Origin of the sequence: Bradyrhizobium macuxiense (assembly GCF_007993935.1) — a bacterium.
Taxonomy (GTDB): Bacteria; Pseudomonadota; Alphaproteobacteria; order Rhizobiales; family Xanthobacteraceae; genus Bradyrhizobium; species Bradyrhizobium macuxiense_A.
On sequence record NZ_VITY01000011.1, the window covers coordinates 173014 to 230684 of the forward strand.

General features: G+C 58.0%; 41 protein-coding genes (1 of these 41 running past the window's edge). 20 read left to right on the forward strand and 21 right to left on the reverse strand.

The window, feature by feature from the left end; translation table 11 throughout:
• Positions 1-137: 137 nt before the first annotated feature.
• The 12 genes from FBZ93_RS27420 (at position 138) to FBZ93_RS27475 (ending at position 15000) form a co-directional block, all read left to right on the forward strand.
• Positions 138-773, forward strand: a complete 636-nt coding sequence (locus FBZ93_RS27420; RefSeq protein ID WP_146990181.1) for a NodA family N-acyltransferase — start codon at positions 138-140, stop codon at positions 771-773.
• Positions 770-1429, forward strand: a complete 660-nt coding sequence (gene nodB, locus FBZ93_RS27425) for a chitooligosaccharide deacetylase NodB (RefSeq protein WP_146990183.1) — start codon at positions 770-772, stop codon at positions 1427-1429. The genes FBZ93_RS27420 and nodB overlap by 4 nt, the downstream gene beginning before the upstream one ends.
• A 15-nt stretch (positions 1430-1444) precedes the next feature.
• Positions 1445-2776, forward strand: a complete 1332-nt coding sequence (gene nodC, locus FBZ93_RS27430; RefSeq protein ID WP_146990185.1) for a chitooligosaccharide synthase NodC — start codon at positions 1445-1447, stop codon at positions 2774-2776.
• 51 nt (positions 2777-2827) lie between these two features.
• Entirely contained in the window at positions 2828-3457 is a 630-nt protein-coding gene (gene nodS / locus FBZ93_RS27435) for a nodulation methyltransferase NodS (protein ID WP_146990190.1), read from the forward strand.
• Between the two features lie 13 nt (positions 3458-3470).
• Positions 3471-5180, forward strand: a complete 1710-nt coding sequence (gene nodU, locus FBZ93_RS27440; RefSeq protein ID WP_146990192.1) for a nodulation protein NodU — start codon at positions 3471-3473, stop codon at positions 5178-5180.
• A 1-nt stretch (position 5181) separates the two neighbouring features.
• Positions 5182-6102 (forward strand): nodulation factor ABC transporter ATP-binding protein NodI, encoded by a 921-nt coding sequence (nodI, locus tag FBZ93_RS27445; protein ID WP_208764065.1) that lies wholly within the window; start codon positions 5182-5184, stop codon positions 6100-6102.
• A gap of 4 nt (positions 6103-6106) precedes the next feature.
• Entirely contained in the window at positions 6107-6895 is a 789-nt protein-coding gene (locus tag FBZ93_RS27450) for an ABC transporter permease (protein WP_146990194.1), read from the forward strand.
• Positions 6896-7062: 167 nt separating this feature from the next.
• Positions 7063-9108, forward strand: a complete 2046-nt coding sequence (locus tag FBZ93_RS27455; RefSeq protein WP_146990196.1) for a carbamoyltransferase family protein — start codon at positions 7063-7065, stop codon at positions 9106-9108.
• Between the two features lie 259 nt (positions 9109-9367).
• Positions 9368-10387, forward strand: coding sequence for a nodulation protein NodZ (locus FBZ93_RS27460; protein ID WP_283810848.1), 1020 nt, complete (start codon positions 9368-9370; stop codon positions 10385-10387).
• 546 nt (positions 10388-10933) lie between these two features.
• A complete protein-coding gene (locus FBZ93_RS27465; protein ID WP_433995449.1) occupies positions 10934-11713 on the forward strand; it encodes an SDR family NAD(P)-dependent oxidoreductase in 780 nt (259 codons plus the stop codon).
• Positions 11714-11866: 153 nt separating this feature from the next.
• Positions 11867-13651, forward strand: coding sequence for a nif-specific transcriptional activator NifA (gene nifA, locus FBZ93_RS27470; RefSeq protein WP_146990198.1), 1785 nt, complete (start codon positions 11867-11869; stop codon positions 13649-13651).
• Between the two features lie 506 nt (positions 13652-14157).
• Positions 14158-15000 carry an electron transfer flavoprotein subunit beta/FixA family protein gene (locus FBZ93_RS27475; RefSeq protein ID WP_146990199.1) on the forward strand — a complete coding sequence of 281 codons (843 nt, stop codon included), beginning with the start codon at positions 14158-14160 and terminating at the stop codon, positions 14998-15000.
• A 577-nt stretch (positions 15001-15577) separates the two neighbouring features.
• Here the strand turns inward: FBZ93_RS27475 and FBZ93_RS27480 are convergent.
• From FBZ93_RS27480 to FBZ93_RS27550, 14 genes are all read right to left on the reverse strand, one after another.
• A complete protein-coding gene (locus tag FBZ93_RS27480; RefSeq protein ID WP_146990422.1) occupies positions 15578-16924 on the reverse strand; it encodes an MFS transporter in 1347 nt (448 codons plus the stop codon).
• Between the two features lie 264 nt (positions 16925-17188).
• On the reverse strand, positions 17189-18724 hold the full coding sequence (locus FBZ93_RS27485; RefSeq protein ID WP_146990201.1) for a class I adenylate-forming enzyme family protein: 1536 nt from the start codon (positions 18722-18724) through the stop codon (positions 17189-17191).
• A 180-nt stretch (positions 18725-18904) separates the two neighbouring features.
• The gene (locus FBZ93_RS27490; protein WP_146990203.1) at positions 18905-19174 is read right to left on the reverse strand and encodes a hypothetical protein; all 270 of its coding nucleotides are present in this window, start codon (positions 19172-19174) and stop codon (positions 18905-18907) included.
• A gap of 817 nt (positions 19175-19991) precedes the next feature.
• Positions 19992-20294, reverse strand: coding sequence for a hypothetical protein (locus FBZ93_RS27495; RefSeq protein WP_146990205.1), 303 nt, complete (start codon positions 20292-20294; stop codon positions 19992-19994).
• Between the two features lie 79 nt (positions 20295-20373).
• Positions 20374-20898: a flavin reductase family protein gene (locus tag FBZ93_RS27500; protein ID WP_246667664.1), complete on the reverse strand. Its 525-nt coding sequence runs from the start codon at positions 20896-20898 to the stop codon at positions 20374-20376.
• Positions 20899-21294: 396 nt separating this feature from the next.
• Entirely contained in the window at positions 21295-21486 is a 192-nt protein-coding gene (locus FBZ93_RS27505; RefSeq protein ID WP_146990207.1) for a hypothetical protein, read from the reverse strand.
• Between the two features lie 382 nt (positions 21487-21868).
• Positions 21869-22684 (reverse strand): indole-3-glycerol phosphate synthase TrpC, encoded by an 816-nt coding sequence (trpC, locus tag FBZ93_RS27510; protein ID WP_146990208.1) that lies wholly within the window; start codon positions 22682-22684, stop codon positions 21869-21871.
• 3 nt (positions 22685-22687) lie between these two features.
• Complete coding sequence (trpD, locus tag FBZ93_RS27515; protein WP_146990210.1) at positions 22688-23713, reverse strand: anthranilate phosphoribosyltransferase; 1026 nt, start codon at positions 23711-23713, stop codon at positions 22688-22690.
• Positions 23714-24648: 935 nt separating this feature from the next.
• A complete protein-coding gene (locus FBZ93_RS27520) occupies positions 24649-26256 on the reverse strand; it encodes an acyl-CoA carboxylase subunit beta (protein WP_146990212.1) in 1608 nt (535 codons plus the stop codon).
• A 1-nt stretch (position 26257) separates the two neighbouring features.
• Positions 26258-26761 carry an acetyl-CoA carboxylase biotin carboxyl carrier protein subunit gene (locus FBZ93_RS41120; RefSeq protein WP_208764066.1) on the reverse strand — a complete coding sequence of 168 codons (504 nt, stop codon included), beginning with the start codon at positions 26759-26761 and terminating at the stop codon, positions 26258-26260.
• A 1-nt stretch (position 26762) separates the two neighbouring features.
• Positions 26763-28232: an acetyl-CoA carboxylase biotin carboxylase subunit gene (locus tag FBZ93_RS27530; protein ID WP_146990216.1), complete on the reverse strand. Its 1470-nt coding sequence runs from the start codon at positions 28230-28232 to the stop codon at positions 26763-26765.
• A 900-nt stretch (positions 28233-29132) separates the two neighbouring features.
• On the reverse strand, positions 29133-29477 hold the full coding sequence (locus tag FBZ93_RS27540; RefSeq protein ID WP_146990218.1) for a hypothetical protein: 345 nt from the start codon (positions 29475-29477) through the stop codon (positions 29133-29135).
• 1251 nt (positions 29478-30728) lie between these two features.
• On the reverse strand, positions 30729-30872 hold the full coding sequence (locus FBZ93_RS40780) for a hypothetical protein (RefSeq protein WP_167529239.1): 144 nt from the start codon (positions 30870-30872) through the stop codon (positions 30729-30731).
• A 223-nt stretch (positions 30873-31095) separates the two neighbouring features.
• Positions 31096-32049 (reverse strand): LysR family transcriptional regulator, encoded by a 954-nt coding sequence (locus FBZ93_RS27550; protein ID WP_246667665.1) that lies wholly within the window; start codon positions 32047-32049, stop codon positions 31096-31098.
• 1936 nt (positions 32050-33985) lie between these two features.
• On the opposite strand from FBZ93_RS27550, the gene FBZ93_RS27555 reads away from it, so the two are divergent.
• From FBZ93_RS27555 to FBZ93_RS27580, 6 genes are all read left to right on the forward strand, one after another.
• Positions 33986-35242, forward strand: coding sequence for a DUF3422 family protein (locus FBZ93_RS27555; protein WP_246667678.1), 1257 nt, complete (start codon positions 33986-33988; stop codon positions 35240-35242).
• Positions 35243-36317: 1075 nt separating this feature from the next.
• Entirely contained in the window at positions 36318-36509 is a 192-nt protein-coding gene (locus FBZ93_RS41125; protein ID WP_146990222.1) for a hypothetical protein, read from the forward strand.
• Positions 36510-36628: 119 nt separating this feature from the next.
• Complete coding sequence (locus FBZ93_RS41980; protein WP_433995450.1) at positions 36629-36910, forward strand: DUF7694 domain-containing protein; 282 nt, start codon at positions 36629-36631, stop codon at positions 36908-36910.
• Between the two features lie 246 nt (positions 36911-37156).
• Positions 37157-39211 carry a hypothetical protein gene (locus tag FBZ93_RS27570; protein WP_146990226.1) on the forward strand — a complete coding sequence of 685 codons (2055 nt, stop codon included), beginning with the start codon at positions 37157-37159 and terminating at the stop codon, positions 39209-39211.
• Positions 39212-39442: 231 nt separating this feature from the next.
• The gene (locus FBZ93_RS27575) at positions 39443-40957 is read left to right on the forward strand and encodes a transposase family protein (RefSeq protein WP_146990228.1); all 1515 of its coding nucleotides are present in this window, start codon (positions 39443-39445) and stop codon (positions 40955-40957) included.
• Positions 40958-42014: 1057 nt separating this feature from the next.
• Positions 42015-42467, forward strand: a complete 453-nt coding sequence (locus FBZ93_RS27580) for a hypothetical protein (protein ID WP_146990230.1) — start codon at positions 42015-42017, stop codon at positions 42465-42467.
• 179 nt (positions 42468-42646) lie between these two features.
• On the opposite strand, the gene FBZ93_RS27585 is transcribed toward FBZ93_RS27580, so the two are convergent.
• The 3 genes from FBZ93_RS27585 to FBZ93_RS27600 all read right to left on the reverse strand — a co-directional run bounded on the left by FBZ93_RS27585 (position 42647) and on the right by FBZ93_RS27600 (position 46242).
• Positions 42647-42883, reverse strand: a complete 237-nt coding sequence (locus FBZ93_RS27585; RefSeq protein ID WP_146990232.1) for a hypothetical protein — start codon at positions 42881-42883, stop codon at positions 42647-42649.
• 59 nt (positions 42884-42942) lie between these two features.
• Positions 42943-44061, reverse strand: a complete 1119-nt coding sequence (locus FBZ93_RS27590) for a branched-chain amino acid ABC transporter substrate-binding protein (protein WP_146990234.1) — start codon at positions 44059-44061, stop codon at positions 42943-42945.
• 1371 nt (positions 44062-45432) lie between these two features.
• Positions 45433-46242 (reverse strand): class I SAM-dependent methyltransferase, encoded by an 810-nt coding sequence (locus FBZ93_RS27600; protein WP_167529240.1) that lies wholly within the window; start codon positions 46240-46242, stop codon positions 45433-45435.
• A 737-nt stretch (positions 46243-46979) separates the two neighbouring features.
• On the opposite strand from FBZ93_RS27600, the gene FBZ93_RS27605 reads away from it, so the two are divergent.
• Together FBZ93_RS27605 and FBZ93_RS27610 are read left to right on the forward strand one after the other, a co-directional pair.
• Positions 46980-49094: a prolyl oligopeptidase family serine peptidase gene (locus tag FBZ93_RS27605; protein WP_146990240.1), complete on the forward strand. Its 2115-nt coding sequence runs from the start codon at positions 46980-46982 to the stop codon at positions 49092-49094.
• A 603-nt stretch (positions 49095-49697) separates the two neighbouring features.
• A complete protein-coding gene (locus FBZ93_RS27610) occupies positions 49698-50645 on the forward strand; it encodes a LysR substrate-binding domain-containing protein (RefSeq protein WP_146990242.1) in 948 nt (315 codons plus the stop codon).
• Between the two features lie 37 nt (positions 50646-50682).
• Here the strand turns inward: FBZ93_RS27610 and FBZ93_RS27615 are convergent, their stop codons facing one another.
• The 4 genes from FBZ93_RS27615 to hemN all read right to left on the reverse strand — a co-directional run.
• Entirely contained in the window at positions 50683-51045 is a 363-nt protein-coding gene (locus tag FBZ93_RS27615; protein WP_146990244.1) for a DUF3088 family protein, read from the reverse strand.
• Between the two features lie 16 nt (positions 51046-51061).
• A complete protein-coding gene (locus tag FBZ93_RS27620) occupies positions 51062-52258 on the reverse strand; it encodes an MFS transporter (protein ID WP_146990246.1) in 1197 nt (398 codons plus the stop codon).
• A gap of 335 nt (positions 52259-52593) precedes the next feature.
• Positions 52594-54834 (reverse strand): tetratricopeptide repeat protein, encoded by a 2241-nt coding sequence (locus FBZ93_RS27625; protein WP_146990248.1) that lies wholly within the window; start codon positions 54832-54834, stop codon positions 52594-52596.
• 2123 nt (positions 54835-56957) lie between these two features.
• Positions 56958-57671, reverse strand: the 3' portion of a protein-coding gene (gene hemN, locus FBZ93_RS27640) for an oxygen-independent coproporphyrinogen III oxidase (protein WP_146990252.1). 639 nt of this gene lie beyond the right edge of the window; the window shows 714 of its 1353 coding nt (coding positions 640-1353); its start codon lies beyond the right edge, outside the window; the stop codon is at positions 56958-56960.

Below are 57671 nucleotides of genomic sequence, written 5' to 3' on the forward strand. Positions count from 1 at the left end.
CGTTCGCGGCCAAGCGAGCTGCCGATTGTAGATGTCAAATGCTTCTGCCAAGAGGCCCAACCGATCACCTCTGGGCAGTCAAATCGTTTTGAAAGCAAGTCTACTCTCGAACGCCCGGCGGCACGTCGGAGGCACCGATGAACATGTCTGTATCCAACTCTACAGGCAATCTCTTAGCGCGCTCTCAGGTGCGGTGGAGATTGTGTTGGGAAAATGAATTAGCGCTTTCCGATCATACCGAACTCGCCGAGTTCTTCCGAAACGCTTACGGGCCAAACGGTGAGTTTAATGCAGCGCCGTTTGAAGGCAGTCGAAGTTGGGCCGGTGCAAGGCCTGAGCTCCGCATCATCGCTTACGACTCAAACGGCGTAGCTGGCCATGCGGGCATACTACGACGTTTCATCAAGGTCGGTGAGACTGATCTGCTGGTGGCCGAAATAGGGCTGTACGCAGTACGTCGAGATGTCGAGGGACACGGAGTCACCTATCAGGGAGCATTGCGCGTCGGATATCCGATGCTGCAGAAACTTGATGCTCCGTTCGGTTTCGCCGCGGTGCGCCCTGCGATGCGCAAGCATATCGAACGGATTGGCCGGAACGGGATGGCCAATATTTTGACGGGAGTTCGCGTGCGGTCGACCCGTCGTGACGTGTATCTCAACGTGCCACCCACGCTCGTTGAGGAAGCGCTCCTGGTAGTGTTGCCGATTGGCCGGCCGATGAGCGATTGGCCGAGTGGTACGATGATTGATCGGAACGGGCCAGAGCTGTGAGACATCTCGACCTCGGACTAGAAGTGCGAAGCGAATACGCTGACGCCAACGGGAGTCGAAGCGTCTATTTGACGTTTGACGACGGTCCTCACTCCGTTTGCACTCCGGATGTCCTGAATGTGCTGGCGGAACACAACGCTCCCGCCACTTTCTTTGTCATCGGCGTCTACGCGGGCGACCAGCCGGAGTTAATCCGACGAATGGTCGCAGAGGGACACGAAGTCGCCAACCACACGATGAGCCATCCGGACCTGTCCAGATGCGAGCCCGCCGAAGTGCGGCACGAGATCCTAGCCGCAAGTGGGACGATCAGAAGTGTGTGCCCCGGCGCTTCGCTGCGACACATGCGCGCCCCGTATGGGGTGTGGACCCAGGAAGTGTTGAGGACATCTGCGATGGCCGGACTCGTTGCAGTGCACTGGTCGGTCGACCCGCGGGACTGGTCACGTCCTGGCGTCGATACGATTGTCGACACGGTGATGGCCTCCGTTCGGCCGGGAGCGATTGTGCTCCTCCATGACGGATGTCCTCCTGGCGAACTGCAACGGGATGACCCTGAAGCTCCACGCGAGCAGACCGTCAAGGCGCTTTCCCTCCTGATTCCAGCAATGCGCGACCGCGGATTTGCAATTCGCCCGCTTCCTCAACCCCACTGAACAGCCCCGGGCCCCATGAACCTGCTTGCCACAACTAGCACTGTTGCGATCTCATGTTATGCGTTGCTTTCGACTGTCTACAAAAGCGCGCAAGCGATTTATGCAATGAAGAGCGACGGCCAAGCATTATCGGACGATGTGCCGGACGCTGGCGCGTTGCCGAGCGTGGATATCATCGTTCCCTGCTTTAATGAGAACCCGCAAACGTTGTCTGCGTGCCTCGAGGCCATCGCAAAACAGAGCTACTCGGGAACGGTGCAGGTATACGTGGTTGATGACGGGTCATCAAACCGTGACGCTGTACGACCTGTCTACGACGCCTACGCGCGCGACCCGAGGTTCAATATTATTCTGGAACGCAAGAACGTTGGAAAGCGCAAGGCGCAGATTACCGCGATACGTCGCTCGCATGGAGCTCTCGTGCTGAATGTCGATTCCGACACGATGATTGCTGCCGACGTGGTCACAAAGCTCGCACTGAAGATGCACGATCCAGCGATCGGTGCGGCTATGGGCCAGCTGACTGCCAGCAATCGGGACGACACCTGGTTAACCAAGTTGATCGATATGGAGTATTGGTTGGCCTGCAACGAAGAACGCGCGGCACAGGCCCGTTTCGGCGCCGTTATGTGTTGCTGTGGCCCATGTGCAATGTACCGCCGGTCTGCGCTTCTCTCGCTGCTGGATCAGTACGAGACGCAGTTGTTCCGTGGGAAGCCCAGCGACTTCGGCGAAGATCGCCATCTCACGATCCTGATGCTGCAAGCCGGGTTTCGAACCGAGTACGTTCCGGACGCGATCGCCGCAACGGTAGTGCCTGATCGGCTAGGACCTTATCTGCGGCAGCAGCTTCGTTGGGCGAGGAGCACATTCCGGGACACGTTGCTTTCGCTCCACCTCCTGCCGGGCCTCGGGCGCTATCTCACGCTGGATGTGGTCGGACAGAATCTCGGTCCACTGCTGCTCGCTCTGTCATTGTTGACAGGGCTCGCGCAACTTGCATTCACCGTGACTATCCCATGGTTCACGGTCGTGACGATCGCGTCGATGACCATGGTGCGATGCTGTGTCGCCGCGTTCCGGGCCCGCGAAATTCGCTTTCTCGGCTTTTCGCTGCACACTCCTATCAACCTCTTTCTCTTACTTTCCGTAAAAGCGTATGCCTTGTGCACATTGAGCAATAGCGATTGGCTGTCGCGCAAGTCCACAAATTCGACAGACAAGGCGAGAGAGAATGTCATTTCCCTAAATCCGGTCGTTGAAGCAAACGCGACAGGTGTCGCAGGAAGCGGCGGGCCGATCAGAAAGGGAAGTGTTACGCGATTCGTCGACGTTGAAGACGTCTGAGATCGTGTGCTGTGGCGAGTTAAAGCCGCATCTGGCGAGAAGGAATAACTCGTGAGCCTGGACAAGACTTATCAATTGCTGGACCGGGAATTGGCCGTCGACGATCCGTGGCGGCTTGATAGTAACCCCTTCGAGCGGGAGCGTCACGCACAGTTGCTCCGGCTGTCGCGTTCAAGAGGAGCTATCGGGAGTGCGCTGGAGGTCGGATGTGCGGCCGGCGCGTTCACGACAAAGCTCGCGCCCTATTGCAAACGGCTCACCGTCGTCGACGTCACTTCGCGAGCGATTGATCGCGCGCGGCAAAGGATGCAGCGATGCTCGCACATTACGTGGACAGTCTCCGACATTGAATGGTTTTCGACCGCGGAGCGCTTCGATTTGATCGTCGTGGCCGAGGTTCTCTATTACCTCGATGATGTAGCCAGGATGCGTACGGCCGTCCGCAACTTCGTGCAGATGCTTGCGCCAGAAGGGTGCCTGGTGTTCGGGTCCGCGCGTGATGCGGCATGCCAACGCTGGGGGCATGCTGCTGGCGCCGAGACGGTGATGGCCATGCTGAATGAATCGTTGATCGAGGTCGAGCGGCTGGAATGTCATGGTGAGTCGGCTAACGAAGATTGCCTGCTCGCAAGCTTCATAAATCCCGGTCAAACGTCGAATCAATCGAATTTGCAGCATTAGGCACGGAGATACGATGCGCATCTGCGGTATCAAGCTGACCCATGACGGGGCGGTCGCTCTTGTCGAAGACGGACGGCTGGTCTTTTGCGTCGAGCAGGAGAAGCGCGGAAATAATCCGCGGTATCAAGTTATCGACAATCTCGACGCAGTTGTCGCCGCCTTGGCGGAACATGGTCTTACCCCGACGGATGTTGATCACTTTGTCATCGACGGCTGGGACGGGGAGATCGAGTCGCAATTCAAAGTCCTCAGCGGCGCGGCATCACTCACGCTCAAGGGAGCGCCCTATGTTGAGCGCCATGCCGATGGCGTTCTCGATTCACGTGACGGCCTTGGCCTGATGCTCGGCGGAAGCGACTTCCCCTATAGAAGCTATCCGCACATCACAGGCCATGTGGCCTCCGCCTATTGCACCAGCCCCTTTGCTAAGGCCGGACAACCAGCGTTCTGTCTCGTGTGGGACGGTTCCATTGCACCACGCCTGTACCATGTACAGCGCCGGGGCGCGCGCTTCATCGAATGTCTCTTTCCGATGATTGGGCATGCTTATGCTGCCGCTGGTCATCACTTCGGACCCTATAAGAAGGCAGATCGCACCAACTGGGACCTGGGTGTCGCAGGCAAGTTGATGGCGTACATCGCGCTTGGGTCTATAGATGAAGATGTTATCGCGGTGTTTCAGGAGCTTTATGAAAGCCGCTTTGCAGCCGACACGGAGTCAGCTCGTCGTTACCGCGCCGACATCAATAGCGCGGAATCGTCACTTTCCGCTATGCATGAGTTCTTCGAGGCGAGCGCGTTGCGATTGACGGACAAGCGGCATGAAGATGTACTCGCATCGTTTCATTGCTTCCTCGAGCGTCTTCTGGTCCGAGAAATCGCGATGGCGTTGCTTCGGCACTCGTCGCTTCCGGGAGCACGCAATCTATGTATAGCTGGTGGGTGCGGGCTCAATATCAAATGGAACAGTGCCCTGCGCGGTACGGGCTTGTTCGACGATGTCTGGGTACCGCCCTTTCCGAATGACAGTGGCTCGGCGATCGGTGCCGCTTGCTGCGCGATGGCAGCTCAGAATGGTTTCGTGCCCCTGGAATGGTCGGTCTACAGTGGTCCGGCCCTGCAAGCTAGTGAGATCCCGGCTGACTGGGAGGTCGCGCCGTGCGATGTACGCGAGCTTGCGTCACTTCTCGCCGACAACAAGCCCGTGATCTTCCTTGCGGGGCGCGCCGAGCTCGGACCACGAGCCTTGGGGGGCAGAAGCATTATCGCCGCGGCGACGTCCCCAGAAATGAAGGATCATCTCAACGACATCAAACGTCGCGAACGCTTTCGACCGGTAGCGCCGATATGTTTGGAGGATCGGGCGCCGGAAATGTTCGACCCTGGTACCCCAGATCCTTATATGCTTTTCGATCATCAGACACGGGCGGAATGGCGGGACAAGATCCCCGCCGTTATACATCTTGACGGATCTGCGCGATTGCAGACGATTTCCAGAACGTCTCAACACGAGATCGCCGAGCTCCTCGTTGAGTATGAGCAGCTCACGGGCATTCCGCTGCTTTGCAATACAAGTGCCAACCACCTCGGGCGTGGCTTCTTTCCGGATGTCGCAGCGGCCTGTCAATGGGGACGTGTTGAGCATATTTGGTGCGACGGGCGGCTCTGGACCAAAACAGTCGTAAGGGAGTCGTCGCCGGCTGAACGACTTCTTTCAGCTTGACATGAACATGTCGACCCTAGCAATCAACCTTGCCGGCGTAAGAAAGGCCTTTGGCAACAAGATCGTTGTCAACGAGCTGTCGTTCTCGGTCGCGCGGGGTGAGTGCTTTGGTCTACTGGGACCGAACGGCGCGGGCAAGAGTACGATTGCGCGTATGGTCCTCGGGATGGTGTCGCCGGACCTGGGCGAGATCACGGTGCTCGGCCAGCCAGTACCCGCACGCGCTCGCCTGGCGCGAGTGCGGATCGGGGTGGTCCCGCAGTTCGACAACCTTGAGCTCAATTTTACCGTACGCGAGAACCTGCTCGTATTCGGGCGCTACTTCAATAAGAGCGCACGCGAGATCGAAGCGCTCACGCCATCACTGCTTGAGTTCGCCCGCCTTGAGAACAAGGCGGAGGCGCGCGTTGCGGAGCTCTCCGGCGGTATGAAGCGGCGGTTGACGCTGGCACGTGCCCTGATCAACGACCCGCATCTGTTGATAATGGACGAGCCAACAACCGGTCTAGATCCACACGCTCGGCACCTGATCTGGGAGCGCTTGCGCGTGTTGCTGGCAAAGGGCAAGACGATACTCTTGACCACCCATTTCATGGAAGAGGCCGAGCGATTATGCGACCGGCTGTGCGTGCTCGAGCAAGGCCGCAAGATTGCTGAAGGCAAGCCCAAAGAATTGATTGACGCGCATATCGGATGTGACGTGGTTGAGATCTATGGCGGGAATCCGCGTGATCTGTGTGCGCAGGTCAGGCCCTATGTGCGACACATGGAAGTGAGCGGCGAGACGCTCTTTTGCTACGCTTCAGATCCGGAGCAGGTGCGCGCGCAACTGCGTGGGTACGCGGGTCTACGGCTTCTGCATCGTCCTCCGAATCTCGAGGATGTGTTCCTGAGAGTGACCGGGCGGGAGTTGGAGAATTGAAACGATGAGTGAAGGTTATTCACCGGTCATGCCCGCCAACGCATACAACTGGGTCGCGGTGTGGCATCGCAACTTTCTGGCATGGAGGAAAGTGGCGCTCGCATCGGTTCTCGGGAACCTTGCCGACCCGATGACCAACCTGTTTGGCCTTGGCTTTGGCCTCGGAATAATTGTCGGTCGCGTTGACGGCACTTCATACATCGCGTTTCTCGCGGCTGGCATGGTCGCAACTAGCGCGATGACCGCCGCGACGTTCGAAACTCTCTATGCGGTGTTCGCCCGCATGGATACTCAGCGCACCTGGGACGCAATCCTGTCCACACAGCTAACACTTGGCGATATCGTCTTAGGTGAATTGGTGTGGGCAGCCAGCAAGGCGGTTCTGGCAGGAACGGCAATTTGGACTGTTGCAGCCATCCTAGGCTACGCGGAGTGGCCGTCTATTGTCTATTCGGTGCCGGCGATTGCGCTCACTGGCGTCGTTTTCGCAAGCCTGGCGATGATCGTTATATCTCTTGCGCCCAGTTACGATTATTTCGTGTTCTACCAAACGCTCGTCATGACACCCATGGTGTTCCTGTGCGGCGCCGTGTTTCCGCTGGATCAACTACCAAGCACATTGCAGCATGTGGCGAGCGTCCTGCCTCTGGCACATTCGGTCGACCTGATCCGCCCGTCGATGCTTGGACGGCCAGCGGGCAGCGTCGCCCTGCATATCAGTGCGCTTTGCGTTTATGCGGTGCTTCCGTTCTTCCTGTCCACGGCGATCTTTCGCCGGCGCCTTATGCGTTAACGCCAAGCGCGACGGAACCAAGGAGACAAAATGATGTGCTGTTACGAACTTGGCCTGGGCGCCTCTTAAGTCGACGACCCTCAGCACGCGTTTACGCACCTTACGCATAAGCAAATGATTGTGTGACAGGCCACCGCGGCCTCGCTATCAGGTGAATGGAGAGAAAAATGCTGTGTCTTGGAATGAGCGGCGGTCTGGACAAGGTCCACGAAAATCCACTCGATCTCCCGAACACATTTCTCCACGATGGGGCCGCCGTACTGGTCCGCGACGGACGTGTGATCGCAGCGATCGAGGAAGAGCGGCTCAACCGAATCAAGCATTCGAACAAGTTCCCACGCAATGCTATACAGCACTGCCTAGCATCAGCCGGGGTGCAACTCTGCGACATCGACCGCATCGCGTTCTACGCGACCGAGGCCTATTGCAACGCTATGCTCGAACGATTGATCATTTCGCAGCCGGATCTCTCGATTCCGTTGGATGCCAAACTGTTGCTGCAGAATCTGCTGTTGCAGGAATTCGGTACCGAGGTTGATCCATCACGCATCTCATTCGTGAACCATCATCTGACCCATTCCGTTAGCGCATTTGCGATGTCGGGCTTCGAGCAGAGCCTGATCCTCTCCATCGACGGAGGCGGTGACTTTCTATCTGGCCTCGTGGCGGTAGGCTCTGGCACTCAAATTGAGCAACTGGCGACCTTCCCGGAGAATAACTCTCTGGGGCTGTTTTATCTCGAGGCGATTCGATATCTCGGTTACGGGCTATTCGACGAATATAAGGTGATGGGGCTCGCCCCTTACGGGGATCCTGCAACCTATCGCAAGCTCTTCGAGCAGTTCTATGAACTCTCAGACAATGGTGGCTACCGCGTCCATCTGGACCGAATCGGGCCCGCGTTGCTCCGCAACATCGAGGTCCGGAAAAAGGGAATGCCATTCACGCAGCAGCATCGGGATGTGAGTGCTTCGTTGCAGGAGGCCCTGGAACGGATTGTGTTTCATGTTGTGAGGCACTATCGCGAGCTCACTGGTATGAAGCGGTTGTGCCTGGCCGGAGGCGTAGCACACAATTGCACTGTGAACGGTAAACTTCTGTATTCAGGGCTTTTCGAAGATATCTTCGTGCAACCTGCGGCGCACGACGCCGGTTGCGCTTTAGGCGCTGCACTCATGGCGTCCGACGAGCTGGGGCGGCCTGCTCCCCGTGAGCGTCTTCAGGAGGTGTATTGGGGCCCCGATCTTGGCAGCGAGGGCGCGATGGAACAGGAACTGAAGGCATGGGCCGGTCACCTCGACATCGAACGCAGTGATGACGTGGCAGGCAGTGCAGCAGATTGGATGGCTAACGGCGCCGTGATTGGCTGGGTTCAGGGTCGTTCAGAGTTCGGGCCCCGTGCTCTTGGCAACCGTAGCATTCTCGCTGATCCGCGCCCGGCCGCAAACAAGGACCGAATCAATGCGATGGTCAAAAAGCGTGAGGGATATCGCCCCTTCGCGCCCTCAGTGCTCGAGGAGGACGCGGACGAATTCTTCGAACTTCCTGAGGGGAAGCGCCATTTTCCCTTTATGAACTTCGTCGTTCGCGTCCGCGACGCCAAGCGCGATTTGCTGGGCGCCATCACTCACGTCGACGGCACAGCGCGGCTGCAAACGGTCTCGCGCAAGACAAATCCGGCCTACTGGGACCTCATCAATGCGTTCAAGCGGAAGACCGGCATCCCGGTCCTGCTCAATACGTCATTTAACAATAATGCCGAGCCGATAGTAGATTCGGTTGCAGACGCGATCGCTACGTTTCTGACAACAGACCTGGATGGACTGGTGGTCGGGCCATTCCTCGTCAAAAAACGGGCTACGAAGCTGGAGGACTGGACAGCGCTCGCGATTTCGTTGCCGCCGTATGCATCTCTCTATCAAGTTCGTGCGTATACCGGGAGAGATCGCCAGGAGACTGTCTGCGAAATCCGTACTGGTCACGCCAGTCGTAACAGTGTGCGGATCTCACATGATTTGTTCGATCTGCTGATGCGGATCAAGGGCGAAGGCGTTCTCGGAGAGGTCCTTGACACGGTGACAATCGATCAGGCGAGGCGTGAAGCTCTCGTCAGCGAACTGCGGTGTCTGTGGGAGCAGCGCCGCGTCAACCTGCATCCCTCCACACGCTATTCGCGTGTATCCAAGCAGCGCTCAAACGTGAAGGGGAGCTGATGTTGTGGCGGTTTTCTATGTGCTCACACAAGGTTGCTTTAGGTTAGTAGCGCGGCGTACTAACCGACTGGGTTCAAGGTGCGTCGATGCAACGTCCTCGGGCATGTAAGCAGTTAGCAGGCCCGACACGGCAGGTCGTCATGCTGTGAAGTATTAGCAGCGGAACTGATCTGCACTACGATCGGAGACGATGGCATCGGGAAGAGTCTGGTGTACATGCTCCGCTATCCAGCCGGTATCCGGGAACGAGGCAAGGCTAATGCGTGTTGGTGGTTCGATGAATGAGCGGTTTGTGGTTTCTCGCCGACGCACAGGGTTCGGTGATTGCCTATGGTCGCTGGCGGCGGCTTGGAGCTACGCGAATCGAACTAACCGGACGCTCGCTATCGACTGGCGGGGCTCCTGTTATCTTGAGCAGCCATTCGTGAACGCCTTTCCATTGTTCTTCGGACCTATTAAGGACATTGCCGGCGTACGGGTCATCTGCGATGATCAGATTAATGAATTCTCGTTCCCCGGCCCATTCTTCCCAGGGTGGTGGAATAAGCCCTCAATCGACAGCGTATTCCGTCCGGATGAACAGATTTTCCGAGAGCGTGACGAACTGCGTCAGCTATTTGACAGCCAAGAGGATTGCGACGCCAACACGGTGGTGTGTGACGCCTGCTTGATGTGGGGGTGCGATGAAGACGCCGAACGACAGATATTTCGGAGCGTCCAACCGCGGTCTGAAATTCAGAGGCGGATTGACGCCATCTATCGAGATCAGTTTGCAGGACATAGCATAATCGGCGTTCATGTGCGGCATGGCAACGGCGAAGATATCATGGGGCATGCGCCCTACTGGGCCGATCCGGAATTCGCGTTGCAACAAGTATGCATGGCCATTCACAAGGCAAAGGCACTACCGCACCCAAAGCCCGTAAAGGTGCTTTTGTGCACGGACAGTGCGCAAGTGCTTGATCGGATCACGACTGCGTTTCCTGATCTCATCACTATCCCAAAGCACTTTCATTCCCAGCAGGCCGGCCCCTTACACAGTCCGGCGCTCGGGGTCGATGGCGGCGTCTCCGCTCTCGTCGAGATGTATCTCCTCGCGCGCTGCGACACCGTGATCCGGTTCCCGCCGACGAGCGCCTTTACGCGCTATGCCCGCCTCTTCGTGCCACGGATTTTTGAGTTCGATTTGAACGATCCGAGTCGGGTCATCTTGATTGAGGAACTAGCAGAAGATCTCGAGCTCCATGAAAGCGTAAATCTGATCAATCCGCCCTGTTGAAGCAAATGATGCAGGCGTGTACCGGTTGTGGCTCGTCGCGGACGAAGCTCACATACGAGGCCGGTTATGTCAGATCCGCCTTCGCGTTACTGCCGCGCCATTTGACGAGCAGGCTGGTTCCCGGCGTAGTTCTCGACATAGAACCTTATCCCTCGCGATGGGGATCAGAGGCTGCCGCCATCCGACCAATCTCATACGCCGGGGATCGCCCGTAGACGTTTCGCAGGAATCAAGCAGCATCACGGCTCGGCTGGCTGGTCATTGAGGATCTGCGATATGCGGTGTCGTAGTGCGGGTTCACACTTGCGGGGCACTCTAGGCCAGGCTCGCCATATCGAGCGTTGCTGTTGTCGGAAAGCAAACGGGAAGTGTCTGGAATCCGCCAGAACAGGACATTTGGCCGCGAAACCGCCAGGCATTCCTCGTCGTCGCAGTGGCCCAAATCCTGCAGCGCGCGCGTGGGCGCGACTAGAGGATGGGAGGTGCCCCTTGATTATCGATCTACCAAACGGCAATCCGGTAGCCGGTGCGAGGTCGGCGGCGGACGTGGGCCGTCGGTTTCACGCCGAGAGGACGTGCGTCCAGCACGAAGAACGGAAGACAGCGTTTCTGACCGGGGCATCCCGCGGTATCGGTCACGCCACCGCCAAGCTATTTTCGGAAGCGGGATGGCGCATTATTTCTTGCGCCCGTCAACCGTTCGATGGCGGGCGCTGCCCCTGGGAGTCGGGGGCCGACGACCATCTGCAGGTCGACCTCAGTGACCATCGGATGCTGCCGCGCGCGATCGCCGAGGTCAAAAAACGCCTCGCGGGCGCACCGTTGCACGCGTTAATCAACAATGCCGGCATTTCACCGAAAACGTCAGATGGCGCCCGGCTGACCTCGTTGACGACATCAATCGAAACGTGGATGAGGGTGTTCCACCTCAATCTGGTGGCACCGATCCTGCTAGCGCAAGGTTTGTTGGACGAGCTGAAAGCCGCGTCAGGATCGATTGTCAACGTCACCTCAATCGCGGGTTCGCGGGTGCACCCGTTTGCCGGCAGCGCCTATGCGACGTCGAAGGCTGCGCTCGCGAGTCTCACCCGCGAAATGGCACATGATTATGCACCGCATGGCATTCGTGTGAATGCGATCGCCCCCGGGGAGATCAAGACGGACATGTTGTCGCCGGACACGGAAGCGCGTCTTGTGCCAAATATCCCCCTGCGCCGCGTGGGCGCGCCAGAAGAAGTGGCTAAGGTCATCTTCTTTCTCTGCTCAGATGCGGCAAGCTATGTCACGGGTACCGAAATGCCGATCAATGGTGGCCAACACCTATAGTCGGCGAGACTTGGCAATTCGCAGTTGATGTGAGCTACGTCAATGAAACTCCTGCTTGCCGCCAAATCCGCGTATGCAATTGATTGCCGTGCAGGAAAAGATGCCATCTTTCTATGTCATCTCGTCAAAACTTGACGTTAGATCGACAATGACATGCAACACGAAGCTCGCAAACCCGAACAAGGTGTCATGCTGCATATCCCTTCCGCACGCGAAAAGCTTATCTCACAGTCAGAGGGCGACCGCGAGGTCTCTATTGAGTCATCACGCGAGAGCGCGCTGACTGGCATTTCCGAGATATCGAAGGTGCTGGCTGCGCCCGGTCGGCTCGAAGTTGCGTTGACCAATGTCGTCAATCTTCTTCAATCGTTTGTGCAGATGCGAAACGGCGTCGTCTTGCTCTTCGACGATGATGGAATGCCGGACATTACCGTGGGCGCCGGCTGGAGCGAAGGCAGCGACGAGCGCTACCGGATGTGCCTGCCAAAGAAGGCGATTGACCATATCGTAGCGACCGATAAGCCGCTGATTGCCGAGAACGTAACAACGGGGGCGGCTTTCAGTGCTGCGGATGTAAATGCGCTCGGAGCCTGCGACGACATATCAGTGTCCTTCATCGGCGTTCCTATTCGGATTGATGCGAAAGTCGTCGGTACTCTGACCATCGATCGCATCCTCGATGAACGCTCGAGCGGCCGGCTCGATTACGACGTGCGGTTGCTCGCCATGATCGCCAATCTGGTGGGCCAGACGGTGAAGCTACATCGCCTGTCTGCGGGCGACCGCGAGCGGCTGATGACCGAGAAGGGCCGGCTGCAGAAGCAGGAGTTCAAGCAACCTCCGCGGGAACGTAAAAAGGTTCACATCGACGGGATCATTGGCGACAGCCCGTCGTTGCGAGCATTGCTGGAGAAGATCGCGGTGATAGCCAAATCGAACAGCACGGTCTTGGTGCGCGGCGAATCCGGTACTGGTAAGGAACTGGTCGCCAAGGCTATTCACGAGCTCTCATTGCGCGCCAAACGGCCCTTCGTTAAGCTTAATTGCGCGGCCCTCCCTGAGACCGTCCTGGAATCCGAATTGTTCGGGCATGAGAAGGGGGCCTTTACCAGCGCGTTCAATTCGCGCAAGGGGCGCTTCGAGCTCGCCGACAAAGGGACGTTGTTCTTGGACGAAATCGGCGAGATCTCAGCTTCGTTCCAGGCCAAGTTGCTGCGCGTCCTGCAAGAGCAGGAATTCGAGCGTGTCGGTAGTAACCAGACAATCAAGGTCGATGTTCGCGTAATTGCCGCTACCAACAAGAACCTTGAAGAGGCTGTGGCAAGGAATGAGTTCCGCGCCGACCTCTATTATCGGGTCAACGTGGTTCCTTTGCTGCTGCCGCCGTTGCGTGAAAGGCGCAGCGATATTCCGCTTCTCGCCACAGAGTTTCTCAAAAAATTCAACCGCGAGAACGGCCGTGCGCTGACCTTCGATGTGAGTGCTATTGAAGTACTGATGAAGTGCGGCTTTCCCGGCAATATCCGCGAGCTCGAAAATTGTGTCGCGCGCACTGCGACCCTGGCGCCTGGACCATCGATCGTCAGAAACGACTTTGCATGCTGCCATGGTCAGTGTCTGTCTTCGGTGCTGTGGAAGAGCAGATCGGACGAGATAGCGCAGGAGCCGGGACCGAGCGCGTCCATGGCCGTGAGGGTCGCTGCGCCGCTAACAGAAGCTGCTGCGCCAGCCTCGCCTGTCGGCGGCGAGCTCGCTCCGCTGGCACCTGCGGGCGCAGCCTTGGTAAGTGGCGCGAAGATAACTGATCGTGAGCGGGTCATTGCCGCCATGGAAAGATCCGGGTGGGTACAGGCCAAGGCAGCGCGCCTGCTGGGATTAACGCCGCGCCAGATAGGCTACGCGCTGAGGAAATACGGCATCGAGATCAAGCGGTTCTGAGCACGCTATTGGACTCGCGCCCCATCCCCAACCTGCAACAACTGTGACCAAGACGATCAAGTGCACGATCCGATGCGCTCGGTCCGTCTGCGCTGGATTGATCATGGTCGACGGGAACTGCGGTCACAGGAGAAATTGACCTGGTCCACGAGCGATCGACTTGCTCCTCGCGGTGCGAGGCATCATCCGCTGGAATCGGGTGCGGAACCAGGGGCGCCCTTAAGCGCTGGGCCCGCTGCGGCGGGATGATCTGCGTCTGGATTGATTCGGGTAGAAGCGCCTTCCGTTAAGTTGAGCTCTTCTCGATCAGAGCGGCCACACATCATGCCACTAGCAAGACGCTGTCGCAGCAACCACGAATGTCGATTTTGTTTTGTCGGCGAACGTCGGGCGGCTACTGCCATTTCGCCTAAGCCTTTGCCTTCGAGTCGAATCTTGAGCCATCGCGCGTTGGTACGACACTTGCTGTCCGGATGGTCAAGCTACAGCAACTTCTGGAGAAGTATATGCACAGTGTCGTCTGCATCAAGCAGGTTCCCGACTCCGCGCAGATCCGCGTGCACCCGGTGACCAATACGATCATGCGCCAGGGCGTGCCGACCATCATCAATCCATATGACCTCTTCGCGCTGGAGGCCGCGCTGCAGCTGCGCGATCAGTTTGGCGGCGAAATTACCGTACTTACAATGGGCCCCCCCTCGGCGGAGGATTCCCTACGCAAGGCGCTGACCTTTGGCGCCGATCGTGCCGTTCTGCTCACCGACCGCTGCTTCGCGGGCTCCGACACGCTGGCAACAACTTACGCACTGGCGACCGCCATCCGAAAGATCGCTAAGGAATATGGTCCGCCTGACCTCATCTTTACTGGCAAGCAGACGATCGACGGTGACACCGCGCAGGTTGGCCCCGGCATCGCGAAACGGCTCGGCGTGCTGCAGTTGACCTATGTCGCTAAGGTCAGAGCCCTGGACCTCACCGCGCGTACGATTGAAGCGGAGCGGCGCTCCGAAGGCGGTGTCCAAGTCCTGCACACCAGATTGCCGTGTCTCATTACCATGCTGGAGGCGACCAACCAAATTCGCCGCGGTGCCATGGCCGATGCATTGCGTGCCGCTCGCGCGCCGCTCGTGAAATGGAGCGCGCAAGACGCTGGCGTCGAAGACCTCTCCAGATGCGGTCTCAAGGGCTCCCCGACCGTTGTCAAGCGGGTGTTTGCCCCCTCTGCGCGCGCTGAGAAAGCGGCGCTGGTGGAGGCCGCCGAGCAGCCGGCGCAAGCGTTGATTGATGCCATCTTCAAGCACCAGCCCAAGCTTGAAACCGAGCTTGTGACACTGGCACGAGATGCCTGATCTTGAGGAGCTTGGCGATGAGCAATGTTATCAGAGCACACGACTAGCGGAGGGACGGACCGCTGCCAGGAAAGAGATGGCATGATCGAAACCGTGCGGTCGATAGCAATGGTCGGGGCCAGATTGGGCCGGAAACCGCCAAAGCGTCGACCATGGCGAAGCGCAGCAGGGATGTGCCGTAGTTCGAGCCCGGAAAATATCTTGGATCGAATAACAGCTCGCCAGAACGGAACGCCGCATCGCCAGCCGAGCAATAGCCGCATCCGCTAACCTGGCCTTGCCTCTGTCCGATACCGCAGGGCAGCCTGCCGAACCAGAAATGGCCGACCGGGTGCGAACGGCGGAAGCTGGCTGGTCCACATATCTCAACAAGAGCAAGACAGCATTGGCGCAGACGGTCAGCTCACCCGGCATCAATGCGAGGAAACGCGCCGATACCGGTGGAGGGCGGGTAGACGATTATCAGGTGGATGAAGCTCCGTGCAGCAGTACGGGACCCATTGCTGCCTGGACGCCCTTGGCCACGGTTTATTTGGCCGCAATGGCGAACCTTGACTTATAAGCGTGGGGCCGACGGCTAGCGTGGTGTGGCTTGCACGCCTAAAGCCTTGCCCGGCCCTTCAGGCCGGAACGGCTTCGCAACTTTCGATGGCTTGGCGGTCCCTGGATAGACGGTGAGTGCCGCGATGATGCCGAGCAGAGCTGCAAACATCAGCCAAAGGCCAGGTGAAGCCTTATCATCTGTTTGGTCGATTAACCAAGTCGAGGCGAGTGGCGTAAAGGTGCCAAACAACGCGGCCGCGAGTGCGAAAGCCAGAGAGAAGCAGGTTGTGCGCACATGCGACGGTACGATCTCAACAAGAGCGCCGAGCATAGTGCCGCTATAGATGCCGAAATAGAACGAGAACATCATTGCGACCGCCAGCATTTTGCCGAAAGTGGGTGCGCTTACCAACCAGTGCAATGCCGGATAGGTGGTCACCAATGCAAGGCCCGCAATGGTTAGCAAAACCGGCTTGCGGCCAACTCGATCGGAGACGGCGCCGCCAATTGGATTCCAGATGAAGTTGCTGACGTCAACCAGAAGCGTCACCAAGAGCGCGTCCTGGGTGGACAGTTTCAAGACGTTCCTGCCGAATGTGGGCGTGTAGACTGTGACGAAATAGAACGTCGTTGTAGTCAAGATCGCGATCATCATTCCGAGAATGATGACGCGCCAGTTGGTGAGGGCCGAGGCAAAGACCTCGCGGGCCGTAGGATGCTTCTTCATGGCCAGAAATTCTGGCGTTTCCTCCAGTGTCCGGCGCAGGAAGAAGATAAGCGGAATAATGAGGCAGCCGAGAAAGAACGGGATGCGCCAGCCCCAGGCAGCTACTGTTTCGACCGACATCGATTCGTTCAGCACGTAGCCAACAATCGCCGCGACAAAGATCGCGACCTGCTGGCTGGAAGACTGGAACGAGGTGTAGAAACCACGCTTGCCCGGAGTTGCAATTTCCGACAGGTAGACCGAGACGCCGCCAACCTCGACGCCGGCGGAAAAGCCCTGCAGCAGCCGTCCAGCTAGCACGATGATGGGGGCAGCAATGCCGATCGTCGCGTAACTGGGACAGAAGGCGATGATCACAGTGCCGATTGCCATAATTGAGAGCGTGACGATCAGACCTTTCCGACGGCCAATCTTGTCAATATAGGCTCCGAGCACGATCGCGCCGACCGGACGCATCAAGGCGCCAAGCCAGAACACGCCGAAGGTGTTGAGCAGCGAAGCCGTCTCGCTCTCAGACGGGAAGAATGCCTTCCCAATGGCGCTGGCGTAAAAGCCGAACAGAAAAAAGTCGAACTGCTCCAGAAAATTGCCGCTAGTTGCACGCAAAATTGCGCCGATGCGCGATTTCACCGTAGGTGCCTGCGCGATGAACATTTGTGGCACTGCGAGTTTCCTCCCCGTCTGAAATGGCCGGTTGCGGAAAAACCTCACGCCCGCCCAACTGCAACTTAGGCCGGAATCTCTCGTCATAGACACTACCGGCCGACCCGAAAGCGCCTGATCTTTTCGGCATATTTTCGGCAACGGTGGCATTGCCGCACAAAGTTTCGGATTTGTTTTGCGATGTTCAGCGAGGAACCATCCGCGGACCTGTCGATGGCAACGCAAATATTGTGTCCGACTTCAGCCCTCGGAAAGTCAATCGCTGCTTTCTTGGTGGCTCGATCGAGTGTCGATTGTCCTCAGCGTGAAATGCTGAACTTTTCCCAACGCCGTTCGCGGCAATTCTTCCGTGAAGATGATTTCGCGCGGTGTCTTGAAGCGGGCGAGCTGCGATTGGACATGCGCTGTCAGTGCATCGGCTTCGATACGAGCCCCCGGTTGCCTGATCACATAAGCGATTGGCACTTCATCCCAGCGCTGATCGGGCCGACCAATGACAGCGCATTCGGCGACATCGGGATGCTCCATCAGCACACGCTCGATTTCTGCCGCGTAGATATTTTCTCCGCCGGAGATGATCAGATTCTTCTTGCGATCAAGAATCCAGAAATACCCATCGGCATCGCGGCGGCCGATGTCACCAGTACGATACCAGTCGTTATGAAATGCCTCGCGTGTTGCCTGTTGATTGCCCCAATATCCGCAGAAGATACTGGGCCCGCGCACTGCGATCTCACCTGGGGTGTCTGGCTGCAACGTATTGCCTGCATCGTCGGTGATCGTCGCTTCACAGCATAGACCAGGTAAACCGGTCGACCCGCCACGCGCAAGATCGCCGCCGAGTCTCGTATATACTGCAATGGGGCAAGTCTCTGTCGAACCGTAAACCTGCAGGACTGGCACCCCGCGCGCGACAAAGCGTTCGCTAAGGTGCTTCGGCACCATTGTCGAACCAGTGCAAATTGCCTTCACGGAGGATAAGTCCGTCGTCGCCCACCGAGGATGGTTGGTCAGGGCTTGTATCGTGGCAGGCACCAAAACTGCCAGCGTAGGCCGGTCGCGCTCAAACGCGGCAAGCGTCGCCTCTGGCGTAAAACGCGAGTGAATAGTAACCGTCGCGCCGTGATGCAACGCTGGCGTAGTCAGGATATTCAGGCCGCCAACGTGAAACAAAGGCAACACTGTCAAGACATGATCGGCCGAGCTGAGGTCATGCATGTGCTGACTCATAACCCCATTCCACAGCAACGCTTCCTGACGCAGCACGGCTCCTTTCGGTCGCCCTGTGGTCCCTGACGTATAGACAATCAGAAAAGGGCAGGACAGGTCTGCGTCTGGATTGCGACCGTCGCTGCAGCCTCGCTCCAGGAGGCTGTCCCACTTGCTCCCGCCGGAAGGCTCAAAATCCAGGCCGACAACGAGTGTGTCGGGCAGTTGCTCCGTCAGAGCTGGCAGGAGTGCGTCGAAGACGTGTTCAAGAACGAGCACCTTGGCGCCGGCGTCGGACAGGATGAAGAGCTGCTCGCCGACCGCAAGTCGCCAGTTCAGTGGCACGAGGATTGCGCCGAGCCGTGCGCAGGCATAAAGCAGGGCCAGATAGTCAGGGCGGTTCTGGCTGAGGATCGCGACGCGGTCACCTTGCTCGACGCCGAGCTCGCTTTGTAGGGCGCGAGCGACATGCTCGATCCTTTGATTGAAGGCGGCGTAGCTTAAAGTCTGCCCATCGAAATGGATCGCGGGTTTGTCGGGAGCGAACGACGCGTTACGCTCAATCAGTGTGCAGAGATTCACCTCAGGTCGTCCCCGTCGTTGAGATCTGCGCAATACGTCTGCCCCGAGGCATCAGATCGCTGAGCCTATGAAGTCCATCTCGCGATCCCAATCGCGGGCTGTTGCGTCGAGTGGCCCCCAGGCGGGGACGATCATCAGGCGGTCCTAACAGGAAAATGCAGCTTTTGATGATGTCATTTGTCATGGGCCTTGCCTCGATGGATGCCCCTTGAGAATTGAAAGTTTCGGTGCCTGCTCAACTGCTGAGTTTTGCTCGGCATTGTTTGCATGCATCTGCCGGTGGTGATACTCACACCACGACGATTGTTTCTTGCCTGGTCTTCGAATTACAGGCTCGCCGCACATATAGGCTGCTCTGGCATCTCCATCTTTGAATCCGACAATGGCTCGGCATTGGCCCTCGGTGTGGTCGATCAATAGAACCTTCTTCGCGCCATCGGGTTTTTTCACCGTGCCGCTCCGAGGTGCCAGGCAATCGTTTCCAATGTCGCACCAGTCATGCCGGGCGACACTTACAACCCAAGCCCGTTGAGAACGCCAGCGATCGGTTGATCCTCGCGCATTCGCGAGATTCTGGCGCCCGCCAACTTTGACGAACAGAACGAAAAGGTTCGTTCGTCGAACCGGCTTGGGGACCTATTCCAGCTACTCGAGGGACTCGGTTTCGAAGGCCTGAAACCCTGGAGGCGGGCAGGGGAGTAGGATGGAGTTCGACGACGCCGGTCATCGGGAGTCGGGATTGAAATGAACATTTGCGGCGTGATTCTGAGACGTTGAGACATTCGCGATCCTTACCTCGGCCTGTCCCGAGACTGACGCCACCTCCCTGAGACCGTACAACTTAACGTTACGTCCGATTCAAGCCCTTTGGCTCCGCATTGTGAATATGTCCGAAGCTCCGGGGCTCATTGGCTGAACGCAGCCCCGGCGTCTGGTACGAATTGGAAGCCTGACATTTACAGGGACGTTGGTGAGGAAGGCGACAACGGACCAACGCGGCAACGAGCAAGCGCTTCCTTCGCGAACCTGTGACTTTGCAAGATTACGTTCGCCGCACGAAAGTGGGAAGATCTACCAGCCTGCCAATTGTGGTGGGGGTGGGCTTGAGCGCTGAGTCTGGTCTTCTCGCCACAATGTCGCTGTTGCCGGTCGACATGAGTTGGCGTTATCGAACTGGCGGGTAGCGCGGCTAACGTTGAGTTCACAACGTCAAATGAACGATTGGTCCAGACTTGCGTCGCCTTCGAACCGATTGGGACCGCGCCGATCAGAGGCTGCTTTCGATGTGTGCGCGAATGGCGTTGGCGTCGGAGTCAATCCAGCCGCGTTCCCGGGCGCTTGCGACCATCTTGGCGTAGGCTGTTTCCCAGGTCTCATAGTCCTTGAGGCGACCGGGCAGCGTAGGCACTAGATCAATAGGGACCAATGCATTGTCTTGGTCAACGAGCGTGATCCCTCTCAAGGCTGAAGTGCTAGGGTTAACTGGGTCCATCAATACGACCTTGAAGTTGCAAAAATCCAAAGGATTCACCAGTCTGAGGCCCGTTTGTGAGGAATATTCTATCACCATTGCTCGGCTCCTCATTGCGGCCTTCGAATTAATCCGGCCGATGTTCGTTTCGGATAGAGACAGTACACAAAGACTGCACTCAGTCATGCGGTAAGGTTCGAAGCGCGCCCTGCAAGTTGATCAATGGCTCGCCATGACCGGGGCGGGTCGCGACAACTCGGCCGATAAAGATGCTATGTGTACCAATCGTCTTGTGATCGTGCAAAATGCACTCGAGCGTGCAAACTGCGCCCTGCAAAAGCGGCACATCGAGAACGCCCTGATTCCACCGCGCCGTATCGAAGCGATGGGCACCTTTAGCGGCATCCCGGCCGCCGAATCGCAGCGCGAGGTCCTCCTGATCACCCCCGAGAAGATTCACTCCAAAACTTCTGTTGGCGAGTATCGCGTCATGAGCCTCAGATCTGGAATCGATGGCGACCAGCAGACAGGGCGGCTCAATGCACATGGAGGCCACAGAACTGACCGTCAGCCCACGCCGGCAGACGGTCTTTCCGGTCGTCACAATTGCGACACCACTCGCCAGGTTTCGCATGGCCTCACGGAACTCTGTCGCCTGAATGGATGGGATGTCGCACATGTCGAACGGAAACTGGGAGTTCATAACCTGCCTATAGAGTGGTACGCGGTTTCCAGCGCATCGCTATGCGCACATTGTTTAGTTTAATCAGGCGTCTCGTGCTGGTTGTTCGATGGGGCCCAGCGATGGACAGAGTGCAGCCGGGCACGACTATCCCGTTGCATCGGTAGTGACGACGAATCCGGAAGGCGCGGAACGGCTCGCCGCATTGCGCCGAACTGCGCTCGACGGCCGCAGCCTCGAGGACCTGGCCATTTCGGCTCATTGCAGCGAAACTCCTGCTAAGGCGCTTCGAGAACCCGAGGTCGCGATCGGTACAGGTTGCCTGAACGAGGTCGGTAGGCGCCCGGACGCCAACTGATGCGATTTCCGTAGTGGCGAGCAGATTCCGCCCCTCTCTGTTGTAGGGCATCAGCGCCTCTATTGCGTTCTGACAACGTTGAGAACGCGCGTTTTAGCAGCGAGAAGATGATGATCCAGCGTCGCGTGCAGCACACCGCGCAACTCTGGCGGGATCGATGCGTCTGTGTCGATCAGTTCTCGAAACTTCCGCACAATGTGTTCTATCTGTGCGATTGAATCGAACACTTCCATCATTGGCGAGGGCGTCATTGATTGTCTCCTTTGACGCGCAGCGCGCATGATGCTGAGAACCTTGATCTCGCCAATAGCGTGTTGGTGATTCCGTGGAGAGCTTCGCACCGGATATTGCGCGCTGGCAGTGGTCCGTCGCCGCTAAAGCTTGGTCCAATGCGCCAAGCTCGTCGCTGCGCCCCGGAAGTGGCGGTGCGATGAGCCATACAGCGCCGCCATCTTCGCGTGCCGATTCGAGCGCGCGGGTGGAATGAAGGCGAATGGCACCTCAGGGCTGGCCTGATTGGGTGCCATGAACTAGCAAGTTCTGGTTTGCCTATCGAACTGCCCCGGTGCCTTGATGCCGTTTGCGATGAGAACTCGAAGCTATTCCAGCCTCTTTGAACGGCGTTTCCAGTCATCACTGCCATCCGGTCCCAATCGCTGTTGCGCGCAGCAGCAGTTGGCTCGCCGCGTTCACATCGGCTTGTCTCATCAGGCTCTCGCCGATCAGAAAGGTGGATATGCCAACGCGCGAAAGCCTGACGAGATCGTTGGGTCCGAGGATGCCGCTTTCGCCGACAATCAGACGGTCCTTCGGAATGAGCGGAGCCAGTGCCTCGCTGGTTGCGAGCGTAGTCTCGAACGTGCGCAAATTGCGGTTGTTGATGCCGATCATCGGCGAGCGAAGGGTGAGGGCACGCTCGAGTTCCGCGCCGTCATGGACCTCGACCAGCACGTCCATGCCATGGGTCAGGGCGGCAGCCTCGATCTCGCGGGCAGCGCCATCATCTAGCGCGGCCATGATGATCAGGATGCAGTCGGCGCCATGGGCGCGCGCCTCGACAACCTGATAGGTATCGAACATAAAATCCTTTCGCAGCACCGGAAGAGCCGTCTGCGCGCGCGCCGCCACCATGAAGTCGAGATGTCCCTGGAAGGACGGCGTGTCCGTCAAGACCGAGAGGCAGGCCGCGCCCCCCGCCTCATAGGCGTTCGCAAGCGAGGGGACGTCGAAGTCGGCGCGAATGCAGCCCTTGGAGGGGGAGGCCCTCTTGATCTCAGCAATCAGGGCGCACTCACGCGCGGCGTGTTTAGCGCGGATCGCGCTGACGAAGCCGCGTGGAGGCGGCGCAAGACGCGCGAGCGCCTCGACGTCCGGCAGCGGCAACGCGCGCTTAGCAGCCGCAATTTCCTTGCGCTTGTAGGCTTCGATCTTGGTCAGAATGTCGGACATCGGTCAGCTCGGCGGTCGAGCGTTGGAGACTGCGATGAGGTGCGCCAATCGCGCCGCCGCGGCGCCGCTATCGAGCGAGTTCTGCCCAAGCATGACGCCCTCTTTCAAGGTCGTCGCCCGGCCGGCCACAATCAATGCCGCGGCCGCATTTACAAGCGCGACATCGCGGTACGGGCCTGGCGCGCCGTCGAGCACGTTTTGCAGTGCCACTGCATTGGCGTCGGCATTGCCGCCCTTCAGCGCCTCGGCGCCGCAACGAGGCAGCCCAGCTTCTTCCGGCGTCACTTCGAACGTGCGGATCGTACCCGCCTCAAGTGCGGCAACGAAGGTGGGCCCGGTGAGGGTGATCTCATCGAGCCCATCCGAGCCATGCACCACCCACACCGACTCGGCATCAAGGTTCTTCAACGCTTGCGCCAAGGGCTGCACCCATTGGCGTGAAAACACTCCGACGATCTGCCGCTTGACGCCAGCGGGATTGGAGAGCGGTCCGATGAGATTGAAGATGGTGCGGGCTCCAAGCGCGGTTCGGATCCGGCCGACGCGCTGCATCGCCGGATGATGAGCTGGCGCAAACATGAAACCGATGCCGGCTTCGTGCACACAACGACTAACGTCTTCAGGTTTGAGGTCAATCTTCACGCCGAGGCAGGCCAAGACGTCCGCGGCGCCTGATCGCGAGAATACCGCACGGTTGCCATGCTTGGCCACGGGAACGCCTGCGCCGGCAACGATGAAGGACGCGCACGTCGATACGTTGACCGAGCTCGAGGCGTCGCCGCCCGTACCGACAATGTCAACAGGGTCGGGTGGCGCACTCACGCGCAGCATTCTGCTCCGCATCGCGGAAGCCGCGCCGGTCACCTCTTCTACCGTTTCGCCACGCACCCGCATCGCCATCAACAGCCCGCCGATCTGCGAGGGCGTCGCTTGCCCCGACATCATGCTGTCGAAGGCAATAGCGGTTTCGTCGCGGGTCAGCGTTGCGCCGGTAGCGACTTTGCCAATGATCGATCTAAGGACGTCCATCGTGCGCTATAGCGCTCCCTTTCGTTGACAATCTCAGCCGAGGCGGGCGGATAGGTGAGATCGCAGGCCGATATACAACGCGTTCACCTCTACTACAGCTGAGACCTTGCATCCGCGCCGCTGCGACCAGTTTCAAAACCTGCTTCTCGTCTCGGCGGCGTTTTCGTTCGCGAGTACATGCGGCAACTTCATCGCGTCTTCAGCCATGTTCATCCTCAACCTCCGCGAGGCCTGAGCGGACCCGCCTTCACTTTGTCCTGATCCTTAGGAGCACTCCTTGTCGGATTGCAGGTTCACCATGAAATCGTCCAAGATCCCGGGTCCGGACATCGAGCCGAACGGGCGTCATCCATATCGGTATTGCAGCGGAGCAACCGTCCCCCTGGCGTAGCCGCGCCGCCGTGAACCCGTGGCTTGATCCTTGGTTTGCTTTGCAAGCCTACAACTTGACGTTACGTGAGATACAAGCCCCCATTCCATTCGGTCCGACAAGCGTGATCGATTCGCTCCTCAACCCAACTCAGGCGGGGCGACGCAATGCCAATCTCATCGCGCTGCCTTGCGAGAATCGATACGGGAGCACTTTGAAATCCGATCCGGCCAAAGGAAGTTGAAAACAATTCAACGTGAGGAGCGTAACAGCGTGGAGGACGATAAACTGCCGGCCGTGTCCCGGTCATGCTGACTATCGAAGCATCGCTATCTATCCGGCCGCGACCAACCAAGGCTGCTTCGCAGCATCACCAGTGCCAGCAGTCCAAACCGGCAAGCTTGACAAAAGGGCAAGGCAATTTTGTCGACGCGGTTGATAATGCGGCAGATCCGGCACCGACGTTCGCGCAGCGTCGTCCAAGCGGATGGCGGGATTTGTCATCAGTGAACCCTGGTTCCCAGGTAGCGGAGGACGGATCCACATGACGTGTTGGATCCTGCTCCTACATTCGGAAGACGCCGTAATCCGGCGCTGCGATCGGAGCGCTTAGCGAAGCACTCAGCACAATTGCGAGGGCGCTTCTGGTGTCGACGGGATCAAGAATGCCGTCGTCCCAGATTTCGGAAGTAGCATAGTAAGCGCTCGATCGTTCCCGATACTCCTCGAGAATCGGCTCGCGTATGGTTGCCAGTTCCATATCGGACAAGCGGCCACCGTCGCGGGCCATTTGTCTCGCCTTGACGTGAGTGAGCACGCCGGCGGCTTGCTCGGCGCCCATCGCTGAAATCGTTGACTGCGGCCAGCTGAAGACAAAGCGAGGATCAAAAGCGCGTCCCGCCATAGCGTAAGTTCCTGCGCCATGAGAGCCGTTGCAAACGACGGTGAACTTGGGCACCGATGCACCAGAGACGGCCATGATCAGCTTGGCGCCATGCTTGGTGATGCCTTGCCGCTCGTATTCGCGGCCGACCATGAATCCCGTGACGTTCTGCAGGAAAAGAAGGGGCGTCTGGTTCTTGTCGCACAACTGGATAAAATGAGCACCTTTGAGCGCACTGTCGCCGAATAGTACACCATTGTTCGCAAGAACCCCGATTTGATATCCATGAAGCCGTGCAAAGCCGCACACCAGAGACGTGCCATAGCGCTGTTGGTATTCGTGGAATCGGCTGCCATCGACAAGGCGAGCGATGATCTCTCGCATATCGAACTGCACTCGGGTATCTTTGGGAATGATACCGTACAGCTCAGACTCATCGTAAGATGGCGGCTCCGGAGCGACTCGGTCGATCCAGGTCTTCTCGGGACGATGGAAGCGAGCGACGATGTCTCGGGCGATCGCAATCGCATGCATCTCGGAGCTTGCGAAATAGTCGCTGGTGCCTGATACGCTGGTATGCATATTTGCGCCGCCAAGCTCTTCGACCGACACATTTTCGCCGGTGGCAGCTTTTACGACCGGCGGACCGCCGAGAAAAATCGCTCCTGTGCCTTCGACAACTATGTTGTATTCGCTAAGTGCGGGGACGTAGGCGCCGCCAGCCGTGCAATGGCCCATCGCAATTGCGACTTGCGGGACCCCCATCTTGGAGAGAATGGATTGATTACGGAGGATTCGACCCGCGTAGTAGCGATCCGCGAAGAACTCCGCTTGCAAAGGTAGGAAGCCACCCGCACAGTCGCACAGATGAACGACCGGCAGACGGTTCTCGATCGCTATGTCCAACGCCCGCACGATCTTCTTAACAGAGAGCGGATACCATGCGCCGCTCTTTACACTAGCGTCATCCGCGTGAACAATTACCTCGCGACCGGCGACGATGCCGATGCCGACGACCTGCGCTGCACCAGGAACCTCACCATCGTACGCCTTGTTAGCGGCCAAGGTCGAAAGCTCGAGAAACGGAGTTTCAGGGTCGAGCAAGGCCTCGATCCGGTCACGAACAAACAGCTTGTTTTGGCGACGCAATCGCTCCAGTTCTCGCTCGGGTCGGTGGAATCGAGCAGCACGTTGCCGCTCCTTCAATTCGGCTGCAAGCTGTCTGTTATAGAGCTCGTTGTGACGAAATTCCTGCGAGTTGACGTCCACTACAGAAGTGATCCGCTGCATGTCAACGTCCTTCCTTCGAGAGCGTGACCAGCGGGGCGTCTCGCTCGAAGCTCTCGCCTTCTTTGAAGTGAATTCGGTCGACCACGCCATCCTGCGGAGCGCGTATAATGGTCTCCAGCTTCATGCTCTCAATCATCATAAGCGCCATGCCAGCGGTGACTGATTGGCCGGGCGAGACCGTGGTCGTGACGACCACGCCCGGCATTGGCGCGCGTGCCACTAGGGAACTTGCTTCTTGACTCACGGAAGCCAGCGTTTGCAACGGATCGCGATAGCGAAAGGTGCGCGTCCGACCACGGATGTGCACGTGAATCATGTCGCGGTCGATGACGAACCGGACCGGTTCGCTCTCCCCCGCAATGGTCAAGATGCCGCTACTATTGCTATGGTGGGCGAACCCGACCGGGGCAATCACTTGGTCGCCCAGGTGGAGACGGTAGCCGTCCTGGGACGCTGAAAGCCATACCGGATGATCTACACCATCAACCTCGAAGGAGTGATACACGTCAATTCCTCCAGCGGCCCAGCGCCGCGTGAAGCGGGGGCACAGCGTCGGCCGATTCGCGAACTGGCCTCGTCAGAAGAGCGGCGGAAGCCAGAAATGCGGATAAGCCGAAAGCAAAATTGTCCGCTGCCATCTGCGGGTGTTCCTCAAGATATCCGGTATGGATCTCTCCTCCGAGGAATGCCTCGTCGGCGAGTATGCGCGCGAGAAAGCTTGCGTTTGTCTCGCAGCCGAGCAGAATCATCTCCCGGATCGCGCGATGCGCCTTTAGCGCTGACTCTATCCGCGTTGGCGCGTGCGCGATGATCTTGGCGAGCATGGGATCGAACGCCGTCGTGATCTGCTGGCCTTGCAAGATGCCGCTGTCGATCCGTACGCCATCGGGGTACTCGAGAAGAAGGACTTTGCCGGTCGTCGGAGCGTATCCGCGTTCGGGCGCTTCCGCGTACAGTCTGATCTCGATTGCATGCCCATTCGCGGCGATATCTGACTGCGAAAATCCAAGCGCCCGGCCGGCGGCGGCATAGACCTGTTCGGCAACAAGATCGACGCCAGTAACCATCTCGGTCACCGGATGCTCAACCTGTAGGCGAGCGTTCATCTCGAGAAAGTAGAACTCTCCCGCGCCGAAAATGAACTCCACGGTGCCGGCATTTTGATAGTTGGCGGCGCGGGCGATGCCAACGGCAGTTTCGCAGATCCGTTTTCGCAATTGGGGTGACAGTGCTGGCGAGGGCGTCTCCTCAATGATCTTTTGGAAGCGGCGTTGCACTGAGCACTCCCGCTCAAAGAGGTGGACGACGTTTCCGAACGAGTCGCCGAGCACCTGCACCTCGATATGGCGCGGCTTTTCGATATATCGCTCGACGTAAACGCGGCTATCCCCAAAATACCGCTGACCTTCGCGACGTGCCTGCTCAATCGCGTCTTCCAGAGAATCAAGGTTGCGCACAATCCGCATGCCCTTGCCGCCGCCGCCCCCTGATGGTTTCACAAGCAAAGGGGCTCCAATAGCCCGCGCCCTAACAACGAACTCCTCAGGGTCATCTTCGTCGACCGCCGATGGCGCGACCGGAAAGCCGCTGCACTGAACGAATTTGCGGGCCCGGATCTTGTCGCCCATGAGTTCTATAGTTTCGGGTGCCGGCCCGATGAATGTAATGCCGGCTTTCCTTACAGCCCTGGCGAACTCCGCATTCTCGGAGAGAAATCCGTAACCCGGATGCAGCGCGCCAGCGCGAGCCTTGTGCGCGACAGCGATCAGTTGCGCGGTGTCCAGATAGGCTGCGATGGGTGAGCGACCGCTGATCTCAATCGCAGTATCTGCCATGGAGACGGCTGGAGTGTGCGCATCGACCTCGTGGTAGACAACTGCAGAACGAAGCCCAAGCTTGCGCAGTGTTTTGATGATTCGTGCAGCTATCTCGCCCCTGTTGGCGACTAGAACTGTATCAAAGGGTAGTGTGTGCATTTGCTTCTGTCCGAACAACGCCTGAAGAAGGTGTTCCGTAAGTGGCCATCGGCTTTTTGCGCCTCTCGACTGCCTCCTCTGGCTCACCTGCTGGCATGCGAGATCCGCCATTGCCGCTCTGCGGTTCGCGCCAGGGGATAGGCCTCAACCCGTGCCGATTAAGAAACAGGTGGTTGTCCTATTTGAAATCCGATTTGCCTTTGTCACTATCCCGGACCGATATTACGTACCGACATTGCTTGCTCAAACTCGCCTGCTTGGCTCTGAGACAGGCGGTGATCGCGGCGCGATCAGGTATGTGGCCACTACACAAGCGAAACACGTCGTCCATGCATGCCTCTTTTTCCTCGTTTGTAGGAGATTGGTCGCGCGCAAGCGCCCACTCGGGACATAGAACTGTCGTCGCAACAACGAAAACAGTTGCGAGCTGGTAGACCTGGAAGAGTGAAACCCAGTGTGCTCGTTGCGTTTGATTCATAATATCCTCTTCGTGGCGTCTGTTATCCGGTGTTGTTGTTCCTGCGCAGGGCGCGATATGACCCGTCTACCGGAAGCAGGTCGGAACCGAAGGATCAATGGCCGCAGAAGCGCGGTTCGTATCTGCTAACTCAACAACAGGCTGCGCTAGTCATCTCTATGCGACATGTCAGCATGAGCCGTTGTTAAAACCAGACCGCACTACGCGAGCCTCCCGCAGCACCGCAGCTGGACTGACTGAGCAATTGAGCTGCTAGCTTCCAGTGATCGTGCAGTTGGCGTTCCCATTGCTGGATATCTCGAGGCTGGCCTAGGTTGTGACATACCCGCAGCCTCCGGCCGGGAGTCGGGCAATCGGCCGATGAGCCCGTAGCCGCCGACGCGGAATGAATACTTGTGGGAGACGTAGCAGCGGTGAAGCGCTCAAGAGCGGACGACGTTAGGTGACTCGCCGAGATCGTACGCGACCGAGAATAGCAAACCATCGAGGAGCGACGCGTGCGAACCACGGTCGGAGAAGGACTCTGGCTTACGATCCAGCTCGTTTGAAGAGCTGCCCGTGCCATCTGCAATGCAACGTGTTCCATCCGTCAATGCAGGCCCCGAGGCGCTGAGGAGAGAATGGCGCACCTCGAGTTTGACGCGATCGTCGTCTTTCAGTGGCGGGTTGACGGTCATGTTATCCAGTGCGCGGGGCAGCCCGAGTTCGGTAGAAGACCCGAGAATCGCAACTGACTGTCGTGATGCAAGCTTGGAACTTTGAGACATCTGCAATTCCCCATTACCTGTGAGCAAGCTTCTCGTGTGTCTGAGGTGCTCCTCACTTGTCGAGGACCGTACAATCTTACGCTACGTTCGATTCAAGTCCCTCGTTGAAGGGGCCTGTGAATATATCGAGCTTGCAGATCCGGGCGCAGGCGCACGATTGCAAGGCAATGTCTTACCTCACTGGAGAGCTTCACTCACGTTGATGGAGCCATAAGCACGCGTGATTTGCGGCAGCGCAAGCGTCGTGGACTTACTCGTGCGGGAGGTCGGAATACTCGTTTGATCTGCTGCAATCAATTCAGGCGTTGCGGAGCCGCTACCCTTCTTCTTCGGAAAACGGAAGCGCTAACTGTCGCTTTGTGATCAGCGTCTGGGCCAGAAAGAGCCGGATTTGAAGTGTCTCGAGGCCTGCATATTGTCCGCTGGTCTGCGCGCTTTGCATCGACTGTTGGTAGCCGATGACAGCAAAGCGATATTGGGAGCGTGCGAAACAATTGGCAGTGTGATCGGTTCGCGGACGAGCGGATTACGTACATATACGGAGAGCGTGTGTCGCATTCCCTTGATCTATGGATTGCATGCTGACGCCATGAACTTGAAAAGCAAACTCTACGATGCCAACCACTGGCGAAGTCGCGCGCAAGCAACGCGAACCAAAGCGGAATCCTTAGCATGCGGCAAGTCAAGAGATAGGCTTCTCAAGATTGCCGAAGAGTACGACAAGTTAGCTCGACGTGCCCAAGAGTGGCAATCGAGCGGCAGCGACGGCGAGCCAGAGTCTAGTCAACACTTCTAATGCTCGTTGCTTCTTGAATGCAGCTCGCCGGCAAGAGCGTTTGTGTCAATCGCTTGGCTGGGACCTGTTGGTGCGGTCTGAGATCGGAGTTCCGGTGGTGCGCAACAAACTGGCGCCCGCCGTCGGAATCCGATCGGGCTGCCGCTCGGTCAGCTAGAATGATTGGCAGCCAGGCATGACATTTGCTCGAGAACCGGGGAGCGTTGAGACGATTCGCTGCAGCGAGGTCGAGACAGTGCTGTGTCGCACCAACGCTCCAACCGACCCGGCGCACATTGTCTCCAGCAAGGTGCGTCGGGTTTCCATCTTCTCAGCCGTGGAGAACGGTAGGTTTCGCTTGGACGCCACCGCTTGGTGCTACGTGCTGCGAATGTCCGAGCGCATATCTGCTGGGCTTACACCCTTGTCGGACATAGAGACTGCACGGAAATCCAAGCTGGGCCGGCTAGAGGTACTCACCGGAACGCGGCGGTGCGGTAGTCGGAGGCGGAGCAGAAGGCGGAGCCCGTTACCGAGACCTCGTAGATGGTGGAACTGTCATTGCGGTTGAGCGCCTGCACGAACTGATGCTTGAACAGTTGGTCGGTTGGCCATGGCAAGGCCGTCTGGCTTCTTGCCTTAGCCGAGAGCTTTGCTCTGTGAGCAGTTTGCCCGACCTTAGCAGCAGCAGCGCAGCCTGCCCGGTGCGTTGCGTGCCGTTGCAGACTTCGCCGGCGTTCGGATGAAGCCCGGGTAGTCTTGGCGCCGCCTCCTGCACCGAGTGCAACGCTCACGTTCGTTGTTGCCCGTTGGCTGCCATGATGCACCCGGTCATCGACGATCTCAGAGTCCCTTACTCAATCCGCATTTACCTGGTGGGTCGAGGATGTGGTCGTCAAATAGTCCTTTGATCCGCTTTACAAGTCTGGTCGCAACGTCACCTCGCAGTCCTGGCCTCGCACATATCACAGCTCGGAGATCGGACAATTGAGGCAAATAGTAGTCGGGCGATTCAATCAAGTCGTCGGGCAGGGAGAAGGATGGCAGTGCGGTCAAACCGATGCCAAGACGTACGGCCGTCAGCCTTACCAAGTAGTCAGAGGTGTGAAGAACGACCTTGTAAGCCGATCCCATCCTGTCTAACGGTCCAGTCATCCAATCCTGGCCAGGAAGCGTTATTATTGGGATAGGAGCGCCCGGACTGAGAACAAAGTCGCGGGAGCGAACCCAGATCGCCGGGAATGCTCGCTGTTCACGTACGATCTTCGCAAGTTCATGATCGACATGAGGAGCGAAAATGAAGGCTACATCTATGTAGCCTTCGATCAAACCCTTGCGGATGGCACCAGATTGATCGACATGTATAGACAGATCCGAAAAATCGCTCCTCCCGGCACGCTCGAAAAGCCTTTGAGCAAAAAGACTGCTTAGGCCTACGCGATGCACGGATGCGTGCTCATCACCTCCAAGCCTGAGCATCTGGTCGTTCGCGTTGAGGATTATCCGTGCCTGCCGGAGGGCAAGTTCGCCCAGATCGGTGAAGGTGGTGCCATTCGCGGTTTTGACGAACAGTTGCCCGCCAATAAGCCCCTGTAACCGCTTAACTTGAGCGCTGACGGCGGGCTGACTAAGTCCGAGCTTGGTTGCGGCTTTCGACAAGCTGCCCGTCTCGGCTATGGCTACAATAGTGCGGATTGCGTCAATTGGAATGTTCAGTGCTCGGAGCATTATTTCGCGCAACGTGAAGACGAACTGTATCAGCTCTAAAGTTGCAGCCTCAGTATCATACGGGGCCAACAAAGCACGACCAGATTTCGGGTAGAGTGGCTGCTGACAGCAAAAGATATGTACGTAACGTACACATCGCATCTTCAATCCGCCCGTTGGATCATAGTGCTTCGTTTCGTCCGAATAGGATCAACCAAGCTTGCATCCGTTCGGAATTATGCTTCCGGTTGCCAATTTGAGCTGGCCATATGCAAGCGAACGAGAGAGGACCTAACAACGCTGCCCGGGATGATGCTTGTTCTCGCGCAACAGTTGGTCATGGGGAAAATCGAACGTGAATCGCGGATTGTGGTCATCGTGATCAGGGCAAACGTGGGTGCACCATTTGAACGTAGGCACGCTGCCATGCAGGAGTCTTGTAGGCGCACTCACGCAAGTGCAAGTCCGCTGATCGAGCTCTTCTTGATGCTTGGTGCTCTGCCAGCCACCCAATCAGGGTGGCGCTGACTGCTTCTGCTTGCGTAACAATGCCGAGTCTGGTCCGCCTTCGACGTCACCAAACTCGATAGGGCGGCGTCATAAGTCGTCTCGCCCTGGAGCGGTTCAGCGGCACGCTATCCAGCGACGTACGTCGGATTCGTCGTTCCTGCCGGACCTTCTATCGCGCCTACCTGTGCGCAGGCTTGCCTCTTCGACGACGACATCTCGATCACGATAATATCGCGACGAGCCAGCAGATCCCGGCCCAAAGGAGCGCATTAAGAAGGAGCGCCGCAAGCGGCCAGAAGTTCCAGGCTCTCTGCGCCTGTGACCCCCCAGAACCTGGCGTGCGAGCGGCTTTGTCATTCTCGAACATGGCTTGCTTTGAAGTGCGCCAATGTGTCATCCATACACCTTCTTGCACTGCGCTAGTCGGCAGAGCCATGGCTAGGGGCACTGCAGAATGAAGTCACCAAGCCGGACGAACATCTGCTCGATGCCGCCGGTCATGGCTAAAGGACAGCGGCATACCGCCTCTCGGCTCGAACGTTTTCCATCTGAGCAATCGGCGTGCCACCGACGAGAACTGCTGCGCATCGCCCAAGATGAGAGCCATGTTTGCCGGCGCGCGCGGGAACGGTTCAGCGAGGCGTCCGGTTCCCTACATCGACGTCTTTAACCGGTCATGGCTGGTGCAAGGCAGCCGGTCCCAAGTAGCCCTACGCCGACGTTTCTTGAAATTCGCTTATCTGCGGTTACACTGTTTGGCGGCCTGTACCGCGCGAGGGTCCGCAAACATTGAGGAGGCGTCCGGGACAGCCCGTCTGCCGTACCAGCCTGTCAGTCATCGAGCAGTCCGCTCCATTGGATTGCAATCAACAGATGCTGCGACGTTTGCCGGCCTGGCGCCACGGAAAGCGGCGGGCATCGCAACGCGCGGTCTGCCTCTAACCTCACGTCAGTTTTTCCTTCGTCAGATTTCAGCATCCTGTTGCAAGCCTCCTCGACCTTGTCGGATTGTCCGAGGCTTTGGCGACGGCCGGACGCGGTTAGCTTGCTCAAGTTGGCGGCGCCGTATGCTGTACACAGCCACGCGCGCTGTGGTCAAAAGGAGCGTGCGTCGTGCCGGAAACCAGCCGCCGACATCTTCGAATAGCAAAGAAAACGAGTGTCCGCTGCTTCAGCACTGGCCCAAATCCTGCACCGCGTTCGCGCGCCAGCAAGACGGCGTTGCAACAGGATGGGAGCCGTATTTGAGCAATCGGCAATGCAGTATGCGTTTTGGGCTCAATTTGCCAGCCTTGATCGCGCTCTCGTAAGGCGACTTTCACGAGCTGAAGGTGGCCTCTGCATTGATCATTGGCGTCATTTCGATCTGCGGCTCGCGGGTGCACCCGTTTCCCGTATCGCCAAAGCCGCTCGTGTCGAGGCTCGCTGTTGCTTGCTCATTTCTGAAGTGAGGCGTCAGTACATGCTCGATGAATTGGACTTGCGAACCTTCAAGCTGCATCCGCAACGCGACGCTGTGCTCAATGAAGTGCACGCGCGCCCTTTCACGCGCCTTGTCTCGCCATTCAGCGTGATTCACTTCGCCTTTCTCGCGCAGGGCGAAGCGGCCGCCAGCGATCGCCAGCGCTTTGTCGATTTCTGCCATCAGCACAACCTCCCGCCGCCAGAACCGTCGGCGAAACATCATCAGATCGTAATCGGACCTGCTATGCTACGCTGGGAGCAGCATTCAGAATTTGCTACATTCACCTGGATCTGGAGTGCCGCAAATGGTCCTGAGGCTCGCCAATTCGACGATTTCGATGATACCGTTCAATCGCTGATCCGCGCCTTGCGGCAAGCCGGACCATTACTGGTCGCAAACAAGTTGGAAGTGGAGCAGGGCGCCTCGCCGACCAAACGTGCTGAACAGCTTTTTGACAAGAGCAGCCTCGCTATGGTTGCCACAAAGGGGGCCACGGGCGTTGTGGCCTCAGACTTTCGCGTGGACGCAAAGGGATTCTCCAGGATCCTTGTCTGCGACCTCGGGTTGACGCCGCATGATCTCGGTGCGTTGGTCCAGCGGGTCCTAGAAATCGAGACCTACCGTCCCTTGGCGCTGCTTGGCCTGTCGGCGGCCCTTGAGCTTGCCCCGTCCGTCGACCGCATCGATCGCCGTCTTGTTGAGGCGCTGGAGGAAATGCAGGGCTCAGAGGGGCTGCAATTCAACAACCGCCTGCTTGCCGAACTGACGGCGCTGGCCGCCTCATTCGAAAGAGGCGCGACGGGCAGCCTGTTTCGCTTTGGCGCCAGCAGGGCCTACAATGAGCTGGTCCAATCGCGACTGTCCATCATTGAAGGCAGCGATGTCGCGGGTTATCCGACTTGGTCGTCCTTTCTGGCGCGCCGCATGGCGCCAGCCATGCGGACCTGCGCGACCGTGGAAGATCGTCAGGCGAGTCTGTCGGTCAAGCTGGTACGCGCGGCCGATCTGTTGCGAACCCGCGTCGATGTCGAGATCGAGCAGCAGAATCGTGACCTTCTGCACGCTATTAGCGAGCGTACGAGACAGCAACTTCGGCTGCAGTGCACGGTCGAGGGATTATCGGTCGCGGCGATCGGATACTATGTAGTCAGCCTGTTCGGCTACCTCGCCAAGGGGGCGCAAGACGTCGGACTGCGTGTAGACCCCTCTTTTTTAACCGCAATCTTCGTGCCAATCGCGATCGGCGTGATCTGGATAGTGAGTTACAATGTTCGAAAGCGGCACCTCAAGCACGACAACGTATCCTGAGTAGCCAGCGAACGAAGTTCCTTGAGCTAGCTTACGGCGGCTGCCTCACGACGTTCGCAGACTCGTTTCAACGATCGCGTTCATTGAATCGTTCCCCCACTTGAAGACGTAGCGACGGGGAACTGGCAAACGCTTACGACCCGACCGGACATACGGTTTTCATTAGGCCAGATGGCCGGCGTCTCTGACGTACCGGTGCGCGGGCAGCGCGAGCCGAGTGTGGCTGTTAACCCCAGACCCGTCGCGGCGGCGAATGCGAGTTCGATCCTGCTCTCGGCGCAAACTTGGTTCATGTGGCCACATAGATGACTCATTGGCGTTGTTACAGGCTGCGGCGGGCGGCGAGGGCTGATGGACTAGAATGTTAAGTAGAGAGCTAGTATCGGACAACGTCGCCTTTGGGAGTCCTCAATCGCTGAAGGCGCTCGGTGGTTCGCCAGCTACAATGGAGAACACACTGACGAAGAATAGTCGATACAATCATATTGAGCATACCGATTGTCGACGCATCAGCGATCAACAAATCTGGTGACGCAGCTACGTCATGTGCTGAAGGGTTTCCACGAGCGCTGGACGCGTGCAGCAACAAGCGACAGCTAGCAAGCCACGCAAGTGACCGCCGCGCTCGTCCGCTGCCCGCGCCCGAGCGGAGGCTCGCTTTCACGCCAGCTTAGCCGCCATCAATGAGCAATAATCAATTGCTCCGAGCTATTCGCATGAGGCTCGCTCATAACCGAGACGTTCATCCGAGCGGGCTGGCAGAGGGGACGGCAAAGGCCCTCTTTGGCTGTTCTTCGAGGCGGTTAATGCAATCCCTGCCAATCGCGAGGACCAAGTCATGCGTCTTCGGCAGGCTGGGACAAAGTCGTGCGGGGGCGAAAGAGAGGTGAGCCTGGATGCTGAAACCAAAAAGGGCAGGCCGACTCGCGACGAGCTCGAGCTGATGCGAGCGGGAGCTGATGCGCGCGGTCCGGCGATGATGGATTGGGCATGCGCTGCTCAGGCGTGCCGCTGACACCGTTTCAGCGGATGGTCGCCGCTTGATAGTTCGAAGGGGTGCAGTGGAGGACAAGAGATGATCGACATCCGCGGCTTGCTCAGCAGATTGTTCGAAATGCAGCAGTTAGTGCAAGCTGGAGAATGGTACCGGAACGTGGTGTCGAAGACTCAGATGGCGCCGCTTAGTGAGTCCCGAAACAACGTCATTTACGTCGATTTCAAGGCTATTCGCGAGGCAAAGGAGGGGAAGTGCGTTCGCAGATCTTAGAAAAACTGGAGGCAGGCCGAGTGCGATATGGCCGGTTCGCTAGCGCTCCTGGATCAGGTCCTTGTGGCCTATTCTTTGTACAAGGGCCTTGCGGCTGTGAGCTCAAGATCAGCGGACTTGTGCGCCCAGGCTGGGAGCAAGTGTCCGTCTCGACCTCGCGGCGTTGTCCGAACTGGGAAGAGATGTCCTTCGTCAAAGACCTATTCTGGGATGAAGAGGAATGCGCGATGCAGCTGCATCCGCCTCATTCGCGGTACGTGAACAACAGCCGGTATTGCCTGCATCTCTGGAAGCCAACTCATCGAGACATTCCGATGCCGCCGCCGAGCTTTGTAGGCATCATTGGGCTTGGGCCATCCGAAGCTGCAATGTTGTTTGCGCAGATGAGCGCGATGTCGTGATAGCCTAGATCGGCGGACGCGGCTTCCGTCATCCTGGATCCGTCAGTGGGAGAATATCCGTGATCACGGAGGCCGCCGCCGCTTGCCTCTCGACGTTTGCTGTTCGGAAGGAAAACAGCAGCAACATGACACTGGAAGTGGCGCAAGGCGTTCGCGTGCGAATCGTTCAAGGCTTAGCACGGTTGTTGGCATACCTCTTGCTGTCGAGTGACTGAAGCACAGACTCGCCTGAATCGGAGATGGACTATGACAGGCAGTCCGCCGCATAAGAAACAAAAGCATAACTCGCCCGATAGGCCCTATGACAAGGAGGAGGCGCTTCACTTCGAAATTGATGCGGCACTTATTTCGTACTTCGAAAAGGAAGCCAGCAAGGGTGACCTCGCCGATGACTACGTTCGACGGATGGCAAACTCGCTGCGAAGATTTAGCGCTTGGCTTCGCAACGCTGAGAGACCGCCAATGGCTGGTCGGCTTAATCATCTGGATACCGATGTGCATGCCCATACAAACGAGCTGGGGCTTTATGCGCAGGAGGTTCTTTCGTTCGAAAGGGCGTTGGCCCGCCTTCGGGACGTCGTTGCCGGAGCACCGGTGGAGCGCCGTACCGCCAAGCCCGGCGACCATCTGAAAGCGAGGTGTGCTGAGGACGAGAGCCTTATTTCCTCCTTCAGGGGGACGCCCTCGCCTCTGCAACCGAACACTGTCAGCGACTACGCTTCGGTGCTTCGCAATTTCAGTGATTGGCTCCAAGAGCAAAACCAGGAGCCGATGGCTGGCCGGCTGCACGACGATACGCTGACGCAGCATGCTAATGACTACAAGGCTTATGATCCCAAGATCACTGCCGCGCTGAGGCGCCTTCGAGGGGCATGCCGCGAGCATGCGGAGCCGACCGCGGGGACCGGTGCAGAGCACCATGTTGTTACGGTGCCGGATGCACGTCCGGCGTACGGGTCACGTGACGGTGCTCAAGCTGCACCGACGGCGGATGTCCCTGGGCCATTGCCGCCGGACAGGCTTGGGGAGTCATCATCCGTGTACGGCGCTCGGGCGGCGCCCAGCGCGTCGCCAAGGGCTGCGGGATCGCCAGAGGCCTTGGCCTTGAGTGAGCAGGACTATGAACTGGTGAGGCCATTCTTGGAAAATAAGGCAGCCCGGGAAGGCGCTCCACAGCGCGGCGCATTGCGGGTATTTCCCCCATCCGGGGGACGCCTCGATGGTGCGTTTCCGCCGAGGGATCAAGCCGCCGGACCATCGTCACCTGCCAGGGATGCGGAGCCGTCCTCGAGTTTCGGTCGAGACCTGCCAGCGGAGGATTTCGGATATATCCTCGGCTCGGGCTGGCAACCGGGTCGGGAGCCGGCGCCGGACGTTCTGATCGGTGAACTGCGCAAAAGCGGCAAACTGCCGGTGCAGTTCCAACCGAGCGATGTGAGCATCCATGGTCGGCCGTACACAGCGCAGTTGGCGGCAGGAATAAGGGAGCGGACCCCATACAATCCGCAAGGCATTAACATTGATCTCGTCCCTGGGCCCAACGCGTTCGGGATGGCACCCCGCGAGCCAGCGGGAGGGCGCATCGGCGGTTCCTCCGGGGTGGTTGAAGGGACATCGTCGCCGGCCGGGGCTGCGCAGCCATATGCGACTTCTGGCGATCTGAAATCATTGCCGGACCACGATAGCGGTCTGAATTTTGACAGGTTGCGTGACGAGCCTCAGTATCCATCACGCGCGGCCGAGATATCGTTCTCTGCGGCGCCGTCGTCCCAACAGAGCGCGCCGCAGGACGGGGCTTCCGACGAGCTTCCACCATTTGGTATCGAGCCGGCCTCACCATGGAACGGTGGTGGTACCGAGCCGGCGTCGCCACTTATCCCGTGGGATCAAATCCCTCCCTCATCGTCCATTGAGGCTGGGGAATCCTCCATGCCGTACGATTCCCGTGGGGCTCGGGGCGGGGACGACCAAGAAGCCGGCCCCTCGTCTGTTGCCAGGGCGGTCGGGGTATCGTCCGTCATCGACGGCAGCGGGCTGCAGGATTTCGGAAGGTTCGTCGGCCGGGCCTGGGACCACCGCCAATGGGGTAACGGCGGCCAAGAGGTATCGAAGGAGCTGATGGACTTACTGGACGGCTGGGGGCAGTTGCCGACCCTGCGGCGCCGTTGGAGGACAGAATTCTTAATCAATGGTGAGCGCTACACGGCTGAGTTGAACATACGGTCGAGCAATCCGAACTGGCTGTTGAGCTCTGATCAAAGCTGCGTCGTCTATCTTATCCATCATCCTCGACGTGGCTGAAGATCGAGGCAGTTGGGCTTTAGCGATGGAATAGCGCTCTCATCCTGTTCGCTTTTATCGCGCCATGCGCAGCAAGCCGTCTGCGGGCTTAGAGCTCGAGACGTACAGGGCGGACGTGCCCGAACCTATAGCGCGACAATCAGCGCATTGCCTCACCTTAATTGTTACCGGATGCTAAGCCGTTGCCTCACGTAAATTGCTCCCTTGGATCGGGAACGAGCGGGGGCGAAGGTGGGGCGGCTAAGCATGGCGACGCGGAAGGAACTGACGGCGGCGGCGGGCGCGCGCTATCGGACGTCGGATCGCGCGAAGAAGTCGCGGATATTGGACGAGTTCGTCGGCATCACCGGATTCCATCGCAAGCATGCGATGCGGCTTCTTCGAGGTCAGGAAGACGCAGGCCCAGGCCGGCGGGCGCGACGCCGGGTCTATAATGAGGCAGAACACAACGCGCTCGTGCTCCTTTGGGAGGCGTCAGACCGGATCTGCGGGAAGCGGCTGAAGGCGTTAATGCCTGCGCTGATCGAGGCGATGGAACGGCACGGCCACCTCGGCCTTGCCCCCGAGATCCGCGACAAACTTTTGGCAATGAGCGCTGCGACGATCGACCGCGCATTGGCGCGGGTCCGAGAAGGATTAGGTCGCAAGCGCCGACGGCACGCGACGCACTCGTTGCGTCGCAGTATTCCAATACGAACGTCGGCAGATTGGAACGATCCGGCGCCGGGGTTCGTCGAGGCTGACCTTGTAGCGCATAGCGGTCCATCGGCGCGCGGCAGCTTCATCCAGACCCTCGTGCTCACCGACATTGCTACCGGCTGGACGGAGTGCGCTCCTCTGATCGTGCGCGAACAAACGCTGTTGAGCACGGTGTTGACGGAATTGCGCAAACAATTGCCCTTTGCGCTGGTCGGCCTCGATACGGACAATGATACGGTGTTCATGAATGAGACGCTGAAAGCCTACTGCGATGCGGCCAACATCGTCTTCACGCGCTGCCGGCCCTACCGGAAGAACGACCAGGCGTTCGTCGAGCAGAAGAACGGCGCCGTCGTGCGCAGGATGGTCGGCTATCGTCGGTTCGAGGGCCTGGAAGCGGCCAAGCAGCTGGCTGAACTCTATCGATCGGCGCGGCTGTTCGTGAACTTCTTCCAACCCTCGTTCAAATTGATGGCCAAGCAGCGCGACGGTGCTCGTGTGCGCAAGACATACAGCGCGCCGGCAACGCCACACCAGCGCTTGGCCGCCGACGCCCGCACGCCCGACGCGGTTCGCCACCGTCTCCAAGAAATCTATGCCGCTCTCGACCCGGTCGCGTTGTTGCGCGACATCCGCGGCGCGCAGGAACGCCTCGCGGCGCTCGCGGATACCCAGCCAATCGCCAATCCTGCTGCGGCATCGCCATCGATCGATCTCTTCCTGGCAAGCCTACGAACCGCCTGGAAGGACGGTGCTATGCGACCGACGGATCGGCCAATCGTGAAAGCGAGAAGAGGCCGGCGTCGTCCTGACCCGCTCATCCGGGCAACGCTAGATTTGCGAAAATGGTTTGAAGCCGAGCCATGGCGGACTGGTAGCGAACTGCTCTCCCGGTTGCAGGTGGAATATCCTGGAGCCTATCCGAACAAGCTTCTACGAACGCTTCAACGTCGGCTTAAATCCTGGCGCAGCGAGCAAGCAAACGCCTTATTGTTCGTTGCTACGGAGAAAACGCAGCCGGGGCATGAGGTCACAACAACCCCATGATGTGCCAGGTGCCAGCGGAGGAGGCCGGGCGCTCCGAAACCCCGGCCATCTCCGCACCCGGCCTCCTCCTCAACCCAAGCCGGGAGCAAAATAAATGAGGCAACCGATCGCACTCGGGAGTATCGATAGGTGAGGCAATACGGGGTCTCACCCTGATCGTCGCCGCGCACCGAACCATCGTGTCATCCTGCATTTCTGCCTGGATCGCAGCGGTTCGGATCAGCAAATAGGCCGGCCCGCTCCGAGCCTGGCCCATACGAGCAGTTCCGGAAACTGATGGACCGCGCTGAACGAAAGACACGAGGCTACAGGCTAACGCACCACGAGACGCCCGCTGCATCGTCTCTACGGGGAGAAGCGTGGCTAAACTCTTACGCGCCTTCGCGTAGTCCGTTAGAAGCGCGTCCGCTCCATCTTGCGCCGCTTCAACTTCTGCTGGGCTCACTGTCGGACGCGACGGAGCGACAAAATGGGAGAAGCTAGCGAGTAGCGGCGATGGCAAGACGATGAGCGGCGTCGTTGGCGTCCCAACACGAACGGCAGCCCGATCAGCCCGATCTACCATTCTGCTCGCCGGCGACGATCGCATTAGGCGCAGGTCTAGTTTGTTCCTTGTGAGCGCAACGTCGTTCGTGGCCATCGGCAACGCGTCGACGTGACCACAGGCAGGTACGACCAAACAGTATTTCTCCCCTCAATGACGCGCCAATACGTCCGATCGGGCGAATCACCCCGCAGCGCAGGCCGCCAAGCCATCCAGCCGTATCCAGCTGCGCGAAAGTAAAGCGCACTCCGGCGGCTCACTCGCGACCTACTTCGAGATCATCGGCTGTGGCTCTACCTACGACCCAAGCCCTCCAAGCGGACGTATGTCCAAATTCCAGCCTCACAGAAGCAGCTAAGCAATCTGTGCGCAAACGTCTGAGGCCTACGCCCCGTTCTGTCCGCGTTCACGGGCGGGCTTGTTCCGTACGAGCTCTTGAGGCACATTGTTTGTCATATTTTTTGTGTGATGTTGCATGCGTTGGCCTTCTCTTTTAGTTCGCACGCAGTGGCCATGAATCTTCAGGTCACCATCTTGAAGCTTCTCGTTAGCTATCCGAATGGCGTAGCCAGCCTCGACGCTCTCAAGCGGGACATGGCCATTTTGGCCAAGAGCGGCAAGGATTGGTCCGAGCGCACCAGGCGACTTGCCGCCCGGGTGTCTGATCTGAACATCTTTGCGATGAGGCTTGTCGAACGCGACGCGTTCGGCTGGCACCTCACCGAGAAGGGACGTGCCGTGCTGGAATACATGGAGAGCCAGGCCCGTGTGGCCGAGCCGTCGTCAGCCGTCGATTCAGATGCTCCGGAGTTTGCAAGCGCCGTTCGCGAAGTCCCACCGATTACGCCGAACGCGCGTCGGCGAGCTCAAGGAAAATCGCGGCGGCGGCGCCACCCGCGGTCCGCACCCGAGTCGTGTCAATCTGACGTGAATCACGATCGTGGATCCGAAACGGAGCGATCCTAAGGACTCGACTCAATCGCACATCACGCCAGGTTTGATTTTATTGCCTCCAGAGTGCCACACAGCTGCAGCACGATCCGCCGATCCCAGAGGATCGACGCCCGTAGGTTGTGCGTGCCGAGTTGAGTTTACAGAGCGTCCCAGGGAAAACCAACCATACGTGCGAGCCCGCCGCGCTGGCTTTAGAGCGATGGCGGTCTAACGATGCCAAGCTGCTTGACGGCGAGTTTGGAAATCTCCGCCGGGTCGCGAACACCTGCGGCTCCGATCTTGAGAATCTTCCTTGCGACGAGTTCTGCGATAGGGTCGTTACGATCAACCAAGCCAAGCGAACGCAGCGTCTGTACGTAGGCCGAGTTCAGACGCTCAATTTCTTCCGGGTTTAGCTTGCTGCCCTGGAGAAATCGACTGATCGGCATTTGATCACCGCCCCAACTCCGCCGTCACACACCAACGTCTTGTGTCGGGTTGGGACGCGTCAGGAACCCTTTGGGTTCACCTCAGCATAGCCACCCTTATCGTCCCATTTATAAATGACATAGTCGAGCTGCTTGATGTCGCCCTTGGCGTCATATTCCAGCTTGCCGATCACAGTGTCCCAGGAGCCTGCCTTGACCGCATCCATCACCTTCTTCGGATCGGTGGTGCCAGCCTTGGCCGCCGCCTGCGTCCACACCTGTATCGCAGCGTAGGTGTAGAGTGTGTAGCCTTCAGGGTCGATGTTCTTGGCCCGGAATTTGTCGACGATCGCAGCCGCCGTTGGCTTCTTGCGGGGGTCGGGTCCGAATGTGAAGAGCGTGCCCGCGCCGGCGGCGCCGGTGATCGAGGCATATTCCTTGTCAGCCAATGCGTCGCCCGACATCAGCACGGTCTTCAGGCCCTGATCGCGCATCTGCCGCAGGATTAGCCCGGCTTCCTGATGATAGCCGCCGACATAGACAAGCTCGATATTGTCACGCTTGAGACGCGAGACGATCGCGTTAAAGTCCTTGTCGCCCTTATTATAAGACTCGTACATTTTCTCGATGATGCCTGCCTTATTGAGGGCCTTCTTTGTCTCGTCGGCAAGGCCCTTGCCGTAGGTGGTCTTGTCGTTGAGGATCGCGATGTTCTTGCCCTTAAAGTTCTTCGTGATGTACTGGGCGGCGACCAAGCCCTGCTGGTCGTCGCGGCCGCAAACGCGCGCCACGTTCCACAGCTTCCGGTCAGTGAACAGCGGGTTGGTCGAAGCCGGTGTAATCTGCAGCACGCCGCCGTCGGCATAGGCTTCCGATGCCGGGATCGACGATGAAGAGCAAAAGTGCCCGGCGACGAACGGGATTTTGGCGTTGGCAATCTTTTCCGCGACCGAGCGCGCCTGCTTGGGGTCGCAGGCATCGTCCTCGACGTCGAGCGCGAGCTTCTTGCCGAGCACGCCGCCGGAAGGATTGATCTGGTCCACCGCCATCTCGGCGCCGTTCTTCATCTGTCGGCCGAATGCGGACTCGCCGCCGGTGATTGGCCCGGCAACGGCGATGGTGAGGTCGTCCGCGAATGCCGCTGTGGAGAGCACGAAAGATGCGCTGAGCGCCAGGCCGACCAGCTTGAATGATTTCATGGGATGGTCCTCACAAAGTATAGGCAAAGGCGAGCAGGCTCAAGCACAGCAGCACGAGCCCCGCCGCGATCAGTGCCAAGAAGCTATTGGAGACAACGTCACGATGGCCCATCAAACCACACTCGATGTGCCGCAAAATGACCCTGCTTTGGGCCGACGCGAGAGCAGTCTGGCCTCCGCCGCGTCGCGCCAGCAAGACACCGAATCGGGATGCATGCGCAGGGGAGAAAGTCACCCGCGCAACGGAGCGTAGCTTAGAATGCGTTCGACTTGTCTCTCCCTTGTTGAGCACGATCGATCCCCGCAAGCTAACGCACATCGTTGCCAGCTATGAACACTAGACGAATTGCGGGCTCCTAACAGCGATACGTCCGTCCGTAGCGTACAGAGCGCGTCGTTTCCTGTGATCGGCTGCCTGAAAACCATGTAGGAATTGCCTTGAGCCAGACTGCCCGCTAGCTCCAGGTCCGTTGCTCGTGCGAGCACGCGAGCAATGCGGACGTCAGGTGTGTTAGTAGCGCGACTTCCGTGTTAGGCAGAGAGTTTCAGAAGAAGTGTTCGTGGTCTCGAAGGTGAGACGTTGAGGGAGAGTTACTTTGAAACGAATAGCAATCCTCGTACTGGTCCTGGTGTGCTCGACATCCTTTGCGCAGGCGAAAGGCGGCGGCCACGGCGGGCGCGTCTCTTACGGAGGAGGTCACCACACCTCCAGCCACGGCGGTTCTTACTTGGGCGGAATGGGATCGTCTCACAGAGGAGGCACATATCGGAACCCACGCACGGCAAATCAGTACGGCACGCACAAATAGGTCTCCTCTAACCCGGCACCGGATTCTTGGTGCTGGGTAAGTTGGAGGGGCGGACGAGACATTATCGATCTAGGCAGAGCCCTGGCCACAGACAGCGTTGCGCTCAGCCATCGCTGGTACTCCGGGTTAGCGGCTTACTGAAGGCCGCTTTGCAATCGCGACGAGAGCACCTGGCGGGCAAGGGACACTTGGATGTGTCGCTATCGCAACGTCATGATTATTCTATTGGCTTTCGAACTATTTCTAACTTCACAGGGGAATGCATCCTGGGTTATGGGAGACCCACGGCACAGGGTTTCATATCGACTGATCTACGAAGCCGCTCTTGGCGTGCCGTTCGATTGCTTCATACAGGAGATGCCGCCCAATGCCGACGCGCGTAACAGCTTACGCAACGGTAGTCAGCCGGACGGCCGTCGCAGCTGTGATCCTGCTATATCTGATCTTTAGCCCTAGCTAACCTGGACAGCTGATTGGATCGATCCCGATTTGGCATGCGCTCACCGCGTGCCTTCGGTGCAATGCCCTTAGCCCGAAACGCATTTCGATGACAACCAGCTCTTCAATCAGTTCGACGGAAGTGCCCCTCGGCCCCTCTCGTCAGTAGACAAGCGGCTTGTTGCCCCGAATAAGATATCCAATTGACACCATAGTTGGTCTCACGGATGAATTCGTCGAAAGCTAATCTTTCATGCTTCTCGAACCCTACGTAGTTGAAATATTCGTCAAACACGATAACGCATCCCGGACGAATCTGAGACTTGAGCCCGGTAAAGATGCTTCTCGTACTTGAGTATATGTCGCAATCGACGTGGATGAATGCAACGGGTAGCTCGCGCCGAGCAAACACCGGAATCGTCTCATCAAACAGACCAACAATTAGCTCTACGTTCTCCGGAACGTCAGGCGCCTTGCCTCCACGATCAAAGTCCACTGGAAGGTATCCGTTCCAGCGCTCCGGGAGGCCATTAAAGCTATCGAAGCCATAAAACTTCCGCTCTGGAAATCGCTCGGCCATGGTGCCGATAGTGTAACCGCTATAGACGCCGAACTCGAGGGCAACACCCGTACCCGCTTTTGACAAGGCATCAAACCTAAACTCATCATGATCGGCGAAAAACACAGCGTCCGCCATTTCTGTGCGGATTATCTCAATGGCTTGTTCCTGCGCAATCGCGGACAAAGTACGAAACAAGCTATGGTTTGTTCTGGGTAGGCCGTACATTTCCGCAGCGGTTACAAGCTTGCGCAGGTGTTCATTTGCAACGTCCTGCTTGTTAAGCATTGTCAACAAAGCATTGGCGACCTCGCTAGAGGATTTTGCTAGCCGATCAATTGCGGCCAATACGCGATCATCAACCGCTTCTTTCATCGCGTCATTCCGTTTGCCGAAACGATCGTGCATGAAGGTCGGTGCATTGGAACTACTAGCCCCATTTGAGCTCTGCTATCGCATCTAGCTTGTTAGGAGTCCTCCATCTCGATCAACTACTAGACATGCTAGTTGACGAGGGCGGCTGCGGCATTCGGTAACTGGTCGACTAGGGCCTGTGGGCGCTCGCAGATCTTACCGCGCCGAGAGGCGGAGAGGAAATACAAGCTCTTTTTCCCGGCCAGGAGAAGCCGAGCCGTCCGATGACTATTTTGGAGCACCTCTCTGACTTGGAAGATCGCCATGTACACCACCCTTAACCTGATCGCGATCTGGCTGCTGATCAACGCGCCGTTCTTTGTCATGGTGAGCACCGCCGACAAATCTGCCCGATAGCGCCGAAGCTGCGAGCAACCTACACATATGGGGATAGGAATTGTGCCGGCGGGCGGTGCATCATTGTGTCCCTTCTTGACCACTGGAGATCGAAAATACTGGCGATGTTTGACAGGCGATCTCGCCGACACGCTGCCCGTGTTTGCTTGGCAACAAATGTCGGGAATCTGACATGGTCGGTGCAGCCATGAGCGGCTGAAAATTCCGGCTCTTTAGCCGGCACGCAGTTTGCACTGAATGGTCCGCAAGCTGCGCTATTTCATGCATTGCGTGCTTTCCGCCGCTTCCGCTTGACGCGCCAGGCGTGTTCGTGGCCCGTCGATCTCATCGGGAGAAAGTCCATGAACAAATCACTCCTCTCCGCCGCGCTGCCATCGATTGCCCGCGCCACGGCGCTTGCGCAAGAGCGAGCGACGTTGGTGGAAGCTGATGATCCATTTCTCTGGCTCGAGGACATCGAAGGACGAGGCCAATTGGCTTGGGCTCGCGTCGAAAACGAGAAGACACTCGGGGTCCTCCAGTCAGATCCCCGCTATCGGCGCTTCTACGAACAGGCGCTCACCATCCTGCAGTCCAAGGATCGGATTGCATACGTTTCGTTGGGACGGCGCGGCCTAGAAAATTTTTGGAAAGATGAGGACCATGTGCGCGGCGTCTGGCGACGCACCACGCTGGAACGCTATCGTAGCCAAGATCCACAGTGGGAAACCATCCTCGACGTGGACGCATTGGCGAATGCCGAGAACAAGAATTGGGTCTTTCAAGGTGGCAGTGGCCTTCCACCTGAAGAGCGCCTCTGCCTGATTAGTCTTTCCGATGGCGGCAAGGATGCCGCGTCTATACGCGAGTTCGACAGCGAGACCAAGTCGTTTGTTGCGGACGGCTTTTATCTTCCGGAGGGCAAGCAGGACGTCAGCTGGGTCGATGGTGACACACTCCTTGTTGCACGGGACTGGGGCGGGGGGTCTTTAACGCAGGCCGGCTACCCCTTTGTGGTGAAGGAGCTCAAACGCACTCAGCCACTCGGTGAGGCTCGCGAGATCTTTCGCGGCGAGCCTACCGACGTTCAGGCGCTGCCGTTGGTGCTTCGAGACAGTGAAGGACGTATACATGCGACCGGCGCCATCCGTGTCATCAGCTCTGTCGAGTGTGAGTACGTGGTCTTCCGCCCCGATGGGCCCATTAAGCTCAATCTGCCGAAGAAGGCCGCGATAGTCGGGCTCGCGAGCGGTCGCCTGCTTGTGAACCTTGACGAAGAATGGGAGCCTGATGACGTCAGATTTGAGACCGGCTCGCTGATTTCGTATGACTTAGCCGAATGGAAACAGGATCCGCTGCGCGCTAAAGCCTCGCTTGTCTTCCAGCCTCGGTCTCGCCAGGCCCTGAGCGGGCTCAGTAGCACAAAGAATTTCTTGATCCTGACGATCCTTGAGAACGTTCAAAGCAAAGTGTTCCTTTATAAGTACGATAAGAAAGCGTGGTCGTCGACGCCGATCCCGCTGCCGCAACATACAAATGTCAACGTATCAGCCGCGTCCCGACAAGCGGACCAGGCGATGTTCACGGTCTCGAACTACCTCAGGCCAACATCAATCTGGTATTTTGATGCCGAAACCCAAAACCTTGAGGAATTGAAGACGACACCTACCGCCTTTGATGCGTCCAATCACGTCGTAGACCACTGCGAAGCGACTTCGTGTGATGGCACGTCAATTCCTTATTTTCTGGTACGGGCGAAGAATGCGAGGTTTGACGGCGCCATCCCAACACTTCTTTATGGCTATGGCGGGTTTCAGGTTTCGCTTCTGCCCTCCTATCTCGGACCCGTGGGACGGCTCTGGCTCGAACAGGGCAATGCCTATGTCGTTGCGAATCTGCGCGGGGGCGGCGAGTTTGGTCCACAATGGCATCAAGCAGCCCAAGGGGCAATGAAGCAAACGACATGGGATGATTTCATTGCCGTTGCCGAAGACCTGATCCGCCGCAAGGTCACAAGTCCGCGCCGGCTGGGAGTAATTGGCGGCAGCCAGGGTGGCCTACTCGTTGGCGCTGCAATCAGCCAACGTCCCGAGCTCTTCAATGCAGCGATCATGCAGGTGCCGCTGTTTGACATGCTTCGATACACCAGCCTGGGCGCGGGCGCTTCCTGGATTGCCGAATACGGTGATCCCGCCATCGCCGAGCAGCGCTCGTGGATTGAGGCCTACTCGCCTTATCAGAAGCTGGTTCCGGGCAAGACCTACCCCGCTCCCTTAATTCTCACCTCAACCAAGGATGACCGCGTGCATCCATCGCACGGGCGCAAAGCTGCCGCGAAACTCGCCGCGCTGGGCCAGCCTTACTTCTACTACGAGAACACCGATGGGGGACACGCCGCCACGGCCAATCTCATCGAATACGCACGTCGACTAGCGCTCGAATACACCTATGCATCGAAACGGCTTTGTTCGGAGTAAATTCGGCGGGGAGACTTATCGAAGCAGATAAATCCAGGACCAGTGCTTATCTCGACCTCACCACGTCGCCTGGCTGAATTGATCGAGGCCGACGCGAAACAATAGCTGCGAACCACCCAATTGACGGGCAAGATGCTATGCCCGATCTTGAGATTGATTGGAGGAATTCCATTTGCGCGAGAAGCGTTCGAACGCAAGCCCGTCAATTAGCTGTTAGTCTTGCAGCGTGGCTAGCCCGGCGGTCTCTCCGTCGAGGGCAAAGTGTTGCAGAGCCTGATTGGTCCGGGACTTGTTATTCCAAACCTCACATTCCGTTGCATCCTTCTGGAGGAGATCGCACAGCAATGAACGCTGCACCGAGCAGGAGTCTCACGCAACCGTGCCTCAAGGACGACAAGGTGCGAAGCATCCGTGTGTCTCGACCGAGCTGGGCAGCGAACTTGATCGGCGAGCTCGCGTTGATAGGCCTAGCACCGAAGAGGTCTCAGTCGTCAGGTGTGTCCATCCAGTCAGCAATAGCGGTCGTTGGTGTTGGGAAGAACCAGATGCATGAGAGCTCAATAATAACTGATCGCAGTTAACGGCGCCCATTAGGTAAGTCGGATGCGCAAGCTACCTATTCTGAAAAGCCTTCATTTGTTTGAGACGGTCAGCGAGTTTCCAAGCTTCTCAAGGGCGGCCGAGCGGTTAAACATGACTTCCGGCGCGGTAAGCTACCAGATGCGCCTTCTCGAGGATTGGTTCGGCAGGAGGCTATTCGTTCGTCATAATTCGGGCGTGCGGCTGACATCCGACGGCGAACAGCTAAAGAGCAGCTGTGCGAGCGCGTTCACAATGCTCGAGAAAGAATGCTATGAGCTACGAAGGAACGATGCAGGACGTTCCGTGGTGGTAGGGTGCTCAACCACATTTTTGTCGCACGGCCTGTTGCCTCGTCTTGGTGCGTTCCGCCAACGCTATCAGGACATTGATTTTGTCTTTGAGACCGAGGCCGATCTAGACGCGCTGGCTGTTGGTGCGTTGGATGTATTGTTCGTTTCCGGCCTGTTGAAGCGGCCGCTTCCCGTCCGTGAGGTGCACGTAGCGAACGAGTTGATTGGCCCCGTCTGTGCGCCTGCTACGCTCAAGGCGATCAAAAGCCCGCAAGACATTTTGTCTATTCCTCTGCTGCACGAGGCCAACGGATTGGACGCCTGGAGCGAATGGGCCACCGCGGCTGCAATATGCTTGCAGGGGCCGCGCCGCGTCGTGTTCGACACATTTACCTTGGCTGTGGAGGCGGCAAAAAGTGGGCTTGGAGCCGCCATTTCCTCGCAAATTCTGGTCCGAAGCAACCTTGAGAAGGGAGAGCTTGTGGCTCCGTTTGGCTTTGTGCCGGTCAATCGCTCAATCTACATGTTTGTCAATGGGCACAGGCGAAGTATTGCGGCTGTTAGCGAGTTTGAACGCTGGGTACTGTCAGAAATACTAGGCCGGAGTCATCAGCCATCGCCTGTCCCAGGCCGCAACTCGCAAGATCAAGCAGACCGCTCAATCGAAGCTTCCCCTTAGGCCAATGCTGGCGTCAACCCGGTGATGCCCATCATGGTCAAGGCGCCACTCTTCCGGGATAAGGCGCCGGAAATCCGTGACGCACAGCTAAACAATGAAGGATTACAAATGGATCGTCGACATAGGCGAGCCCGTTCGCGTATTTCTCCTTCTCCGGTGCAGGGCCTACCTTCTCGAGAATGAGAACGGGCACGGACTGATGATCCTGCCCAAGCCTCTCGATGAGTGCGGTTCGTGGCTTGGCCCAGGCAATCCGACGAATGTCGAGCATCGCAGCGCGGCTTGGAAACGCGGACAGCACCCCGTCCAATAGCAAGCATTGCCAGCAATAGAATTCTCGTCCTGGCAAGGACGGATCTGCAAACGAGCGTTCTAAAAGGAACAACTGATCCCATGGCATCGTGTGGATCCCTGAATTACCGATCGACCGGACATGACCCTTGAGAGTGCCTTGATCTCACGACTGCAAAGGTCGCTACTGCGAAAGCAACAAATGCGCTTGCCGCGCATAGAAGCACGATCGTGCCGAAAGGGAGCCGGTCACCTAAAAGCGAGACAGCAATACCGCTTCCCGCAACCCCGCTATAGGTACAACATTGAAATAACCCGGAAAGGCGGCCGGCGCGATCCGGAGCAAGTGCAGAGACCATGTGCGTGTGGGCGGCAGCCGCAAATATTTGGCCAAAGCCGAGCATCGCGCTGCTCGACGCGATGACCACAGTCAGGCCGGCATCGAGCGACATGATCGCAAGGCATGCCGCAAGCAGCATTGCGGCCCCGGCGACCGTCGGCAAGGCGCCCAACAGGTTGAAAATCGGCTTGACGGCTAGCGCCCCCAGCAGGGCCAAAACGCCGTTGGTCATGACGATGGTCAATAGAAGGCCTTTGTCGAGAACGCCTCCAGTTGTGGCACGTATTGCGGGATAGACATTGATGACGCCCGCGCCGAGATTGAGCAGAAAGACTGCAAGGAATACGGGATAGAGCGGTGCCAAATCCAGGACAGTTCCGGAAGGCTGCTTCTCAAGGATTGCCGGTGTCCTTCTGAACCGCAGCTTAATACCAAGAAGCACGATCAAGGACAGGATGATCGCCGATAAGTTGAACGCCAAAACGCCACGCAAATGCAACTGGTCGGAGAGCATGGCACCTGCAAACATTCCGATCAGATAGGTTAGCAAGTCGATATTGGCAATGTTGCGTAGCACCGAGATCATACCGTCGTTCGATGTGATACGACGGAAGAAAGAAACTTCTGCAGACAAGTAAACGGGCTGGACCAGACTTAGGATGGCCATTGAGGCATAGCTCAGAAAGGAATCGGCTCCGTCGGTGCCGAAGATGGCGAGCAGCGCGCATATGCGAACCGCATTGACGATCATCATGGCGGAGATCGGGTCACGTCTGTCGACCAGCGGCGACAAGAAAAGGCTCCCAAGCAGGATAGGCGCAAAAGTGACGGCAACGCCGAGACCCGCGGCGCTCATGCCGGATTGGAGGAGGCCGATCAGGATGCCAATTCGGAACGCCCAGCCGCCGATCTGAACGATCAAATGCGATAGATAGACGACTTGCCGTGTGCTCGACCCGCTCATTTCTAGCTCATCGAACATGTCATCGGGCTCGCTTGATGCCGAAGCGAAGATGACGCTGGTCTTGTGTCGCCACATCGGTGTGATGAGCCCGCAAGGGCATGACGAACGCTCTCGCAACAGGACGACTGGTCAGAAGGCATCATATCTACCTCCCCGCCTGTGGCGTGCGGTCGTTCGGGACAAGGTGCCGGCCAACCCGGGTCCCGTTGCCTGGTCAGTCCCTGAATTTGCGGCGCTTGTCGCGCGACAGGATCCGCTAGACCTTGCCCTTAAGCTTTGAGGTGCAGCTACCACTGGCGACCCTGCCGCAAGCCGCGCGGCTTCGACGGCAAGGAATGCCATGAGCCGCCAGCTCATGAAGGCTTGGCGGAAGACGCAGACGCTCGATCCCGCCGCGAAGCCAAGTCAGCTTGCAGACTTGTCCGGATGTGCTCACGAGTAAGCAGGTAATCTGGATCTCCTCCAATCTCGACAGCGACCGTGGCGTGGTTCAGTGATGTATCTGGCCGGCCCTGGTTGAAGTACTCGATGGCGAGATTGTTGTGCGTGGGCGCATGCCGAGGGTTAAGTTCAAGAGCTCGAAGATAGTGCGCGATGCTCTCGTTCGCCTTACCAAGCTCGGAATAGGCGAGACCGAGGTTGCTCTGCAAATCGGGATTCTTGGAATTGATATTGGCTGCTGCTAGATAGGACTCCAGAGCAGCTTTCGGCCTATCTTGCCACATCAAGATGTTGCCCTTCTCGAAGTGAGCTCGCCATTCGTTTGGCTTGATGACAAGTGTTCTGTCGAGATCGGCTAGAGCGCCTGCGGCATCTCCTATTCTGTTGCGAAGTGCGGCCCTGTTCAGATGAGCTTCGTAATAGGGGGGACAGAGCTCAATGGCGCGCGCATAAGCCTCTAGAGCCTCAGCTTCCCTTTCGGGTACTTTAGAAAGCAGGTTCCCCAGGTCATTCTGATACTCTCCATAGTAGGGATCGTAGGCAATCGCATCACGCAATTGCTTCTCTGCCCGAGGAAGATCGTCGACGAGTTCATAGACCTGACTGGTGTTGTAGATAAGAATCGACTGGTGAAGCTTGAAGCGCTCGTCGCCATACGCCTTAAGCATCTTACCATGGCCTTCCGCGCAAAGGCTGAGGGCTTCCTCATATTTCTCCTGCTTGGCCTTGATGTATGCATAGGCATTCTCTGCAAACACCTTGATATAATCGTACTTGTCGTGATCCTTGAAATCCCGTTCGATGGTCTCCAGATTTCGGACGGCGTACTCTTCGGCCACCGTGAGGTTGACCGGCTGCTGATAGCGTCCATACGTCATTGATTGGGCATAGAGAACCGTTGGCGTGTATCGGCTCTTCGGGAATGTCTTGTAGAATTCATTCAGATAGGGAACGGACACCCGCCCGCAGCCGAGCGAATACAGCACAAAAGCCGCGTTGATGAAGGCGGCGTTCACCGGAGCATCTCCCGAGCCGTAGGTGCGAAGCGCAGGATCAGCGAAAAGTTCCCCGAAGTAGCCAAACCAGAGGTCATACAGGCCGATGCTTTGGAGGATCTGACTCGGTTCTGCAACCAGTTCCAGACGCTTGTATTTGTCCCTTATTGATAGCGCATGAAGCATGATGAGCGGCGCCTCGCCCGTCAGATAGCGGTCGAGGCAAGCGCGGTGCACCTGCTCGTGCAGATGATCTGCGGTCGCCTGCTCGAAGGTCGCATAGTTTCGTTGCGCGATGAGATCAGGCGTCGTGCAATCGGATTCAATGTACGATTTGAGAAGGCTGTGCCGTTCCCCGGCGTTGAGGCTGGCCAGATGGAGATCCACGATCGCGATCGGCTCGAGATAGCCGATGACGGGCAATCCGGCTGCCGCGCATTTGCTTAAGGCCTCGGCGATCAGCGGATTCCCACCACTTGCCTCATAGATCTGCCGCTGTTTCTCCGAAGCGAGATTCCGATCCAGGACCGGCCCCAGTTCCTGCATGCTATATCTGCCGAAATGAACTTCGCTGGCGTCCTGGAAAAAGAGGCATTGTTCATAATCGATCAGGAGAAACCGAAACAGACGCGTATCGTCGTCCAGCCTGACGAGCAGCTTGATCAGGTTCTTCGCCGGGGCGGACAGGGTAGCCGCCCGGTCGATGACGAGGATGTGACGTTCGTTGCGCTCTCGGGCACACGTGATCAGGAATTCGGCTAATCCGACCAAGAGCTTATTTTGATATTCATGATGATAGAAGCGTGTGCGCTCCTCCTTGCTCGAGGTATTGGTGAGATCCTTCGGCACGCTAAAGGCATCGCTGACCAGGAGAGGGAATAGCCGCTTCAAGGATTGTTGTGCCGCCTTAACCAGTTGTGGGCTATTTTCAGCCGCCCACGTCAGTTCGGCGTCGATGAGCGCTTGCAGCCCCGCAAGGTAGCCGCCGGTCCGCCAGTCGCCGTCAGTGATTGAGATGTCCCAGCCGGAGCTCGCGAGTGCCGATTTGATCGTCGGAACCGGTGCCATGCCCCCTTCTGCCTTCAAGATGGTGATCGGACTGATCTTGACGGAAGATGATATGGCCGGGGCAATGCGCTGCTGGATCAAATCAACCATTCTACTCTCCGCAACTGTCACAAAGGAGGGTGGTCGAAAGGACCACCCTCCGATGCCGCTATGCTTTCATCAGGTAGATGCATTCAAGGCACTCATCGAACCAACCTAGAGCGTACCCGTGTACGGAGTGGTGGTGCGGATGGTGGTCTTGATCTCAGCGATCTTCTTCGTCATCACGTTTTCCCTTCCTTCTCTGACACGCCAGACCAAGCGAAAGCACGGCCAGTCGTGCAGGAAAAGAATAGTGAGTTGCTGTGCCAATCCGCAGCGAGATTCCTTGACTGTCGCTGTCAAAAAAATTGGAAGTGCGGCTCAGATTGGCGCTAGCAGAGGACCCGATCTGGCGCTTGGACCGTTGTGACTGGAGGCTCGGCTTTGTCGCGTGGCGCCAGTCTCTTGCTGACTTGCATCTGGCACCTTCGGCGTCCCAACCTTCGCCTCGCACAGCCAGCAAATTGGCTGGCAACGGCTTGCCACTCGGGAAGCGCTCCGGGGAGAATGCGCGGTTCAGTGGGTATGGCGGTGACTGGTTAAGGGACGTGCCTTGCGCCTGAGCCGGATGAGCGCGGGATATGAGCCTCGAATCCGCGCGGCCCTACCAGAAGTCGGAGTTTCAGCCCTAACCGGCTACCAGAAAGGTGCGCGGGTGCTCTCATCAGGATTGAGCTATTCGCAGCGTGACGATTCAAGCGACTTTTTTTGCCAACTGACTGTTGCGATGTGTGGTTCGAGCGAGGAGAATTCATTCCATGCTCGGACTCGCCGAACAAGCGAAGAAGGAGCCCGATTCCTTCCGATGGGCGGGACTGAGGAGCGGGCAGCTGGGCCGGCGTTTTGGAAGGGGCACGTGCCTCCATGACGAGACGGCTCAAGACTTGCGAAGGGACGCGCCTCTCCTGACGGCCGTTATCCTGTCCCGCATACAACTTCGCAGGCCGAGTTCGCCAACCACGACGGCACTTCGAATTCCAAATGCGCGAGGAAGCGGCATCGGTGTTTCCCTGCTTACCTACCGAGATGGCACGGCAATGGTGCACGAATGTGCCTCCTAACGGGATCCGTCGTTGATGCAATCGGCACAAAAAAGAAGCCCGGCCTCCTTTCGGCGGCCGGGCGGAAGTCTCAGTCCGGGAGGAGCGACGCTAATGGACATCGCACCGACCTCCATTGGCAGAAGGAGAGGCTGCCAACGGTTCGATTGCGGCGAGGGCATGCGCCGCAAACTCTGAAAACGGATATACTTCTTATCTGACGCTCCTCGGGCTGGTACAATCGATTGTCTTGATGGAGAGCATCTACAGTATGGATATGTGTGAACATTCGAGTCCGGGAGCCTTGATTGATAGCTCCTTGTTGGTTTGGTGCACTCCGTTCAACCTCTCTGTACTAATCGCTCGCATCTTAAGCCGCTCGCAACCATCGAAGCCATTTATGGTCGGCCTCTCGCCGCCTCTTGAAGTGCTCGACGCATTTCTTGGAGCAAAAGGCCGTTCGCCAATAGTAGTAACGGATCAGCCCGAACCGTCCTCCGCATACCGCGCAGCACCTGACTGAACCGTGGTCGGATCGATGGTCGCTGTTGCGCATTTCTCGCCTCCTGTCGGCATTAGGTGGCAGCCCCTTGCGTTTTACTTGGCGCAGCACCACGCACACGCGTGAAGTGCGGCGTCGACGCTGCTCAATCGCGGCATGTAAGGGCACGGGGCGCAGAACTTGATTCTTATGTGCGCTTCCTCGGCGAAGTGTCGTCGATCAGACTGCTTCACCGAGATTGGTTACTGTACCGATGTTTTCGTCCTGATTGATGCAATGTGCGCCTTGCTGATGATTAAATACTGCGCCGTGGCGCGTTTGTTCGACGAATTTGAGCTGATACGACGAACACGCGTTCCTTCGGAACCTCTGTTCGAAAAGCTCCATAAAGAGGGCGTGGCGACCGTTGGCGAGATAGGAACGGGATGCTAAATCGGCTCGCGGCTTAATGGCGTGATCTGCTACGCCAGCAAGGGGCCGTCCGTTGATTGTTTCCTGATGCCGAAATGCCCGATCTTCCCAGATACAACAACTCCGTTCGTCGTCGCCTCACTTCTGGACAGGAACTTCCTCCATTTTACTGAATCGGTTCAAACCGCCCGACTGTGTGTAGCCTCGGATCGCGCAAGATGAGCGTCGAACGCCGACGCGACGCTCCGGACCAGAAACTGAGCGTCGCTACTTACGTAAAGCCGGTCATCGTCCATGGTCACGACGCCATCCGCGATAAGGCTGCCGATCCGAGACCGATCGACGATGGCCAGTGTCGGATCCCTGCCGTGACGGCGGGATATGTCGGCAAGATCGACGGCCATGTCACACATGAGACGCTCGATGATTTCGGCTCGGAAACGATCTTCCTCTGTGAGCGAGTAACCCTTGACGGTGGCGAACCGCTCATCGGTGATGCGCGCGAGGTAGTCCTTTGTCGCGGAAGCGTTCTGGACGAATCCTTGGGGCATGCGGCCAATGGCACTGGCGCCGAGACCAACGAGGGCATCCGCGGAATCGTCCGTATAGCCTTGGAAGTTGCGCCTCAGCGTGCCTTGCTGACTTGCTAAGGCCAAGGCGTCGTCCGGGAGGGCGAAGTGATCGAGGCCGATACGCACGTATCCCGCATCAATCAAGGCTTCGGCGATCGTTTCGGATTGGAGATATCGCTCGACGCTGTTGGGCAGGGAGGCTTCGTCGATCTTGCGCTGATGCTTCTTGAATGAAGGAATATGGGCGTAGCCGAACACAGAAAAACGGTCCGGACGGAGCTGGACGCACTTGGCGACGGTGTCCAAGCATGAAGCCGCCGT

What these genes read in the sequence shown, in the direction of transcription:
- FBZ93_RS27420 (WP_146990181.1), top strand. Translation starts at nt 138, where the DNA reads ATGAACATGTCTGTATCCAACTCTACAGGCAATCTCTTAGCGCGCTCT.
- nodC (WP_146990185.1), top strand. Translation starts at nt 1,445, where the DNA reads ATGAACCTGCTTGCCACAACTAGCACTGTTGCGATCTCATGTTATGCG.
- nodU (WP_146990192.1), top strand. Translation starts at nt 3,471, where the DNA reads ATGCGCATCTGCGGTATCAAGCTGACCCATGACGGGGCGGTCGCTCTT.
- nodI (WP_208764065.1), top strand. Translation starts at nt 5,182, where the DNA reads ATGAACATGTCGACCCTAGCAATCAACCTTGCCGGCGTAAGAAAGGCC.
- FBZ93_RS27450 (WP_146990194.1), top strand. Translation starts at nt 6,107, where the DNA reads ATGAGTGAAGGTTATTCACCGGTCATGCCCGCCAACGCATACAACTGG.
- FBZ93_RS27455 (WP_146990196.1), top strand. Translation starts at nt 7,063, where the DNA reads ATGCTGTGTCTTGGAATGAGCGGCGGTCTGGACAAGGTCCACGAAAAT.
- FBZ93_RS27460 (WP_283810848.1), top strand. Translation starts at nt 9,368, where the DNA reads ATGCGTGTTGGTGGTTCGATGAATGAGCGGTTTGTGGTTTCTCGCCGA.
- nifA (WP_146990198.1), top strand. Translation starts at nt 11,867, where the DNA reads ATGCAACACGAAGCTCGCAAACCCGAACAAGGTGTCATGCTGCATATC.
- FBZ93_RS27475 (WP_146990199.1), top strand. Translation starts at nt 14,158, where the DNA reads ATGCACAGTGTCGTCTGCATCAAGCAGGTTCCCGACTCCGCGCAGATC.
- FBZ93_RS27480 (WP_146990422.1), bottom strand. Translation starts at nt 16,924, where the DNA reads ATGTTCATCGCGCAGGCACCTACGGTGAAATCGCGCATCGGCGCAATT.
- FBZ93_RS27495 (WP_146990205.1), bottom strand. Translation starts at nt 20,294, where the DNA reads ATGGTGATAGAATATTCCTCACAAACGGGCCTCAGACTGGTGAATCCT.
- FBZ93_RS27500 (WP_246667664.1), bottom strand. Translation starts at nt 20,898, where the DNA reads ATGAACTCCCAGTTTCCGTTCGACATGTGCGACATCCCATCCATTCAG.
- FBZ93_RS27505 (WP_146990207.1), bottom strand. Translation starts at nt 21,486, where the DNA reads ATGACGCCCTCGCCAATGATGGAAGTGTTCGATTCAATCGCACAGATA.
- trpC (WP_146990208.1), bottom strand. Translation starts at nt 22,684, where the DNA reads ATGTCCGACATTCTGACCAAGATCGAAGCCTACAAGCGCAAGGAAATT.
- trpD (WP_146990210.1), bottom strand. Translation starts at nt 23,713, where the DNA reads ATGGACGTCCTTAGATCGATCATTGGCAAAGTCGCTACCGGCGCAACG.
- FBZ93_RS27520 (WP_146990212.1), bottom strand. Translation starts at nt 26,256, where the DNA reads ATGCAGCGGATCACTTCTGTAGTGGACGTCAACTCGCAGGAATTTCGT.
- FBZ93_RS27530 (WP_146990216.1), bottom strand. Translation starts at nt 28,232, where the DNA reads ATGCACACACTACCCTTTGATACAGTTCTAGTCGCCAACAGGGGCGAG.
- FBZ93_RS27540 (WP_146990218.1), bottom strand. Translation starts at nt 29,477, where the DNA reads ATGTCTCAAAGTTCCAAGCTTGCATCACGACAGTCAGTTGCGATTCTC.
- FBZ93_RS41125 (WP_146990222.1), top strand. Translation starts at nt 36,318, where the DNA reads ATGATCGACATCCGCGGCTTGCTCAGCAGATTGTTCGAAATGCAGCAG.
- FBZ93_RS27570 (WP_146990226.1), top strand. Translation starts at nt 37,157, where the DNA reads ATGACAGGCAGTCCGCCGCATAAGAAACAAAAGCATAACTCGCCCGAT.
- FBZ93_RS27580 (WP_146990230.1), top strand. Translation starts at nt 42,015, where the DNA reads ATGAATCTTCAGGTCACCATCTTGAAGCTTCTCGTTAGCTATCCGAAT.
- FBZ93_RS27585 (WP_146990232.1), bottom strand. Translation starts at nt 42,883, where the DNA reads ATGCCGATCAGTCGATTTCTCCAGGGCAGCAAGCTAAACCCGGAAGAA.
- FBZ93_RS27590 (WP_146990234.1), bottom strand. Translation starts at nt 44,061, where the DNA reads ATGAAATCATTCAAGCTGGTCGGCCTGGCGCTCAGCGCATCTTTCGTG.
- FBZ93_RS27600 (WP_167529240.1), bottom strand. Translation starts at nt 46,242, where the DNA reads ATGAAAGAAGCGGTTGATGATCGCGTATTGGCCGCAATTGATCGGCTA.
- FBZ93_RS27605 (WP_146990240.1), top strand. Translation starts at nt 46,980, where the DNA reads ATGAACAAATCACTCCTCTCCGCCGCGCTGCCATCGATTGCCCGCGCC.
- FBZ93_RS27610 (WP_146990242.1), top strand. Translation starts at nt 49,698, where the DNA reads ATGCGCAAGCTACCTATTCTGAAAAGCCTTCATTTGTTTGAGACGGTC.
- FBZ93_RS27615 (WP_146990244.1), bottom strand. Translation starts at nt 51,045, where the DNA reads ATGCCATGGGATCAGTTGTTCCTTTTAGAACGCTCGTTTGCAGATCCG.
- FBZ93_RS27620 (WP_146990246.1), bottom strand. Translation starts at nt 52,258, where the DNA reads ATGTTCGATGAGCTAGAAATGAGCGGGTCGAGCACACGGCAAGTCGTC.
- FBZ93_RS27625 (WP_146990248.1), bottom strand. Translation starts at nt 54,834, where the DNA reads ATGGTTGATTTGATCCAGCAGCGCATTGCCCCGGCCATATCATCTTCC.